Source organism: Sphingobacterium chuzhouense (genome assembly GCF_014692525.1).
Lineage (GTDB): Bacteria > Bacteroidota > Bacteroidia > Sphingobacteriales > Sphingobacteriaceae > Sphingobacterium > Sphingobacterium chuzhouense.
The window spans coordinates 57672-115342 of the sequence record NZ_JACNYL010000005.1; the positions used below are offsets into that span (position 1 = coordinate 57672).

Below are 57671 nucleotides of genomic sequence, written 5' to 3' on the forward strand. Positions count from 1 at the left end.
GATCCTTTGATTACAGGGATATCATCACCTGGGAATTCATAGAAAGATAATAGTTCACGAACTTCCATTTCAACAAGCTCCAACAACTCTTCGTCGTCAACCAAGTCAACTTTGTTCAAGAACACTACTAACGCAGGAACACCTACCTGGCGAGCTAACAAGATGTGCTCACGAGTTTGAGGCATAGGACCATCAGTCGCAGCAACTACGATGATAGCACCGTCCATCTGTGCAGCTCCAGTAACCATGTTTTTTACATAGTCAGCGTGACCTGGACAGTCAACGTGCGCATAGTGACGGTTCGCTGTTTGGTATTCTACGTGTGACGTGTTAATTGTGATACCACGCTCTTTTTCTTCAGGAGCTGAGTCAATTGAATCAAATGAACGAGCTTCTGAAAAACCTTTATCAGCTAATACTTTAGTGATAGCAGCTGTAGTAGTTGTTTTACCGTGGTCAACGTGACCGATTGTACCGATATTTAAGTGCGGTTTACTCCGGTCAAATTTCTCTTTTGCCATGTTTATGCGAATTAGTAATTATAAAATGTTTCTTAATTAAATCCTTTACAAAAGTAATAAACTTCCATATTTTTAGAGCCAAAGATGGGATTTGAACCCACGACCTCTTCCTTACCAAGGAAGTGCTCTACCCCTGAGCTACTTCGGCTTATCAAAAGCCTATCTACAGATGATAGCCTCTACCTATTTGGACAATTCATCAAAAAGACAGAGACTTTAAATCAAACTTTAAAAATGAGCGGAAGACGGGCCTCGAACCCGCAACCTATAGCTTGGAAGGCTATCGCTCTACCAATTGAGCTACTTCCGCTGATTGATTTTAGGATGCTAGATCTGATTAATTCAAATCAAGTGCTATACGCTAAAATCGGGTGGTGGAGGGAGAAGGATTCGAACCTTCGAAGCCGAAGCAACGGATTTACAGTCCGTCCCATTTGACCGCTCTGGAACCCCTCCAAACCTGCAAAATAAATTGCATTTAGAGCCTCTTATCGGGATCGAACCAATGACCTACTGATTACAAGTCAGTTGCTCTACCAGCTGAGCTAAAGAGGCAATATTTTAATTTTAAAAAACTCTCCAAAGAACATCTACCTTTCCAGATAGCGAGTGCAAAAATCCAACTTAATTTTGATATTTGCAAGTTTTTTAAAAACTTTTTTATCGTGTTAAAGAACGCTAACCATCAGCCTCAAATAACCTTTAATCATTTGATTTTGATGAGGCAAAGATAGCGACTCCATCCAAACTACAAAAATATTTTACAAAAAAAAACCACCGTTTACACCATATACTTGATACGCAAGGAAATAATTTACATCTTGCACCGCATTTTTCAAAAGAGTTACTTATGTTGATAAAACTAGAACGGCGTTTCGGAAATATTTTGCTATTGACTTTATTGTTAATGACATTAGTATTTTCGCCAACTTATGCACAAGAACAGACATTCATCAAAAGAACTATAAAAAAATTCGTTTCTTCTGAAAAAGACTCGACCCGAGGTGCCAGCTTCATCGTTTTGCCTGCTATAGGTTATGCGCAGGAATCTGGCGTAGAGTATGGTATAGCAAGTACGTACAATTTCTATCTGGACAAAGCCGATTTAAATAGCCGTACTTCTAACATCACGTTAATCGGTACGCTCACCACAAAAAAACAGAAGAATATCAAACTGTTGACCGATATATGGACACAAGACAATGCTTATCACATCCTGTCCGAATTACGCTATCGGGATTGGCCCTTTAACTTTTATGGTCTTGGTTCGGATACCTGGTTAGCCGACGAAGACTTTTTGGAACAGCAACTCGTACGGGCAAAAATAGATGTAGAGAAAAAAGTTGCTCCTAAATGGTATGCCGGCGTAAACGCCAATTTTGAATATTTCAAGTTTGAAGATCGTGAACCCGGAGGTGTTTTTGAACAACCCGACGTATTAGGGAAGACAGGTGGCCAGTACCTGGCTCTCGGTGTATCTTCTCTTTATGACACACGAAATAACACGACCTATACGACCCATGGTTTCTACTCTCGACTGAAATATGCTTACGCTCCTCGTTTCTGGGGCGGCGATAATTTCACAGGAAGCCAATTGGAAGCTGATGTCAGAGGGTTTCATGCGCTTTCGTCGCAGGTAACCCTTGCCGGACAGGTGCTTTATCGCAGTACATTTGGGGAAAATGTTCCGTTTTACACCTATCGTGATCTAGGAGGTGATATGACCATGCGCGGCTATTATCTGGGACGATATAAAGACAAAAATTACGCTACTGCACAATTTGAATTACGCTATCGGTTTATACCTCGTCTTGGTATTGTGGGATTTGGCGGTACGGGAAGCACATTCTCCCAACAACATAATTTACGCTTTGTACCCAGTTTCGGCGGCGGCATCCGCTATTTCTTCAGCTTAGAGCATAACAGTACCATCCGGTTTGATTATGCATTTGGCGAAAAGAGACCGGGCGAAAAGAGGCAGACAGGATTTTATTTGAGCATCAGCGAGGCTTTTTGATGCTCACTTCCAAAACGGATAGCGTAGCCGAAAATTTTCTTTCCGCTGCTCCTTACGGTACATTAAGATACCGAAATGGAATAGATTGATAGCTACCACAACATCCGTGCTTTGTACCAGTTGTCGCCATATACGTTTCGTTTTACGGGTCCGAAACGGTTCATGTATGATGATCATCTTTCCTTTACGCACAGCCTCTGTTATCTGATCAACAGCACTGCCCCTTAAATCTGCAAACAGTGCATCTCCGTGATCAGATTGCCCCAAATAGTCTAGTCTCTCTACATTCATATAGGTCAATATATCTAGAAGCAGGTTTCTATATTTGGGATTAAAACCTAATGGAACTGCCACCGCGTGTGGCCGTACACACGCAACATTATAAATAACCGCAGACGCCAATTCATACACAAAGGGAGAATGCGTACCGTGCCGGCTATTGGAGACAAAAAAATGCTGTATCAGATCCCAGTAGTAGCGCATGCTACAAAGGTAGTATTTAGCCTTAAGTTACAACACAAACTGCAACGAAAATGTACTCCCTTTTCCTTCTTCACTTTCCACGAAAAGATTTCCTTTGTGTAGCAGCATAATCTGCTTACTGAGGGTTAACCCTACTCCACTTCCCGATTTCTTGGTTGTGAAAAACGGTGTAAATATCTGCTCTTGGATATCGGGAGACATCCCTCTTCCGTTATCTTGGATTTTGATAACCACATAGCCGTCTCTTTTTAACCCTGCGATACTGATATAAGGTTCAACACAATCTTTAACCGCTTCCATTGCGTTGAGCAACAAATTAATCAAAGCCTGCTCTACTAAGTTAACGTCCGCGCGAAGAGCTAGGCGCGTATCTTTTAAAATAATATCCAAATCGATGTTTTTCTGCAGTAGCGTAGGCTCAAGCAACTGATAGATACTTTCGAAAAGTACTTTTAATTGTATATCTACAAAGTTAGGTTGGTCTACTTTATTAATCATCCGATAACTCTTGGCGAACTGCAAAAGCCCCTCACTACGTCGCTTTATCGTATAGATACCAAGCTTAAGGTCTTCTATATCTTCTTCACCATACCCGTGTTCTAAACGGGCGTGTAGTGTCTCTGCCAACGAACTGATCGGCGCAATTGAATTCATAATTTCATGTGTCAATACCCGTAGTAATTTATGCCATGCCCTGGTTTCCGTTTCGTCTATCGCTTCGCTTATATTTTGATAAACGACAATCCGAAAAGTTCCTTCTTGTGTTGAAAACGTGGAGCCATGCATAAGCAATTTAATTTTTCCCATCGCCAAGCTCACCGATTCTACCTGTTGCTTTCCAAGTTTCATGTGAATTGTTTTTTCATACAATTCGGGGTGACGTTTCATCAAGCCACGGATATTTCCAATATGCGGCGTTCGAAAGAGTTGTTTAAACGCATCATTAATCCACATCACCTTCCCGGTATCCTCTTGGTAAAAAATGATAGCGGAATCCAACATATTGAGTACCTTATTCAGGTATTGATGCTGGATTTCCTTATCCATACTGATCCGCTTATACACGTCGTTAATATCATTAAACGCCGCGAACAATTTCCCCTCGGTGGATTTCGGATGTCGGATGACAAACCGTCGGGTAAAATCCCGGTAACGGACTGCTTCAGAGAAATCCAGTACCTCGTCAACTAATCTCCGTTGCTTGCCCAACCATCGAAAAGCGAACACAAAAAGCACTATAAAGCTTATCGCAGCAGGCAAATACCATTTTTGAAAGAATAAATAGGCCACTCCCACCGCTATGAATAGCAAGAACAATACCTTCCAGAAGAAAAAATCCCTCGACCGCCCCATGCTATCAAATATTATATTTCTCCATACGTCTATACAAAGCTGCCCTTGTTAGCCCCAACTCGCGGGCCGCCTTACTGATATTGCCATTGTAACGTTCGATCGCCGATTGAATGGCATGACGTTCCATCTCCTCTAAACTTTGATTAGCATAAGTGGGTTCACTCAATTTACTACTCTCTTGGATCGCTTGTTCAATCGGAGAAAACAAAATGTCGTTATCCCGTATACTTTGTTGCTCCCCCATAATAACCGCACGCTCTATACTGTATTGAAGTTCACGGACATTACCCGGGAAATGATAGGTTCTTAACTTTTGAACCGCATCGCGCTCAAATCCTTCCATATTTTTATGATACTTCCGGCTGTAAAAGTCTAGAAAATAGTTTGCCAATAACACGATATCCTCTCCCCGCTCCCGTAACGGTGGCACCTGTATCTCAACCGTGTTAATGCGGTATATCAAATCCTTACGAAATCTGCTTTCGTCGGCCAAAGCTTTCAACGGCACATTGGTAGCACTCAACAATCGGATATCCACTGGAACAGGTTGGTAAGAACCCAACGGTACGACTTGTCGATTTTGTAACACACTCAATAACTTCGCCTGTTGTTGTAGGCTTATATTGCCGATCTCGTCTAAAAACAATGTACCTCTGTTTGCCGCCTCAAAACGTCCTTGTCTGTCTTCTCTCGCATCTGTGAAAGCACCTTTCTTGTAACCAAACAGCTCGCTCTCAAAAAGTGTCTCGGTCAATGCTCCTACGTCTACTTTAATATAGGCTTGCTTTGCTCGCAACGAACGTCGGTGCAAAGCCTGCGCAATCAAGTCTTTTCCCGTCCCGTTCTCCCCCAGTATCAAGATATTTGCTTCTGTAGGTGCTACCTTATCTATTTTATATTGTAGATCTTCCATAATCGCCGAACGGCCTATCAAATCATTGTCTTGACGATGTGCCGGTGAGATTATTTTATCTCGCCCTTTTGTTTGTTTTGTTTCCTCGAAAACAGTTTCCAATGTTTGCAGCAGATGTTCATTCTGCCATGGCTTTACAATAAAATCAGACGCTCCCTGTTTGAGTGAACGCACAGCGAGATCAACCGCACCGTACGCCGTGATCATGACCACTTTAATATGTGGATATTGGTTTTTAATCTTTCCCAGCCAAAATAACCCCTCATTACCGGTATTGATAACACTTTTAAAATTCATATCCAACAGCACGATATCAATAGCATTCCGTTCCAGTGTACGAAGGATATTTTCGGGATTGGGTTCAACGATGACTTGCTGTACTTTCGGTCTTAATAAAATACGGACGGCTGTTAGCAAATCTTGATCATCATCAACTACTAAAATAGAAGCTTTCTTCATTACAGAACTAAGGTAACTTTTTTTCGTATTACAAATCTAACGTTCCCGCGTAATAATCATTGATATATTTTTGCATTATCCACTCGTACTGTTTAATGACCAATGCATTTCTGGTATTGTCCAGTTTGTTTTTTGCGGTTAAAAATATCACAGAGTTACTATTTCCAGCATCGAAATGCACTTGCGCGATGCGGAAAGCTTCTTGATAGCTTTGTTCCTGTTCGCGCAGGTTATGGACGTTCTCCCGAAGCGTTTTCATGCTAAACACGGCTTTTGCGGTTTCTTCCCGCAACTGATTTTCTTGAATCTGCCGTTCCCATTTTACCTCGTCCAGATCTAGGTTTGCCAACTTCACCTGTGTCCTTACCTTCATTTTGCTAAAAATCGGAATACGTAGATTCAATGAAATACCTTTTGAGGGGTAGTTTCTAAACTGTTGCCAATAATTAAAACCGGAGTCATCGATGCTTGAAAAACGAGACTGTATGCCAGCAGACAATGATAGAGATGGATAATAATCTGATTTCATCACTTTTACTTGTTGTTGAGCTTCCTTGACACGCCAATCCAAAGCCTTGAATTGCGGTAAGACCCCCTTCGCTGTATGATATAGTTCAACACCGGAATAAGGCTTCTGATCAATAGAGAATGGTAACGGTTCAAGTTCGGGCAGTTCATCGATAGCTATATTCAATAGAGCCGCTAAACGTAACCGCCGATCGTACAATTGCTGTTTATTTGTTTCCAACAGATTTTGATCGGTACGTAATTGTCCCTTCAAATCGTAGAAATCTCCGGGATCCGCTGCTCCCTCCCGCTGCATAATCTCCATACGATCTACAGTTTCCTGCGTTACGGCCAATTGTCCCTCCGTTTGCTGCAACATATCCTGCGCCGTTAATACCAATACGTACGCCTCTATAACATCCAGCTTTAATTCATTCACAGCGCCTTCGAATTCGAATTTTCCGACCTCCCGCGCACTTGCCCTCCGCCGGATATCATGCAAAATTTGGAATCCGTTGAAAATCGGCGCACTAAGATAAAGCGATTGCCCCCCAGAAAAGTAGCTCGTATTCACAAATTGATTAGTTGTGGCATTAACACTGCGTCCTTCGTTGTAACCATGGTCTATATTTCCTTCCAAAGATGGTAATCGATTATAACGTGCTTGCTTATAATTTACCTCATTTCGATATAAATTTAATTCCGTTTGCTTCAATGTTGGATTATGCTCAACCGCCAATTGTACGCATTCGGTTAAGGACAAACTTGTATGCGTTTGTCCCACCACCGAAATAGCGCTACTATAACTAATTATAAACACAACAGTAACAATAAAAAGATTCTTCATGCACCATGTTTTTACTATCGTTTCCATAGCACGTGCCAAAAACATAAAACCTTATAATAGAATATAATAGAAAAGAGACAAGTAGCAACGTGTCCGCTATCGAACAGTTGTTGTACGGACATGGACAATGATGTCATTATTTTTATTTCCAATTTTTAACTAACAATTTCTTTTTACGTCATATTTTGTTTGGAATCTTTCTAAATAACCCTCACCTTTACATCAGTTTAAAATGATTCTAAATAAAGTCATAATAAAAATACACTTTTCTATTTCTCTCTCTATTTCTACTGGCTTCCCTGCTCTCCTCAATTAGCATGGGAGCCGTAGAAATTCTTTTTTGTTTTATTCTTTATATTCCTGTCCACCAGCGAACAGCACAGTGTCCGAATACGAACACCTTCGTTGAACCGCACAAGATAAACACCTACAAATAAGCAACTTAAGATATTGGCATAACATTGTATAGGCAAAAGTATACGAGCATAAATTTTTATTTTTTAATGGACAGACCGATACAGCAAAAGAAATGGAATAGCAAGCGGATTTTAACGCTCTCTGGTATTGTTGGGATCATCATTCTAATAGGTGCAAGCTACTATTATACAAGTGGAAACAGCCGTTTGAATGTGGATGCTGACCGCATCAGTATTGTCGAGGTTAAAGAAGGCACCTTTCAAGAATTTATTCCTATCAATGGCACGGTGCTTCCCATTAGCAGTATCTATCTAGATGCTTCTGTGGGTGGACGTGTAGAAGAAAAATATGTCGAAGATGGGGCGGTTTTAAAAAAAGGAGATGCCATCATGCGGCTAGCGAATACAGACCAGGAACTGAGCTTGGTACAGCAGGAAACGCAGGTCCTTAATTTGTTAACGCAGGCACAAATTGCCCGTACCAATGCGGAACAAATGTCCATTAATAACCGAAACCAGATGGCAGATGTGCAACAGGCATTTCGTGAGGCGGAACGTGTGTACAATTTAAATCAGAAATTATATAAGGAGAAAGCTATTGGTTCGCAGGAATTCGAAAAATCGGTCAACGAATACAATTATCAAAAGCAACGTGTGACGTTGACCAAGCAAATCCTTCGCCAAGACTCCATTTCCAATAACCAAAAAGCTCTTCAGGATCAAAAAACATACGAACGTACGCAAAGTGCTTTAGACCTGATGCGTAAGAAAGTAGACGATCTTATTGTGCGTGCCCCAGTAGATGGGCAGTTAACATCTTTTGACGCCGAAATCGGTCAAAATAAAAATGCTGGGGAGCGGCTTGGGCAGATTGATGTCTTGACGGGTTTTAAAGTACGTGCTGATATTGATGAACATTACATCAATCGTATCTTTACAGATCAGATCGGTGAATTTACTTTAAGTGGAAAAGTTTACAAACTGAAAATCAAAAAAGTGTACACGCAGGTAACTAATGGACGGTTTCAAGTCGATATGGAGTTTGACGGTGAGACGCCAGCCAGTGTACGTCGTGGGCAGACTTTACAAATTCGTTTAGCATTGAGTGATGAAACAAAAGCGTTGCTGCTCTCAAAAGGAGGTTTCTATCAACAGACCGGTGGAAATTGGATTTTCAAATTAGATAAAAACGGAAATACAGCCTATCGGGCAGATATACAGCTCGGGCGACAGAATCCGGAATATTATGAAGTAATCGGAGGTTTACAGCCTGGCGATAAAGTTATTGTGTCGAGCTATGAAACATACGATAAGATACAGGAATTGAATGTTAGATAGAACTAGTATTATAAATCATGATAAAAATAACAAACCTGCAGAAATATTACCGCACCGAAGAGGTAGAAACAGTTGCATTAAACAATGTCAATATTCATGTAAAAGAAGGTGAATTTGTAGCTGTCATGGGACCCTCTGGATGTGGCAAATCGACGTTATTGAATATCGTTGGATTATTAGACGATTTGGATGAAGGCAGCTATCTGTTCAACGGTACGGAAGTGGCAAAATTCAAGGAAAGCAATCGTTCTAATCTGCGTAAACATAATATTGGTTTTGTATTTCAGAGTTTCAATCTGATCGATGAACTGACTGTATTCGAAAATGTGGAACTTCCTTTGGTGTATACGAAGGTACCGGCTGCGGAACGCAAACGCCGTGTAGAAGAGGTTCTGGAAAAAGTACAGATTATGCATCGACGAAATCACTTTCCACAGCAGCTATCTGGAGGACAGCAGCAGCGTGTCGCCGTTGCCAGGGCGGTTGTCAACAACCCAAAGCTCATCTTAGCCGATGAACCGACCGGTAACCTTGATTCAAACAATGGGAACGAAGTCATGCAGCTATTGACGGAATTGAACGAGGCCGGCACCACCATCGTGATGGTAACCCATAGTGAGCACGATGCTAAATTCGCCGATCGTGTCATCCGCATGTTGGACGGGCAGGTCATTATGGAAACAGTAGACGCTTAAAGGGATATCAATTAAACGGTTAAACAGGTAAACAATCAATCGGTTAAACACATGTTAAGATACCTAAAAACAGCCTTGCGAGGTTTGAAGAAAAAGAAATTCTATACCGTTATCAATATACTGGGACTATCCATCAGTCTTACGGGGTCCATGTTGATCCTGATATGGGTACAAGACGAACGGAGTTTTGATAAATTCCACCCGGATTACGAACGCGTATATAAAGTCAATTCTCATTTAGACCCGGAACATAACGGCCCTATATGGGGAAGTTCTCCCGGTCCGATCGTAAATTATGCCTTAAATGCGCCTGAGGTGGAACGGGCGACGCGTGTTTCAGGAGATCAAAACGTGACTTTGGTCAACGATAAAGAAAAACGTCCTGTAACAGGTATAAATATTACTTATGCCGACAGCAATTTCTTTAGCATGTTTAATTTCCCATTGTTAGAAGGCTCACTCAGCGGTTTTCAGGCAAATTATACCCATGCGTTTATCACGGAGTCAACCGCGGAAAAACTATTCAGTACGCAACAGGTTATTGGTCAAACTTTCCGCTTTGATGATGATTTATTTTCCGTTGCCGGTATTTTAGCCGATGTGCCACAAAACTCTTCGCTGCAATTTGATATGGTGATTCCATTAGGATATCTTGCACAAATTTTCACTAACAACGGTGGTAATGGCAAGTGGAAGACTATCGATGAGGACTTAGGAAATTATAGCTTTGCGACCTACATCAAAGTGAAGCCTGATGCGGCTCTTGGCTCGATTAGCAAATTCATAACGGACTCCTTCACCAAAGCACGTGACGGCGATAATTCAACTGTATTTATATTAGATCCGTTAAAAAATATGCATTTAATTGCTCCTGACGGTAATAAATCCAGCCTTCGTATGGTGCAGATTTTCGGTGTCATCGCTATCTTGCTATTGGTTATCGGCGCGGTAAACTATGTCAATCTCAGCACAGCTAGGGCACTGGATCGGGCAAAAGAGGTCGGCATACGAAAAGTAATCGGCGCCAGTCGAACACGCTTATTCCTACAATTTGTCTTCGAAACAATCATAGTATTCTTTTTCGCTTTACTGATCGCGTTCTTCCTTATCTTTTTGCTACGATCGGGGTATAACCAAATCGCTCAAAAGTCCATGAGCTACTCCTTCCATAACGAGACGATATGGTTATACATTGGATTGGCGGTTTTCGGCACATTATGTCTATCCAGTATCTATCCCGCCGTACAGCTATCGGCTTTTAAACCTATCGAATCTTTAAAAGGGAAATCACTGAAACAGATTTCGTCGAATACCATGCGAAAAATATTGGTCGTTTTCCAATTCACTATATCCGTTACGCTTATAGTTTGCACATTGGTCATCAAAAACCAGCTGGCTTTTATCCGGCAGATCAATCTGGGGTATGATAAAGACCATGTATTGACCCTCAGTCTTCCCAATGACGCATATAAACATATCGATGCTATCCGCACCGAACTCAAAAACAACAATGCTATACAAGGTGTGTCGTTGTCCAGCCTTTACAACGTGACCAACTTCGGCAATGCCACCGGTGATATTGACTGGCCGGGTAAATCCAAAGACAATAAGCTAATCGTAGCACAGGCACGAATCGATGAAGATTTCATTCCGTTGATGGACATCCAACTCCTTGAAGGGACAAACTTCACGGGGCTGCCAGCGGATTCGTCGGGCTACATCATCAACGAAACATTGGCCAAACAAATGGGATTAACACCGCCTTATGTGGGTGCAAGTATGAGCTTCCATGATTTTCCAGGTCAGATTATCGGCGTGGTGAAAGATTTTCATTTTAAATCTGTTAAAGAGAAAATAGGTCCTATGGTATTCTGGACACGTTGGGGTGCAGGTACATTATACGTTAAAACAACCACCTCACAAGCACAACAAGCCATTAAAGCTTTGGAAACGATATACAATCGTTATCCTTCGGATTCGCCTTTTAGTTACACATTCGTTGATGAACAATTCGACAGCTTATATAAATCTGAACAGCGGACAGGTTTATTATTCAATATTTTTTCCGGTATTGCGATCTTCATATCGGCACTTGGTTTATTTGCCTTGGCAACCCATGAAGCACAAACACGCGTAAAGGAAATCGGCATTCGGAAAGTATTGGGCGCAAGTGTATTCGGCGTCGTTCGATTGCTGGGAAAAAACTTTGTCATGCTTGTCTGCATCGCTATCCTGATAGCCTGCCCTATTGCACTTTACCTAATGAACCAATGGCTTGGAAACTTCGCCTATAAAACGGATCTGAATGCCTGGACATTTGTGTTAAGTGGTGTATTAGCTATAATCATAGCCGTGATTACTATAAGTTATCAAGCGATACGTGCAGCCAGGGCCAACCCCGTGGATAGCTTAAGGGATGAGTAATTGAGCGTTAAAATATAAATCATGATAAAGAACCATTTCAAAATAGCTTGGAGAAACCTTTTGAAAAACAAAGGAAATTCCACTATCAATGTTCTCGGTTTAGCTTTGGGTATGAGCATATCGCTGATCATCGGGCTGTGGATAAACTCTGAAATACAATACGATCGCTTTTATCCCAAAACTGATCGCATATCTCAAGTATACACACTCGATACATTTGAAGGTAAATCCCATACATGGGGAGGTACGCCCGCCGTGTTAGGTCCAATACTAAAACAGGAGTATCCAGAGATAGAAGAAGTCGTTAGAACAACTACGGTCAATCATCTACTCCATGACGGCGAAAAACGTTTTAAAGCCTCCGGTATAGTCAGTGATTCTGGATTCTTCAAATTATTTGATTTTCCTTTTTTAGCAGGGGATCCAGAGACTTCACTCACAAAACCGAACGCTATTGTACTAACGGAATCTTTAGCGAAGAAGCTGTTTGGCAGCACGGATATTATAGGTAGGGCATTGAATATAGACACGTTGACCACCCTGAGTGTACAGGGTGTGGTTCGGGATATACCATTTAACTCCAAATTTCGGGGAACTGAGTTTTTTTGTTCATGGGCTTTTCTCGTAACGGCTGGTTGGACATTCAATGACTCTTGGACAAACTATAATCATCAGACCTATGCGTTATTGAAAGAGAGCGTCTCCTTATCCTCCGCTAATCAAAACATCACTAATTTAGTTAGGAATCACAGCAACAATGAAACAAAAGCTACCATATACCTCTATCCGGCAAGTCGTTGGCATCTATACGATAAATCCGAGAATGGAAAGATGGTAGCTGGCAACATTATTACGTTGCGGATGTTTGCGTTAATCGGGCTCTTCATTCTGCTTATTGCCTGCATCAATTTTATTAATCTTAGTACAGCCGGTGCTGAAAAGAGAGCAAAAGAGGTCGGTGTACGCAAGGTTGTAGGTGCCCCAAAGAGGACGCTTATCCAACAGTTCCTATTGGAATCGTTCATGATAACAGTCCTAGCAGGCATCATAGCGTTATTGATCACAAATATAGGGTTACCTTTCTTCAATAGCCTGATCAATGATGATATTAACATCGGCGACCAACCTCTTGTTTTTTGGAGCCTTTTCGTCGCCATCATAACGATCGCAACACTTGGTGCGGGTATATATCCCGCCTTTGTTCTGTCTGCTTTCGAACCAATCAGAACCCTAAAGGGGAATCTCGTATCTATAAAGGGGAATTTCAAGCCTCGAAAGGTATTGGTAACGTTACAGTTTACCATCTCCATCTGTTTAGGTATCTGTACAATCATCATCAGCCAACAGATACGTCATGCGCAGAACCGCGACAGTGGCTACAACCAAAACAATCTGGTTTACACCACTTTGGATGGCGATTTAAGAAAGAACTATGAAGTAGTGCGCCACGAACTCATGCAGCGGGGAATCGCCAGTAGTGTCACAAAATCGCTGGGGCGTATCACCCATTATGCAAGTAACAGCTGGGGATATTCCTGGCCCAACGGGCAACCAGAGGACTTCGATTTGGTATTCAATGTGATGAGTACCGATACAGATTTCACCAAAACGATGGGTATCAAACTTTTGGAGGGTCGGGATATCGACATCTATACACACCCTTCGGATTCCAATGCCGTGTTATTAAACGAAACCGCTGTAAAACGTATGCGACTGACGAACCCGGTCGGTATGCCTATCACAGCTTATAAGGGTACCGAATATGAAACAGTGTGGAATGTTGTCGGCGTCATTCAAGACTTTGTATGGCAATCGCCTTATCAAGATATTGAACCTATGTTAGTACAAGGTCCGGCAAGTTGGTTCAACTATATGCATATCCGGCTAAACACTTCCAATAGCCTACTATCTAATATGGAGCAAATACAAGCCATCTTAAAAAAATACAATCCGGATTATCCAGTAGACATCCGTTTTGCGGACGAAGCATATGCGTCAAAATTTGTCCAACAAAAGCGTACCGCAGCATTAACAGCTTTATTTTCCGGATTAGCTATTTTCATCGCTTGTTTGGGATTGTTCGGGTTGGTTTCCTTCGCGACTATACAACGGCAAAAAGAAATCGGTATTCGAAAAGTATTGGGTGCTTCGGTTACCACAATTGCCACGATGCTTTCGAAAGACTTTTTAAAATTAGTCGGTTTGGCCATTATCATTGCATCCCCTATTGCCTGGTGGGTTATGAATCGATGGTTGCAGGATTTTGTCTATCGGATAGACATACAATGGTGGACATTTTTCTTAGCCGGCATCCTAGCTATTCTAATTGCTTTGTTTACAGTCAGCACATTAGCCATTAAGGCAGCCCGGGCAAATCCGGTAGATAGTTTAAGGGATGAGTAAAAATTAATTCATACACAACGATGAAAACATTGTTTACGACAGCATTTAGACACATTACGAAGAACAAGTTAATCACAGCGATTAATGTCTTGAGCTTATCCATCGGTATCTGCGCCACCTTGGTCATTTTCCTTATGATTCGTTATGATTATAGCTTCGATAAGCATCTTCCACACGGCGACCGTGTGTATCGCATCGTTAGCAACGGAGATTTCAAAAATTCGGGTATATTGGTTCCATTGATTCGTACGATAGAAGAAGAAGTCACCGGACTGGAAACAGTCGTTCCTATTTTTGAAATTTATGATGCCAAAATAAAGATCGAAAAAGGTCAACAGGATGATGTTACCGTCTTCTCTAACGAAAAGGACTTTGTCTTCACCAACGAACATTATTTCACGATCTACCCACATCAATGGTTATCGGGCGACGTGCAAAACTTAGAACGGCCCAACCAAATCGTACTCAGTGAAGAATATTTTTACCGTTATTTCCCACAAACAGCTGTAACGGAAGCCGTCGGAAAGACGATCCTATATGCCGATAGCATACCCTTGCAAATCGCTGGTGTAGTTGCTGAAATGAAAGAAAACTCCGATTTTAAATTTAAAGGTTATCTATCAACAGCCACGATTCAAGCGAATGAAAACTTAAAAGAGTTCTATCATTGGGATGCCTGGAATGCCTATAACGACAGTCACCAATGTCTAGTCCTGTTAAATAACGGTACCTCGTCGTCTGTTGTAGAAAAAAACATAGCCGAACTTGTTGCTAAACACAAGAAAACCGATTCCGAACTAGGAGACGACAAATTCATGTTACAACCGTTGCGGGATGTACATTTTAATTCGGAATTTAACTGGAATGCGGTCAAGCCAGCGACCCTACGGAATCTTATATTATTAGCCATATTTCTACTAGCTTTAGGTACGATCAACTTCGTCAACCTCTCTACTGCACAATCTATTGAACGGGCCAAAGAAATCGGTATCCGAAAAACCCTTGGAAGCAACAAAAAAAGCTTAATTAAGCAGTTTTTAATGGAAACATGGATTGTCGCAGGTTTCGCCACATTGTTATCCATTTTACTGCTTCCCATGTGGGTCTATGCCTTTGATGGTTTTCTACCGCAAGGATTTACATTGGACAATATCCCTATTTTACATACGCTCGTTTTCCTGCTTACCCAACTATCACTGGTAACACTATTGGCAGGTTTTTATCCCGCTTGGGTCATGACGGGTTATGCGCCTGTATTGGCACTAAAAAACCAAGTATCCAAAAACTCCAATCTTTCCCGTAGTGCATCGGTGAGGAAAGCATTAACGGTAATCCAATTTGTATTAGCCCAGGTATTCCTGATAGCTGTCCTTTTCGTCAGCAAACAAATCCATTTCACCACCCAAATGGATATGGGCTTCCGTAAAGACGCGATCATCAATTTCTTTATTCCCAATTTTGATCGGGCTAACAAGGGCGAAATACTCAAGAATAAACTCATGGAAATTCCGGAAATCAAAGCCATAAGTTTGGGGAACCAATCGCCTGCATTCAACGGCTGGATGTCCACTTTTCTTCCTTATGATGCTTCGGCAAACGAGGAGCGCAAGCTGTCGTTCGATATGCGACACGGGGATGAAAACTACATACGCGTATACGACATCCCGCTAGTGGCCGGTAGGAATGTCCGCATGCTGGATTCGACGTATGAGGCGTTAATCAACGAGAAAATGTTGACATTGCTTGAAATCGATTCTCCTGAGGAAGCCATCGGCAAAACATTCAACAACGGAGAGTATACCATTGTGGGGGTGATGAAAGATTTTAATGTCGCTTCCGCACATTATGAGATACGTCCGACCATGTACTGGAGTAAAAAACACGGACACATCATCCATATAGCATTGGATAAGGAACATCCCACATCGTGGAAAACAGCCATTGCCAAAATTGAAAATGCATTTGTTGAAATCTATCCCGAAGATCCCTTCGAATACAAATTTCTAGATGAGACTATCAAAGGGTTTTATCAAACGGAACTTAAGCTTTCCAAATTGCTTGGATGGGCGGTAGGTCTATCGATAACCATTGCGTCATTGGGGTTATTTGGTTTAGCGATATTCACGGCAAATCAACGCACAAAGGAGATCGGCATCCGAAAGGTACTGGGTGCTTCGGTCACACAAATTATTGTTATGCTTTTAAAGAACATGGCATTCTTGGTATTGATAGCCTGTATGATTGCCATTCCGATTGCCTGGTATTTTATCAATAAATGGCTGGACGATTTTGTATACAAAACAACGTTAAGCTGGTGGGTCTTTGCGGTTGCGGCTTTAGGTCTGCTTGTTGTTGCTATTATAGTACTGTCCACCAAAACTTATTATGCCGCGAGGGCTAACCCAATAGATAGTTTGCGGGATGAATAACAACTAACATTATGATAAAGAACTATATAAAAACCGCTTGGCGTAGCCTTTTGAAAAATAAAGGCTTTTCTACCATCAATATCATCGGACTCGCTATTGGTATGACAGCCGTGCTGTTGATTGCCTTATGGGTACAGAACCAATTCTTGTATGACAATTTTTATAGTAACAAGGAGAATATTTATAAGCTTTGGAACCGTACAGATAAAGACAACGAGATACGTGTACACGACATTACCATGGGCGCCCCGGCAAAAGCACTCAAGGCAGGATATCCTGAAGTGGAACATGCTGCCCGTATGTATTGGTCCAGTGACGATCTATTCACTTACGGAAAACAGCGTATCAAATCGAAAGGTAATGAAGTAGATCCTGATTTCCTGAATATTTTCGATTTCCCGGTCGTGCAGGGCACGGCTGGGCGGATGCTGGACGAGCCAAATAATATTGTTCTCACGGAAAGCCTTGCAAAGAAACTATTCGGCAATGAAAATCCCATGGACAAAATTGTGATTATGGGCATAAATGAACCCTATAAGGTAAGCGGAGTCATTAAAGATTTGCCCAGCTACACCGATTTCGATTTCACGTATCTTATTCCATTTACAAGAGAAAAGCTGTATGGTAATGACTGGAATACGAACACTTACTACACTTTTGTCTCTTTACGACATGGCACTGATGTGACGGTTTTCAACAAAAAGATACAACCTTTATTGCAAGCAAATGCGCCAGAGAATAAATGGGCTTCTATATTTCTCTACCCCATATCAAAGATGCATTTGTATTCTCACTTTAAGAATGGTGTACCTGTAGGTGGAAAGATCGAACAAGTTCGTTTAGTCGGCGGCATTGGCTTGTTAATTCTACTGATTGCCTGTATCAACTTTATGAACCTCAGTACAGCACGGAGTCAAAAACGCAGCAAAGAAGTCGCTGTACGTAAGGTAGTCGGTGCACCAAAGAAAACTTTAGTCAGCCAATTCTTGTTTGAATCTATATTATTGGCTTTTCTTGCAGGCATAATTGCTATCGTTTTAACAATTTTCTTTTTACCTCTTTTTAACACCCTCTTGGATAAACCATTGGTAGTAGCGTGGACTAATCCGATGATCTGGGGAACGGGACTTGCTTTTATTCTTATCACGGGATTTCTTGCAGGCGTTTATCCTGCTTTTGTACTTTCTGCATTCCAACCCATAAAAACCTTAAAAGGAATTGTTCACAAATCACAACGTTTATTCAACCTTCGTGAGGGATTGGTGGTCGTACAATTCTCCATTGCTGTTTTCTTAATTGTGGCTACACTAGTTATCCAACTACAGGTCGATTTTGCGGGAGCACGAGAAACAGGCTACAATGTGTCGCAATTAATCGAGATACCGACAGAAGGTGAAATGGACAAAAATTATGAAGCTATCAAAGCGGAACTAATAAGTAACCAGCTGGCAAGCCATGTTACGCGTACAGGATGGACTATTACCGGAGACTATGCCTCTGACGCCGGACATTTTTCCTGGGAGGGAGCTACGCCGGAACAAGAGAGCAACAGCTCCTTTGCGCTCGCACGTGTAGAAAGTGATTTCGTAGAAACATTAAGGCTTACCCTACTTGAAGGACGTGATATCGATTACGCCCACCTGCCTGCCGACAGTATGTCTGTCCTGCTCAACCAAACGGCAATCAAGCGTATGGGACTTGAAAATCCAGTAGGTAAATATCTGAAATGGGGAGACGACACCTATACTATCGTAGGCGTAATAAAAGATCATATTATCGGCTCGCCTTATAAAGATATTAAACCCTTATTAGCCTACCCTTCGAAACACTACTTATTAAATATTGTCGTGCGCACCAATCCACAGCTCCCCATGGCACAAAATCTGCAGGGCATTGAAAAAATCATTAAGAAATTCAATCCAGCCTATCCATTTAGCTACAAATTTGTGGATGAGCAGTATGCCCAAAAATTCCATGAACAGGAACAAATGGGCACGTTAGCGTTTGTATTCTCCCTATTGGCAATTTTCATTTCCTGCCTAGGTCTCTTTGGTTTGGCCTCTTATATAACAGAAACACGTATCAAGGAAATCGGCATCCGCAAAGTGCTTGGAGCTTCCGTAACAGGCATCAGTACCATGCTGTCCAAGGATTTTATCAAATTAGTCCTCATTTCTTTGCTTCTCGCTTCTCCCATTTCGTGGTGGGCGATGAACAAATGGCTAGATGACTATACGTACCGCATTAATATGCAGTGGTGGATGTTGGCTCTTGCAGGGGGGACGGCCATTATCATAGCATTGCTCACGGTGAGCACACAAGCGATACGGGCCGCACGGACGAATCCGGTGAATAGTTTACGGGATGAATAACGTGATACACATTTAAGGTTAAAAAGATGATACGAAATTATATAAAAATCGCCTGGAGGAACATTCGAAAAAATCGAGGATTTTCGATTCTTAATATCATAGGTCTTTGCCTAGGAATAACCTGCTTCTTGTTATTGAGTGCGTATATCGTACATGAATGGACGTACGACCGATTTTATAAAAATATCGATCGCCTAGCTTATATTTCCTACGGATACAAATCACCAAATGAAAGCGAATACAAATACAGTAACTTAACGCCCACAGCTGTAGCGCCAACGCTAAAAGAAGAATTTCCGGACGTAGCATATGCCGTAAGATTATACGAATATGGGGGAGAGTCTATCGTGAAAACAGGCGAAAAGATCATATCCGAACAAAAATTATTGTACGCAGATGAAGATTTTTTTCACGTCCTACCCTATGAATGTCTAGAGGGAAGCTTAGATAAAGCGCTACATGCACCCTATGATATTGTATTGACGGCCACATTGGCAAAGAAGTATTTTCAGCACCAATCTGCGGTGGGTCAGACCCTCGAAATTGATGGACAACCATGGAGAGTGACTGCCGTAGTCGCTGATCCTCCAACCAACACGCGATATAACTTTCATGCCGTAATGTCAAATAAGACATTAGATCGATATCGAGAACCTGTTTGGCATTCCGCAAATGATATCACATTGGCACTTCTCAAAGATGAACAGAGATTTCAATCTGTTCAAGAAAAAATAAACCTATTGGTGAACACCATGTTTAAAGAATCTACATCATCGGATTTGCCACCTATAAGAATAAATATAGAAAAATTAGCAAATGTCCATTTGTATTCGGAAGGGGGACGAGGTAACATCACCTACATTTACATATTCGCTGTATTGGCAATTTCCATTGTTATTCTGGCCTGCGTCAATTTCGCCAATCTTATCCTCGCCCGTTCTGAAGAGAGAGCCAAAGAAATCGGTGTCAAAAAGTTTCTAGGCGTAGCACGTCGTTCTATTTTCATCCAATTTCTATGTGAAAGTTTGTTCATGGTTTCTATTGCAACGTTTATTGGGGTAATATTAGCCCGCGTTTTATTTCCGGCTTTCAGTCAATACATCGGTGTAGAAATGGAATTGAAAGTTTGGTCTAATCCGTTGTTTTACTTAGTGTTGCTTGTATTTGTACTTCTAATTTCACTGTTATCCGGTGGATGGCCGGCCTATGTCATTTCAGCGCTAAAGCCACTGATGACATTAAAAGGCAAGATTACCCTAACACGAAAACTGACCATAGGAAAAGCGCTCGTCATTTTACAGTTTTGTATTTCCATTTTCTTTGTTATATGCACCTTGGCGATAGTTAGGCAACTTCACTATCTTCAGACAAAAGATACCGGTCTTAGCCGATCCCAAATAATTGTTCTTGATGGAAGTGTATTAAAAGACGCTGAGCGAACGGCCCTAAAGAATAATTTAACACTATTTTCTTTCGTGGAAGGAGTGACTGCATCATATGATACGCCAGTCAATGTACAGGGAGGATATACTATCAATGCATTTGAAGGTAAAGGAAATGACTTTGGGATGAGTGTAAGCGCGATTCCAGTCGAAAAAGATTTTCTGGCCGTATTTGAAATCCCGATTGTTGCAGGCAGTAATCTTACGGATAATGATATTGCAAGGGCTCGCGATACCACAGAAGCAAGAGAATATAGCTTTATTATTAACAAGTTGACCGCTAAATCTTTAGGTTTACAACCTAGCGAAGCTATCGGGAAAACGATGGAACTCAATGGACGTGTGGGAAAGGTAAAAACAGTCGTAGATAACTTCAATTTTAAATCTTTAAAAGAAGAGGTAACGCCCATCGTTGTTTTTCCAGAATATGATTATTTTGGGAACATCTTTGTGAAGATTAACAAAGATGCTCATATCGTTTCAGCTATGACGGCCATCGAAGGCGTTTGGAAAAAAATCAAACCAACAGTGGCTTTTGAGTCTCATTTCCTGGATGACGATTATACATCCCTATACAAACATGAACAACAAACGGCGAGAATCATGGGATTATTCTCCATGATTACTATTGGAATTGCCTGTATGGGTTTATTTGCATTATCTGCTTATGCGGCACAACAGCGTATCAAAGAAATCGGTATACGTAAAGTATTGGGAGCTTCTGTCATCAAGATCGTCAATTTGCTGACGTTTGACTTCATTAAGTTGATATTAGTCGCATTGATTATCATTGTACCTATTGCCTGGTGGATTATGGATACCTGGCTGCAAGGTTTTGTATATCATATTGCTTTAGAATGGTGGGTGTTTGCCTTGGCGGGAATCATTACGACGACGACCGCATTTTTAACCGTTAGCTGGCAAGCGATACGGGCTGCAAGTGCCAATCCAGTTGATAGTTTACGTGATGAGTAAAAACTAAAATCATGATCAAGAACCATATAAAAATCGCCTGGCGAAATATCAGAAAAAGCAAAGTATTAAGTGGAATCCATATTTTTGGATTGTCCTTCGCCATCGCTACGGCTACGTTGCTCTATCTCACAGCCATGTTCGAACTGTCGTTTGATAATTTTCATGCGAACAAAGACCGTATCGGACTGCTCTATTTTAAAACACAGCCTGAAAGTGGTCTACGGTACAGTTCAACAGCATCTACCCCTTTCGCTCCAAGCTTGAAATCGGAGTTACCCGATATCGAACAGATTAGTCGGTATTACAATTCCGGTATTGTGCTGCGCCAAGGCGACAAGCTATTTGAAGCAGACAATAAATATGTCGACGCCGACTTTCTGTCTATCTTCAGTTTTCCGATGCAGCAAGGTGATGACCATGCGTTAGCAGGTTTGGACAATATTGTCCTTGATGAGATTATGGCAAATAACCTGTTCGGCCATACGGATGTAGTTGGTAAACAAATAGAGGCTTATCTCGACGGAGCATGGGAATCTAAAACAATTTCCGCCGTGATGGAGAAGCTTCCCTCCAACTCTAGTCTTACATTTAATACCTTGCTACGGTTTGAGCAAAAACCAAACTATACTGCACAGATTGACAATTGGGAACATGAAGACCATGCGGTATTCGTTAAGTTAGCTTCCCCCAAGATAGATAACGATGCTTTTACGAACACGGCTCGCGCTTTCATGCAGCTCTATTACAAGAATAGTAGCGATATGTTAAAGCGCGATGGAGCTGTAGCAGACAAAAATGGAGATTATATCTCCTTACATTTATTACCATTGGATAGCTATCATCTCAATGAATTGGGGTTAGGTAATGGTGGTTCACCATTGTTCCCATGGATACTACTTCTTATCGCCGGACTCATACTTTTTATCGCCTGTTCCAATTTTATCAACCTTTCTTTAGCCAATTCGCTCACGCGCAACAGAGAAATCGGTACCCGCAAAACATTAGGTGGCTCAACACGACAACTCGTGGGGCAGTTGTGGACGGAATCGTTGTTGCTATGTATCATAGCGTTGGTTATCGGTTTAGGTCTTACGTGGCTAGCATTAAACGAATACAATGCCCACATGAACTACAAACTGAATATGTTGCAATTGTTCTCTCCACGTAGTCTCTTCGTCTTTTTATTTGTATTCATCGTCATCACGCTGATTGCCGGTGGTTACCCTGCATGGCATATTGCCCGTATAAACATTATACAGACATTAAAAGGTACAGCTAATATAAGAAGCGGATTATTGCGTAATGGATTAACCATTTTACAGTTTTCTATTGCTATCGTTCTGATTGTGGCGACGATCGTAGTGAGTTCCCAACTGAATTTTCTAAACAACCGTCCGCTAGGTTTCAATAAATCGGAGGTTATCAGCATCCCTATCGGCAATGGCATCGACGCTGAACGCGCACTTTCACAGATGCGTATCGAATTGACAGCACAGCCCTGGGTAGGTGGCGTAAGTGCATCGGATGTTAACATAGGACGTGGACGTGATGGAAATATGACCACGAGCCGCTTCGGATTTGACTATGAAGGAAGACAAGTTTACACCAATTTTATGCGTGTCGACTACGACTATTTGAATACGTTAGATATCAAATTGGTAGCCGGGCGGGATTTCGACCGTGCCTTTTCAACAGACACAGCTGCGGTGCTCATCAATAAACAAATGGCTGAACAACTAGGCGGCGTGAATGATGTTATCGGAAAAAGCATCGAAATAGATGGCAACCCACGCGTGATAGGTGTCATTGATGATTTCAATTTTCAAGATTTACGGAATAGGGTTAACCCTTTAACATTGTCGGTGAACCCTAATATTTTTTCCATCGAATATATTTTTGTTCGGGTAAACACGGATAACCTGGCAGAAACCATTCAACAGGTCGAGCATATATGGAAAAAGGTAAATCCCAAGGCGAGTGTGTCTCCTTCATATCTGGATGAAAATACGCAAAACCTCTACCGAAACGAGCAACGCTTCTCCCGTATCGTTATCAGTGCGGCGCTCATTGCCATTGCTATATCTTGTCTCGGTCTTTTTGCATTGGCTTTGTTGACGATTAACAGGCGTGTAAAAGAAATCGGTATCCGAAAAGTATTAGGGTCTTCTATTGCGGGTATTGTGCTACTGCTTTCCAAAGACTTTGTGAAATTGGTGATACTGGCTTTCGCATTAGCTGCGCCGCTTTCTTGGTGGATGATGAAACAATGGCTACAGAATTTCGCGTATCACATCGATTTGCGGTGGTGGATGTTGGTATTGGCTGGCTTTGCGACTATTGTCACAGCACTGCTTACGGTAAGCTTCAAAGCTGTCCAGGCTGCCCGTGCCAATCCAGTGGATAGTTTGAGGGATGAATAGTCTTTTCATTCTGCTATAAAATATTAAAACTAAGGAAAATGATCAAGATATATATAAAAACAGCGCTCCGTCAAATCGCGAAATATCGATTTCATTCCATATTAAATATAGTGGGTCTAGGTCTGGCTATTGCCGCTTGTCTGTTTATTTATACTTTCAATACGTACCAACTGAGTTTTGACCGCTTTCATCCCGACGCGGAACGCACCTTTATCGTAGTGGAAGATTTGCACCTCGATCAAACAGAACATAGTAAGGGCGGTTCTTATGCGATGTATGACGCTATCCGGCAAGAATTACCCCAAGTAGAAAAAGCGGCACTATACATGGACAAGCAGGATTTTACATTAAAAATCGGCAAGAAACTTAGAAAAACGGAAGGAAAAGCTAGCTTGACTTCGTCCGATTATTTTGAAATCATGGATTTTCCGTGGTTAAGAGGAAGTCCGAAACAGTTGGACGAACCTGGAACGGTTGCTTTAACAAAGTCCATGGCAAAAAGCTTTTTCGGCGACCAGGAAGCTATCGGACAAACCATATGGGTAGAAAGCAAATTTCCTGTAACGGTTGTCGGTATTGTTGACGATAGCAGGAAAAACTCCGATTTTCGGTCGGAGATATATTTTTCGCTCGCCTCTGCGAGCGAGCTTCGACAAATCCCTAAAGATGACGGCTTCTTTAACAACTGGGGATCTATCAACTCCACCAATAATATGCTCCTGACCTTGCGCGATTCAGCGGACAAAGCAAGCGTAGAAGAGGGTATTCGACAACTGATAGCAAAGCACTGGCATAAGGATGTGCTGGAATATTATACCTATAAATTGCTTCCTTTAACAGCTTTTCATTTCGATATGGACTATGGAAAGGCTACGCAATTTTCCCTTTTAGGGATATTGACCGTTATCGCTATAGGCATCCTGTTTATGGCAGGCATCAACTATACGAATATGGTTTCCGCCCAGCAGCTCTATAGAAGTACAGAAATGGGAATACGGAAAGTGCTCGGAAGCTCCAAACGACAATTGTTCCTACAATTTCTCGTAGAATCGTTATTGATTTCCTTATTTGCTTTGTTGTTAGCGTGGCTATTTCTATGGATAGCCATTGACTGGAGCAACCGCTATCTGTTTGTTCACGAACCGTTACAGGTGTTGTCGATCCCCAACCTATTTTTTATTTCTTTGGCCATTTGGTTTTCCATTTGTTTAATAACAAGCTTATTTCCGGCATTTTTCTTCCATAAAACGAGTATCCAAACAGCATTAAAGAAACAAGTTACGGGCAGCTGGGGATTAGGACGGAAAGCATTGATTATATTCCAAAATGTGCTTGCCCTAGTATTAATCGCCACCACCATTGTTATCGTCAGCCAGGTTCATTACCTGAAAAATACCGATATGGGTTTCGATAGGGAAACAGTGCTTGTCTTTCCCTTAAACAACGAAATGCGGGACAATACCGAAAAGATAACTGCCTTTCTACAACACCGTAGTGATATCCTGACTTTCACATTTTGTGATAATCCGCCATCAAACGATAAAGTTTGGGGAGGGACTTTCAAATTTGATAACAGGGCAGAATGGGAGACGTGGGCGCCGCGTTATGCTATCGGAGATTCCGCCTACATCAATACATTTGGTATACAATTGTTAACGGGTCATAATTTCAAAGGCAATGAACAGCATCCGGAGTTTTTGATAAATGAAAAGATGGCTAGGAATTTAGGCTACCAAGATTATCACGAAATTATCGGAAAAGATCTGCTTGCAGGTGGATTAAATGATAAACACCAAGGAAAAATTGTTGGTGTAGTTCGCGATTTCAACACCAATTCTTTAAAAGAAGGTATATCGCCTACCATTATCGGTTATAATAAGATGCGCATTAAAAACCTGGCTATAAAATATCGGGGTGACCATCCGAATCAATTGCTTGAAGATTTGGAAAAAGAATGGAAACAGTGGTATCCAGACGAAATTTTTGACTATAAATTTTACGATGAACAAATTGGTAATCTATACCAAAAAGAAGCATTATTGGAAAAACTGATATGGATAGCGGCCTCTATTTCCGTCATCGTAAGTTCTTTAGGCTTTCTGGGGTTATTATCTATTATGGTTGTTAAACGCACTAAAGAAATCGGCATCCGGAAGGTATTAGGTGCTAGCATAGCAGGTATCACGCTTCTACTATCCAAAGATTTCGTCAGGTGGGTTTGCGTAGCTTTTCTTTTTGCCATTCCGATAGGTTGGTATATCATGAGTAGGTGGTTAGATTATTTCGTTTATCGAATAGAATTGGAATGGTGGATGTTTGTCCTTACAGGCTTTATAGGCTTATTGATTACATTGATAACCATCAGCATTCAAACTATCCGGGCGGCGAAAACTAATCCAGTGGATAGTTTAAGGGATGAATAATCTCTGTACAACAAAGAACTCATTTATCCGTTTTTTATTTGAAAAACCATCAAAGACGATGTGTATATACACCGACAATTCACTAATGATTCACTCATCCGTCGATAACAAGAGTAGGTAAATCCGACTTGAGTCCGTGTTGAGTCCGTGTTATATCCGAGTATTACATGGTAATGAGGCGGATAGATTTCTAGGACATCACCCACACATCTCCTATTATAATCGAAGCATGAGCGGAGTATTGGTAAAGCAATAGCTTAGCGTCATCGAATACGCTTGCTGACATACTTCAAAAGTGAGCTCTCTGCATCCCGCTTATTCTTTAGACTTGATTCGTATATTTTCATATCCATTGATGTTAGATTTGCTATTGAACTACAACAAATAATAACTAAATCCATTTACGCAAAAAAAATATAAAAAAACCACAATATCTATTTGCATAAAACAAAAATCGTTGTATATTTGACAATGAAACAAATGATTTTTAATATGAAAGACAAGTTTACTTATCGTAATATCATTAAATCTCCAGTTTAATACAACAACTGGCTTCAGCATTTTATCCTATATGCATGCAAAGCGCATAACAGCAAGTAAAAAACCAATTAGGACAGTATAGGATTCCATAAAACATGTATTTGATTCCATTGCCACTTGAGGGAGACTGGCTTTGGTTGTCTTTTAAGGCATCGGCTTGCCATGGGATCGCTTTGTTCTTTGACATATTGGTGTTTTTTTAATCGTACAGCATGTTATTAATCACGATTTGAAAGGTGTACACAGCTAGCACGATAAAAATAGCAATCATCTGCGGGTAGTATTAACCTATCGTAAAGGTATACACAACATCCGCTCGCCGTACGATCTAACAGACAACAACGGGAGGATGTCACTAACCGTAATTTGAAAGGTATACACAGCTAGCGATATAAGACTGTATTTTCTAAAAAAAACTAAAATAAACAGACAATTGGATATTATATTAAACAACAACGAGGCTCCTTGTGGTGCCGTAAGGTGAGGGTAACACGCCACTCACTAAATACCTTTTCTTTTGGTAATCATTTTCTAGTTTACGGTATACACAACTGGCCTATTATGTTGTCAGTGCGAGAAGGTGTACCAATCACATTTTGAAAGGTATACACAATCGGCGATGTAGAGCGTATTGTATTAATGGTGATCCATCCTATTTTGAAAGGTATACACCACTCGTAATCCCGTTTCTAATAGTCTTGGGATTTTTACAGACTATTCTTTGAAAGGTATACACAACCAAGTTGAAGATATGGGATTACATTTTTCGGTATTACAGACCACAATTTGAAAGGTATACACAACCGCAAAGGGGAGAGTTATGCCCCAACCCAGGTATTACAGACCACAATTTGAAAGGTATACACAACGGTGTGGCCTGCTGTAAATTCTATTGAACGCCAATCCCAAAACCTACATGAACTCTAAATACGTTGCCCAATACAAAAACAAGACTAGAATATATAATTAAACAACAACGAGGCTCCTTGTGGCGCCGTAAGGTGAGGGCAATCTGCCACTCACTAAATACTTTTTTACAATCATGTAATTTACAGTGAGTTTCCAATTAAATTGGTCAGTATTTTATTCGTAGCAAATGCCATCGTTCTCCACGACGGTTTCTTTAGACTTACTGTGATATTATTTTGAACGATATACACAACCATTCCTATTTCATCAATTTCACTAACGGATTGTCAATGACCACAGTTTGAAAGTATTAAAGATCACACTTTTAAAGGTATACACAACGGCGTGAGAAACCAAAACCAAAATGAATGGAGTATTACAGACCACAATTTAAAAGGTATACACAACCCAGAACTTAATTCGTGCAGAAATAAATATTTACGCTCACACTCGAAAAGGCATACACAACGACATAAGATAGTCTCGGATACAAAAAACACCAATACGCATCGACACATAAAAACAGCCTACACAGTCCCGACTGAAAACGACTAGCAAATGACCACCGGGACTGCGGAAAGCTGTTATACGATAGATTACTAATCAACAACATAACGATGCATAAACCAAACAAACTAAACAGTTCAGCTCGACATCTGGCCATGTTACAAAACGGTCAGGAGAAAGGTTTGGATTTCTTTTACAAAAAGTACTACGGCTATCTCGCTTTCCGCACAGAAAAAGCAACGCAAGATGAATGTGCAGCAGGGAGCATCGCGCAGGAAGCATTTCTCCGTCTATGGTTGTTTCGGGAAAACTTACAATCAGAGGAAGAACTCTTTCAGTTTCTCAAAACACAAGTCAAATCGGCCGTCTATGCCTTTTATAGTAAAACCAGAAATCGCTTTCACCGTAGCCTCCTACGGCTCGACGGTATAGAGGATTACCAAGAGTTCTTGTTAGGTTACGAACTGGAGGACGAGGAGGAAGAGGATATCGTTTATCTTGAGCAGCTGGAAGAAGAGAAAAAAGAGAAGCTACAAAAGCTTGAAAAGCTTCTCCCCCACCTGCGAAAAGAACAACAGCTCTTTCTGCAACTCTGTCTAAAATATAGCTTCAATTATGAACGAATCGCCTACTATCTTGGCGGCATCTCTGATTATGAAGTGAGCCTCCAGGTCGAAAAAACCATTGAAACGCTACGTCAAATTTTCCAAAGTGCGGAAAAAATGGAAAAGCTAAACAGCTCTTCCAGGTATGTTATCCAAGGGGAGATCAATGAACAGCAAGAAGAGATATTTCGCATGCGCTACGATTTACAATTTTCATTCGATCAAATTGCGGAAGCCTTAAATCTGAATTCCGCCGTTGTAAGAAAGCTTTTTATAGAAGCACATGCAAAAATAAAACAAGCTAAAAAGACGGCATAAAAAAAAACAAAAATATGGCTACAGATACCCACATCCTAACACGAAAAGTACAGGTCTTTGTTGATTGCGATGATAAAGAGAAACGCGCAGCATATTTTAAAATGCTTTTTACCTGGCAAGATCTTGTATACCGTGGATCCAACTTGGTACTCACCCACCAATACATCCAGGAAAACATGAAAGACCTCCTCTATCTAAAAGAAGATATCAAAGTTAAGCTCGCCGATAATGATAAAGACCCCGAGGGGATATTGAATACTTCCCGCATGAATACCACCTACAAGATACTGTCTAATTATTTTAAAGGCGAGATACCTTCCGATATCCTTTCCAACATCAATATGTCGCTCATTAAAACTTTCAACAGTGACCGCTCGGCTTACTGGAAAGGAGAAAAGTCGCTACGTAATTTTAAAAAAACGATGCCTATTCCTTTTTCCGGTAAACAGATTAAATTGCATAACGACGAAAAAGGAAAAGATTTTAAATTCTCCCTATTCAAAATTCCGTTTCGCACTTATCTCGGCAAAGACCGATCAGACAAACGCGTTCTTTTGCAACGCGCACTCGCCGGTCAGATAAAGATCTGTGCCAGTTCAATGCAAATTGTGAAAGGCAAATTATTCCTACTCCTTGCACTTGAACTTCCCAAGAAAATTCATGATCTTAAAGAACACGTTATCGCAGAAGCATCGCTTTCCGTAGAACATCCCATTACGGTTCAAATCAATAAACAGCAATTTCAAATCGGGAATAAAGAAGAATTTCTCTACCGGCGAATGGCTATCCAATCAGCACGCCACCGTATACAAAAGGCTGCGGCATTCAATAAAGGTGGAAAAGGGCGGAAGAAAAAACTAAAAAGCCTGGAACAATTCAATAAGAAAGAAATGAGCTATGTGGCTAGTCGCTTACACCTCTATAGCCGACGCTTAATCGACATCTGCGTGAAAGCGCAGGCCGGCACATTGCTCTTAGTAAACCAGAGCAACAAAGAAGAGGTTGCGAAGGAGGACGAGTTCTTACTCCGGAATTGGAGTTATTATGGTTTAGTCGAGAAAATCAGATATAAAGCCGAAATGGCCGGGATCAACCTTATTATAGAGTAATTCCTTAAGTTTGTATAACACGATAAGTAAAAAACAATATGGAATATAACTTTGACGAATTGATCGATCGGACAAATACAGGAAGTGTAAAATGGTCAAAACCCGATGTGCTCCCCATGTGGGTGGCAGATATGGATTTCAAGACTGTTCCCGAAGTGACACAAGCGTTGGTTAACCGTGCGTCGCATGGCGTATTTGGTTACAGCGAAACACCTATTTCCTTTTATGACGCGATTAGGAATTGGTGGAAAAAAAGACACACACTACAGGTAGAAAACGATTGGATCGTGGCGACACCGGGCGTCATGCCTGCACTCGCAGCAGCAGTAGAGGCGCTAACATCCGAAGGTGATAAAATTATTGTGCAACCTCCTGTGTACAACCATTTCTTTATTACCGTTAAACAAAGCCACTGTGAAATCGTGGAGAACAACCTTCTGTACGATAACGGAAATTATCAGATTGATTTTGAAGACTTAGAAACAAAAGCTGCCGATCCAGCTGTTAAACTCCTTTTATTTAGCAATCCACATAATCCTGCCGGTCGGGTATGGACTAAGGAGGAGCTACAGCGGCTTGGTGAGATATGTATCCGCCATAACGTTATTGTATTATCGGACGAAATCCATTCGGATTTGGTATATGATGATTTTAAACATGTCCCTTTTGCGTCCTTAGGAGAGATTTATGCACAAAATTCTCTTACGTTCTCCTCCCCTTCTAAAACATTTAATTTAGCGGGTTTACAAGTCGCTTATTTCTTTACTGAAAACGAATCTTTCCGCGGGATGGTAAAGGAAATATTAACAAAATGGGAAATGACGATGTTAAATATATTTGCCATCGATAGCCTTATCGTAGCTTATGAAAAAGGAGAACAGTGGCTAGAAAGTTTAAAAAAATACTTATATGAAAATTATCAATATCTAAGGGACTTCTGTCAAGCGAAGCTTCCCCAACTTAGCGTCATCCCACTACAATCTACCTATCTGGTTTGGCTTGACTGTACGTCCTTAGGTATGCCTTCCTCTACCATTACGGATAGATTATTGGAACATGAACAATTGTGGTTAAATCCAGGTATCAAATTCGGTCAGGCCGGAGATCAATTTCTCCGTATCAATATTGCTTGTCCCAGGGCACTATTGGAAGAAGGCTTGAAACGTTTGGAGAAAGAATACAAAAGGATATTGCGCGGTTAATACGTAATGCTAACAATCTCCCCACTTGTTCGGCATCGAACAACAACTGTTCGATATCGGACAACCAAATTCCTTAAAAACAACATAAAAACCTAAAAACAAATAACTTATATTTATGGCTTATCAATTGTTCTGGTAAAAAACAGGAATGAAAGATACAAGATGATCAAAAATTATTTTAAAATTGCCTTACGTAATCTGCTAAAAAGCCGGATGTTCTCGTTACTCAATATTATTGGGCTTTCGTTCGGACTCGCTGGATTTATGTTTATTGCCACCTATGTATTTGATGAACTTAGTTATGATCGTTTCCATACCCAAGCGGATCGCATTGTCCGCCTGAATGCCCATATACATATGGGCGAAAGCAAGTTGGACATGGCCCGAACAAGTGACATGATGGGACCGATACTTCGCGACGAATATACCGAAGTGGAAGACTTCACCCGGTTATACGTGTCGAGTGGCGCAAAGTTGATAAAAAATGGCGATCGTTGGATTAAAGAAGCTCACTTAGCACATGCCGACTCTTCTTTTTTTCGTCTGTTTTCTTATCAGACACTTCATGGCAATCTGCACCACGCATTGACAGAACCGAACACCGTTGTACTAACCCGCTCGGCTGCCGAACGTTACTTCAATTCGACAGATATAGTCGGCAGAACACTGGAAACCAACGATGCCGAGAACACAGTATATAAAATTACGGCAGTCATTGAAGATATGCCGGGAAACAGCCATTTCAACTATGATTTCCTATTTGCTATGGATAATGCATCTTATGAAAATTGGGGTGCGCTGCTTTCCCATAACTTCACCACCTACATATTGCTGAAGAATGCAACAGACCAATCACTGTTGGAAACCCATCTAGAAGAGTATGTGCATAAACATTGCCTTCCAGCAGCCAAACAGTTTATGGATGTTGCTAGTATGGAGGAATTTAGAACACAGGGAAATTTATTCTATTACGATATTACACCGATTAAGGATATCCATCTACGTTCCAATTTAATGGGTGAACTTCAACCTAACGGCAGCTTACAATATGTTTATATTTTCAGTGCCATTTCGTTGTTTATATTACTTATCGCGTGTGTCAACTTCGTAAACCTATCGACCGCAAGATCGGCGAGCCGAGCAAAAGACGTAGGCGTACATAAGCTATTAGGTTCATCGAGAAGTGGCGTAGCCGGTCAATTTCTGACAGAATCCTTTCTGCTTTCTTTCGGGGGGATTATCCTAGCGATTGTGATTGTTGTATTGACATTACCGCTGTTTAACGAACTATCGGGGAAAGCCTTCGAGATAAATGATTTAATAAATGTTAGGTCACTTCCATTGATTGGCCTTCTAACGCTCTTCGTCGGATTGGTAGCTGGCTATTATCCAGCCGCTTTCTTGTCTGCATTTAATCCGCTACAGGTTATAAAATCACGTTCCGTCGTTACTTCGGGCAAAAGTTTCTTTCGAAGCAGTTTGGTGGTTTTTCAATTTGCCATATCCATCACATTGATTGTTGGTACGTTCATTATAACAACCCAATTGCAGTACATTCAACATAAAAAAATCGGTTATGAACGTGAGAATATTCTCCTCGTAAGTGATTATCATGTCCTAGGAAATCAAACGAAGGCATTTCGTGACGATATTTTGAATCTACCCGGCGTCAAGATAGGTACCGTCAGTGGTTATCTTCCTGTCTCTAGTTCAAGTAGAAACGACAATCCCTATTCGAAAGAAACCGTTATGTCGGCACACAATTCGGTATCGATGCAGACCTGGTATGTCGATGAACAATATCTACCAACATTTGATTTAGAATTAACAGTTGGTCGTAACTTTTCTGCCGCCCGTCTGGCAGATTCGACCTCCGTCATTTTGAACGAAACTGCCGTAAAACATTTTGATTTTGGTTCAGAAAAGGATGCCATTGGCAAGAAAATACATTTTCAATTAGGTGACAACATGAAATCGTATGAGGTTATCGGTGTGGTCAAGGATTTTAATTTTGAGTCGCTTCGCGATCCTGTTACTCCGCTGGGCTTTTTTTTGGGTAATCATCCTGTCGAAGCAGCATTTAAGATAGAAACAGCTGACCTTCCGGCATTACTTGCCCATATTGAGAATTCTTGGAATAAGTTCGCTCCGGCATACGCTTTTTCCTACCGATTTATGGATGAAGCATTTGATAGCATGTATAGGGCGGAACGCCGCATGAGTAGGTTAAGCTTAACTTTCGCAGCTTTAGCAACTGGTATTGCCTGTCTGGGATTATTCGGACTTGCCGCGTTTATGGCAGAACAACGTCGCAAGGAAATCGGCGTACGGAAAGTATTGGGCTCGTCCGTTGTAGGGATAGTCATTATGCTTTGTAGAGATTTTGTGAAATTGGTTCTTATTGCCCTTTTGATTGCGGTTCCTATCGCTTGGTGGGGCATGAGCGAGTGGCTAGAGGATTTCACCTACCGAATAGAGATATCTTGGTGGATATTTGCATTAACTGGCATAATTTCCATCGTTATCGCATTACTTACTGTAAGCACCCAAGCAGTACGTGCCGCCCGTGCCAATCCGATAGATAGTTTAAGGAATGAATAGTATGTCCGAATTGATTCGTATAACGGGACGATTTTTTTATAAAAAAAGATAAAAACAAGATAAAAAAAATGATAAAACTAGAACATATTTTTAAGTGGTATAATATAGGTGGGACGCGCTCATTTGTACTAAAGGATATCAATTTGGAAATCGAACAGGGCGATTTTATTTCCATTATGGGACCATCGGGCTCGGGAAAGTCTACGCTTCTGAATGTTATCGGTTTACTCGATGAGCCGAACGAGGGGCATTATTATTTTATGGGCGAGGATGTATTGGCTCTAAAATCCAAGAAGCGAACAGCACTATTCCAATCGCACATGGGTTATGTTTTCCAGTCTTATCATCTGATAGACGAACTAACGGTATATGAAAATATTGAAACACCATTAATTTATAAAAATCTATCCGGTAAGGAAAGAAAGGCTATTGTAGGCGATATGCTGGATCGTTTCGGCATTGTAGGAAAGAAAGATTTATTTCCGGCGCAATTATCCGGCGGACAGCAGCAGATCGTGGGTATCGCCCGGGCATTGGCTGCTTCACCTAAATTATTGCTAGCAGACGAACCAACAGGCAACCTCAATTCCAAACAGGGCGAGGAAATTATGGCTCTTTTCAAGCAACTCAATGAAGAGGGCATGACCATCATACAGGTCACTCATTCGGAAAAAAATGCAGAATATGGTAAACGGATTATCAATTTGCTTGATGGGCAAGTGAAGTGACGAGGTTTTGGTTCTTTTTTGAGGGAAAAAAGAACACAAAAATTCCGTATATTCGTATGGATGAACGAGCAGGAGTTAAAGGCACTGATTTCTCTCTTGGATGATCCAGATGCGGAAATCTATAAGGCTTTGGAAGATAAGCTGATTACGTGTGGCCCAGAGGTGATACCGTTATTGGAGGAGTCTTGGGAACAGTCTTTTGATTTGCTCTTACAGGAGCGTGTGGAACAGATTGTCCACAAAATACAGTTCAACCAGGTTAAGAATGACCTTCAATTGTGGAAACTAAGTAATGAAGAAGATTTGCTTGAAGGACTGCTTATCATAAACCGTTATCAATATCCGAATTTGGGCGAGGAAGAAGTATATGGGAAACTTGCAGAACTCCGTCGCAATGCTTGGTATCATTTGATGTATGATATGAGCCCGATCGAAAAGGTGAAGCTATTGAACAATATCCTCTTCCGTGAATTTGGCTTATCCGGTAACACGTCTGACTTTCATGCTCCTCAAAACTCTTTTATCAATAAGGTACTGGAATCTAAAAAAGGTAACCCTATTTCGCTTGCCTGTATTTATAGCATCATTGCCCAGCGATTGGACATTCCGATTTATGGTGTTAATTTACCGAAACACTTCGTGCTGGCCTATATGAATGAAGAAAAACCTGATGAGGTTCTCTTTTACATTAATGTGTTCAACCGCGGGCAAATTATGAGGGAAGTGGACATTATTGCCTTTCTCCAACAACTAAACCTGCCACCAACGGATGATTACATCAAACCATGCAATAATTTGGAGATAATTAAGCGTATTTTGCGCAATCTCATTGCTGCTTACGAATATGTAGACAATCTCGAAAAACGAGAAGAGGTTCAGTTATTACTGAATCTTATTGAACCTGCGGCCGGTTAGAATCATCACGGGCATCCAATGTTAGTCCCACAGGCGTCACGCCAAATCGCAATCCGGAAGTTTCAATTACTTTGTCCGGCTCCACATTGCCATCGTCTGTATACCTAAACCGCGATACTTTTTTTGCCGCTCGATCCGCTACATATAAATACACACCACTTTCCCGCGTATCAATCACTACATCAACAGGTGAGATTAACCCCGTATTAGAACCCGTAATCACACGTGATGGCCGGATGACATCCGAGTTGCTGTTTACCGAATTGGAAAAGTTATCAAAAATGAGAATTCGTCCGCTTCCTACTGTTGTTTCATCGCCCATTTCGGCGATAGCCATTACATTTTTCACCGTATCATAGAACATCCCACGCAAATCAGTCGTCGCGCCTTCAATTTGTAATATACGCTCGGGATTAAGCGTAGCGACGGAATCGCTCGCTCTTACAGACCTCGTTGTCAAGTTCTGGAACATGTATATACCTGCCGGCGCACTTATTTTGGAAGTAAAAAGCCTATCACTTTGATAAGTGGCTCCCCACATATCTAAATCTGGATTCATTAATTTTTTATAGGGTTGCTTTTGAATTCCGGCGCTTCCGGGGTTGTCTACCACATATATCCCGGCCTGTGGTCCAGCACCGTTGACGACCAGAAGAGATCGCGTAGCAGCATGGTATACAAAACCTTTTACCTTATTGTAGTATCTACTTCTAAGTCCATTTCCGGAATTATTCAGTATTCCCGTCTGTGTCACCTGAACCGTAGAAATGACGGTATCAACCCCATCACCCTCCTGACTATTGTTTACACTTGCCTGAAAAATAGTTTTTATGTATGGATTGAAATAAATGGGACCTCCGCCTTCTACCTGTGATACGTGACTTTCACTAAAGGCAAAAACCGAAGAGTCAGCAGGATAAACAACACGGATCGTTGTGTCCGCTCGTTCGTCTGTTGTACCGTATTCTTCAAAAGAGACGTAAAGACGTGAAATTTGCGTAATTTCAAACTCCGGTCTTGCGTTATCGTCTTCACAGGCATAGAACCCGAGGACAAGTGCCAACATGGCGAACATATAATATATAATTGGGGTTTTAGACATAACAAGTATATAGCGTACAACAATATAAATATCTACAAATCATTATAGTTCACCTTCCCGAGTATCCAATGTAAGACTAACCGGTGTTCTACCATCTTTCAAATTGGATGTATCAATTACTTTATCGGGTTCCACATCGCCATCATCGGTATATCGGAAGCGCGATATTTTTCTCGCTGCGCGGTCGGCAACGTATAAATAGACACCCGTTTCCCGTGTATCAATAACTACATCGACAGGCGATATTAGGCCTGTATTAGCACCTGTAATCACACGTGTCGGTGTGATGGTCTTTTCATCTACCATACTGGAAAAGTTCTCAAAAACAAGAATGCGGCCACTTCCTCCCGTCCCATCTCCTATCTGCGCGACAGCCATAACATTTTTAACCGTATCGTAAAACAATCCGCGCAGATTGGTAACATCTTCAATCTCCAGTATACGAGTCGGTTCCAGTCTAGCTATCGAATCGTTCTCCCGTACCGTTATATTGGCAATACCTTCAAAAACATAGATACCCGCCGGCGACCCCTCTGTTGCAGTTGTCTTAATCGTAAAAAGCTTTTCATTTTGATAGGCCGCCCCCCACATCGATAAACTGTTATTCCTTAATTTCTTAACAGGTTGCTTTTCGCGGGTCGCGTAACGCGGCCCTTCCATCATATACACACCTGCGTCTGGCCCACCGCCATTCACAATAAAAAGGGAATTTGTCCGCGAATGATAGGCCATGCCACGTACATTGTTGTAATATCGACTTTTGGGCCATCCAGCGTTGGTTAATGAGCCTGATGAGCCCATACTAAGCACAGCAATGGACGTATCGTTGGTGCCGGCACGGTTAACACTAGCTTGAAATATTGTATTCAGCTGCGACTCATAATAGATTGGTCCCCCTCCCCACACCTGCGAAACGTGCCGACCATTGAAAGCAAAAACAGAGGAATCAGCAGGATAAATGATTCTGATGTTGGTATCCGGCGGGTTTTTACCGGGTGTATACTCTTCAAAGGAAACATATAAGCGGGTAAACTTCCTCATCTCTAAATTCGGCTCAGCATCGTTCCGTTCACAGGCATAAAATCCAAGGATAACCGCCAGCGAGGCGAACACATAATATATGGGTAAGATTTTAAACATAGAGATTATCGTATCATATGTTACAAAAGTAAAAAATAAACGTGTATATCGGTAAACCTGCGACAACCGTTAGCCAACTTTTGTAAAATCTAGCAGTTTTCCGTAAAATTGCATCATATTTTTAAAACGTGGTGGTATCATGGACAACAAGGAATTTAAACGAGAGAAGCTAAATCTGCCGAATGACGGCAAGAAATTACTATTGCACTCGTGCTGCGCCCCCTGTTCAGGCGAGGTTATGGAAGCATTGATTGCTTCAGATATTGACTTCACGATTTATTTTTATAATCCCAATATCCATCCACGCAACGAATATGATTTACGGAAGGAAGAAAACATCCGTTTTGCAGAAAAGCACGGTATTCCTTTTGTCGATGCCGACTATGATGTAGACCATTGGTTTGAGCTGGCGAAAGGCATGGAAAATGAACCTGAACGTGGTATCCGCTGTACGATGTGCTTCGATATGCGATTTGAAAAAACGGCCGAATATGCAGCAGAACATGGATTTGACGTTATATCAAGTTCATTAGGCATTTCCCGTTGGAAAAACATGGAGCAAATCAATGACTGCGGTCTACGGGCGGCTTCCCGTCACCCCGACATGGAGTATTGGACACTCAATTGGCGGAAGAAAGGTGGCTCGGCGCGCATGCTCGAAATCAGCAAACGCGAAAAATTCTATATGCAGGAATACTGCGGTTGTGCCTACTCTCTGCGCGATACCAATCGTTGGCGAATGGCTAACGGTCGGGAGAAAATAGAACTAGGCAAATATTACTATGGAGACGATGAGCAATAATTTTGCAAAAAGTTTCCTTTTTACTGAAATAATAATTAATTTTGCACGCTCGAATGCAGATTGTGAAACATCTAAAATATTACAGGATTCCGTTTTCAGGATTAACTACTGGAAAGCACAATTTCGAGTTTGAAGTCGATGATAAGTTCTTTGATTGTTATGAACACTCGCTTGTAAAGAAAGGGCAGCTCAAAGCTGATGTGGAGCTACAGAAACAGGAAAACATGTTGATTGTTAATTTCCATGTGTATGGCACCATCCGATTAACATGTGATGTATGTTTAGCTGAGTTTGACGCGCCGCAAGACTTCCATGAAAGAGTACTTGTCAAGTTTACGGATGACGACTGGAATCAAGAAACAGAGGAAGTAATGGTGCTGTCCAAAACAGATTACGAATTGGATATTGCTGGGTTGCTTTACGAATACATCAACGTTCGCGTTCCTTATTACAGTAAATGTTCGGAACAAGGCAATAATACCAACTGCGATCCAGAAATGCTGGCAAAACTGAGTGATTCACCGGACTTAGACACCGACACGGAGACAGAAGAAAAAACAGACCCACGTTGGGATATATTAAAGAAAATTAAAAATAACTAAAACAAAGATACGAGATGGCACATCCAAAACGTAAGACTTCTAAATCAAGAAGGGACAAAAGAAGAACACATTATAAGGCTGAAAGACCTACGTTAACTGTATGTAAAGAAACAGGTGCAGTACATACACCTCACCGTGCATACACAGTAGATGGTAATCTATATTACAACGGAAAATTGATTATTGAAAACACCGCTGCTGTCTAACGACGTCATTCAACGAAATGAAACATCCCAAAATAGGTGTAAAATTTAATTTTTATACTTTAATTTGGGATGTTTTTGCGTATTATTGATGATAAAATAATAACGAATGAAGATTGGTTTAGACGTTTTAGGCGGGGATTATGCCCCCGACTCCACAATAAATGGGGCTATTGAAGCCCAAAAAGTACTACAGGAGGGACAACGTCTTGTCCTTATCGGCAATCAGCCCGACACCATCGAACGATTAAAGCAAGCTGGAGCGGATCCGGAGAAATTTGATTACATACATGCACCCGAAAACATAAGCATGCATGAACACCCTACCAAGGCTATTACCCAAAAGCCTAATTCCAGCATTGCTAAAGGATTTGAATTGTTAAAAAACGGCGAACTCGACTCTTTTGCGTCCGCTGGTAATACCGGAGCTATGTTGGTAGGAGCAGTATTTAGTGTAAAAGCAATTCCCGGAGTTCTTCGTCCAGCAATCGCAACGAATGTTCCCAAAATTAAAAGCGGCTATGGTATTTTGTTGGATGTAGGTGCGAACGCAGACTGTAAGCCTGAGATGCTATCGCAATTTGCAACGCTGGGAAGCTTATACATGGAATATATTTATGGCTTAGAAAATCCAAAAGTCGGCTTGCTAAATATCGGCGAAGAAGAAGAAAAAGGAAATAACTTAACAATATCAACCTATCCCCTACTCAAAGAAAACAAAAAGATAAATTTTATTGGTAATACCGAAGGTCGAGATCTTTTCACGGACGCTGCTGACGTGTATGTGTGTGACGGGTTTACGGGTAATGTGGTCTTGAAACTTGCCGAATCTTTTTATGTCGTCACGTTAAAAAAGGGGCTTAAGGATGAATTTTTTGATAGATTCAATTACGAGCGTTATGGTGGCAGTCCTATTTTGGGTGTAAATGCACCGGTTATCATAGGGCATGGCATCTCGACTCCAGAAGCTATCAAAAACATGGTTTTACTATCAAAAGACATGATCGAATCACAAATCATCGATAAAATCAGGTCTGCTTTCAATTAATAATATATGTCAAAAATACATGCTGCAATTACTGCTGTAAACGGGTATGTTCCTGACCATGTCTTAACGAACCAAGAGTTGGAAACAATGGTTGACACCAACGATGAGTGGATTGTGACACGAACAGGAATCAAAGAGAGGAGAATCCTTAAAGGAGAAGGTAAGGCCACATCGGACTTAGCTGTTCCCGCAGTTAAAGGGTTATTGGAAAAACGGGGCATTTCTGCCGATGAAATTGAATTGATTATCTTTTGTACCAGTACACCGGACATGCTGTTTCCTGCAACGGCAAATATTTTGGCGGATAAAATTGGTGCTAAGAAAGCTTGGGGATACGACCTCCAAGCAGCTTGTTCCGGTTTTTTATTTGGTTTAACGACAGCAGCGCAATTTATAGAATCGGGCAAACATAAAAAAGTTCTCGTTGTTGGCGCTGATAAGATGTCGTCGGTAGTTAATTACGAAGACCGCAATACCTGCATCTTATTCGGTGACGGCTGCGGATGTGTACTATTAGAACCGAATGAAGAGGGTAATGGAATTATTGATGCCGTCTTGAAAACAGACGGTTCAGGAGGCCCATATTTGAACATAAAAGGTGGGGGGTCGTTAAATCCGGCAACCCATCAAACTGTAGAAGCTGGTCTTCATTATGCCTATCAAGAGGGACGTACGGTATTTAAATTTGCCGTTACCAACATGGCCGAAGTAGCTGTCGAGGTGATGGAAAGAAATAACCTAACATCAGAAGACGTGGATTGGCTTGTGCCGCATCAAGCGAATAAACGGATAATCGATGCTACTGCGGAACGTGCAGGTCTTTCCGATGACAAGGTGATGGTCAATATCCATAAATACGGAAATACGACCAGCGGTACCATTCCACTTTGTTTATGGGAATGGGAGAACCAGTTAAAAAAAGGAGACAACTTAATATTAGCAGCTTTTGGTGGCGGTTTCACTTGGGGAGCCGTTTATCTCAAATGGGCTTATACGAAAGCATAAAATATTATTTAACTTTATCCCCGTTATGCGTTAGCCTTAAATCTGGGGTTAAAATTTATCGTAAAAAAATTATTATACACGAAACCTACTAGAAATATGAGTATGGATATTAAACAGATTCAAGACCTGATTAAATTTGTTGCTAAATCAGGTGTGAACGAAGTCGCTATCGAAGAAAAAGACTTTAAAATCACTATAAAAACGAATCAGGAGCCTACCTATGTTACGGCAACTGTTCCGAGCCCAGTAGCACTACCTCCGCAACATGTTGCACCAGTAGCGCCAGTAGCTGCTCCTGCCAACACGACACCGGCAGCACCAGCGCCAAGTACGCCGGCAGCTGAGTCGTCAAACCTCATAACCATTAAATCACCCATGATCGGAACCTTTTATCGCGCCGCTGGCCCGGATAAGCCATTATTTGTGAATGTAGGTGATGAAATCGCTCCCGGTAAAGTGCTGTGTATTGTAGAAGCTATGAAGCTTTTCAACGAAATTGAGTCGGAAGTATCAGGCAAGGTTGTGAAAATCTTGGTAAATGATGCAGAGCCTGTAGAATTTGATCAACCTCTATTCTTAGTTGATCCGTCGTAATTTAGATATGAGATAGGGATGTGAGATATGGGATATTATTTCATTATCTGATCTCCAAATTATAGAAGATGTTCAAAAAAATATTAATAGCAAATAGAGGGGAGATCGCACTTCGTATCATCCGTACCTGTCGTGAAATGGGGATTAAAAGTGTCGCCGTCTATTCTACGGCAGATCGCGATAGCTTACACGTACGTTTCGCTGACGAGGCTGTTTGTATCGGCCCTCCTGCAAGTAAAGATTCTTATTTAAGCATTCCTAATATCATTTCGGCAGCCGAATTGACGAATGCGGACGCCATTCACCCAGGATACGGTTTTTTATCGGAAAACGCTAAATTCTCCGCCATTTGTGCCGAATATGGTATCAAATTCATTGGTGCTACTGCTGAGCAGATAGAGAAAATGGGCGACAAAGCGTCGGCAAAAGAAACCATGAAACAGGCGGGTGTACCGACTGTACCGGGTTCTGATGGTTTGGTTCCCGACGTAAAAACAGGTATTAAACTTGCCAACGAAATCGGTTACCCGGTTATCTTGAAAGCTACCGCTGGTGGTGGTGGACGTGGGATGCGTATTGTGTGGAAAGACGAAGAGTTTGAGCCCGCATGGGATTCAGCCCGTCAGGAAGCTGGAGCAGCATTTGGCAACAATGGTATCTATCTGGAAAAATTTGTAGAAGATCCCCGCCATATCGAAATACAGGTTATCGGAGACCAATATGGAAAAGTATGTCACTTATCGGAACGTGACTGTTCTATACAGCGACGTCACCAAAAGTTAGTTGAGGAAGCACCTTCCCCGTTTATCACACCGGAACTTCGCGAAAAAATGGGGGAAGCTGCGATCAAAGGTGCTCAAGCCGTAAATTATGAAGGTGCAGGTACGATCGAGTTTTTGGTCGATAAACACCGTAATTTCTATTTTATGGAAATGAACACGCGTATCCAGGTCGAGCATCCGGTTACAGAAGAGGTTATCAATTTCGATCTTATCAAAGAACAAATTAAGGTAGCCGCGGGCATTCCGATTTCCGGGAAAAGCTATGAGCCGACCATGCATGCCATTGAATGCCGTATTAACGCAGAAGATCCATTCAATAACTTCCGTCCATCGCCTGGTAGAATCACGAATTTCCATTCGCCGGGTGGTCATGGTGTTCGAGTAGATACACATGTATATGCGGGATATACGATCCCTCCGAATTACGATTCTATGATCGCAAAATTAATTTGTGTCGCACAAACACGTGAAGAAGCGATCAATACAATGGAAAGAGCACTGAGCGAGTTTGTGATAGAGGGCGTAAAAACAACCATTCCCCTACACATACGTTTAATGCGTGATCCAAACTTTAGAGCAGGTAATTTTACAACGAAATTCATGGAAACATTCGACCTTACGGAATATCCAGACGAAGAGGTTGAATAAAATTTCCTTTACATACGTTTAAAATACCATTCTTCTAAATAAGAATGGTATTTTTGTTTTGTTTCAGAAACAACATTTAGAATGTCAAAATCAAAAGAGTTAATCAACGCTATAAAACAGAAAGGAAAGAATCTTGAAGGAGAAATGTCGTTCTTTGAGCATTTGGAAGTGCTTAGATGGCATATTATTCGTTCCGTTATCGCCATTGCCGTATTTGCTATTCTTTCATTCACATTTTACGACTTCGTCTTCAACAAGATTATTATGGGGCCGAAAAGCCTCGACTTTTGGACGTATCGAATGATGTGCAAAGTGGGCGATTTGCTCAGTTTGGATGGATTTTGTGTAGAACGCATCCCCTTTAATATCATTAACACTGAAATGGCGGGGCAATTTATGCTTCAGATCAATTCTTGTTTATTGATGGCAGTCGCATTGGGTTTCCCTTATTTACTATTCGAAATCTGGCTTTTTATAAAACCAGCACTAACAGACGTAGAAAAGAGTTCTGCACGTGGATTCGTTTTTTATGCCACCGTGCTATTCGTTATTGGCGCGTTATTTGGCTATTATATTGTCGTTCCGCTCTCCGTGAATTTCTTGACCAACGTGTCTTTAAGCGCAGAAATCACCAACCAAATTACGATTGATTCTTACTTATCGCTAATTGCCACGTTAACTCTAGGTTGTGGTGTAATTTTCCTTTTACCGATCGTCATTTTTGTATTATCTAGACTGGGTTTAATGACGCCTGCTTTTATGCGGGCGAGCAGGAGATACGCTATTGTCATTATCTTGATCATCGCCGCCATTATCACGCCGACGGCCGATGTAATCACTTTACTGACAGTCAGCGCTCCTATGTTTATACTCTACGAGTTGAGCATCATGGTTTCTGCCAATGTACATAAGAGAAAACTAGAAAAAGAGAAAGAATTTTATAATCAAAAATAAAACAACGATCATGTCAAAAAAAATTGCAATAGGAAGTGACCACGCTGGGTTTGAATATAAAACTGCTGTACTGGCGTTTCTCAAAGATGAGGGTTACACCGTAGAAGATTTTGGTCCTGCGACTGCGGATTCTGTAGATTATCCAGATTTTGCACACCCGGTAGCTACTAGTATCGAAAACGGACAAAACGAATTGGGCATATTAATCTGTGGCAGTGCCAATGGTGTAGCTATCACAGCCAATAAACATCAAGGTGTTCGGGCGGCCATCGCTTGGCAAAACGAAATATCAGCTTTGGCGAGGCAACACAATGATGCGAATATCGTATGTGTCCCTGCTCGCTTTGTTGACCTCGAGTTGGCAAAAAAAATTGTTAAAACATTCCTGACCACTGATTTCGAAGGAGGCAGACACGGTACGCGTGTAAATAAGATTGCGTGTACATAATTGATATAAAATACGAATCACGAGCCCCGAAGGGCTCATCTTTAGAAAATCGAGCTTTGCGAGCTCAACGAAGTTAACCGAGCTTGCGAGCTCATCGAAGATAATCATGAGATGACTATGATGAAGAATTGGATTATTGCACTTTTACTTGTTCCTACGTTCCACAGTTGCGTGATCGCACAACATCAAGATCCGGCACAGCTGAAATATGCGGATCTCATGACGGAGGAAACCGCAAAGAAGCATTTAACGCTACTAGCATCGCCAGAATTTGAGGGACGAGGCACAGGTCAAAAAGGTGGTGAAAAAACAGCACATTATCTAGCAGAGCAATTTAAATCTTACGGTTTGAAAGCACCAGTAAATGGCGATTATTTTCAACCGGTAAACCTTGTAAAGGTTTCTTATCAAGTGCAACGTTTTGTTGTGAACGGAACCGCTTATGAAAATGATACGGATTTCTTCATACAAGGCGATAATAAACAAGCTACTTACGAAGCCGATGACATCGTGTTTGTTGGATATGGCATCCAAGACAAAAAACATAATGACTTAGCCGGTGTCGATATCCGAGACAAAGTAGTTTTAGTCATCAACGAAGGAGAACCAAAAGATGCGAACGGCAATTCTATTGTTACAGGTAGCAAGAAAATGTCTGAATGGGCCAGTAGCCGGTTTAAACGCGTGCAGGAGCTTCTTAAAAGAAATCCAAAAACGATTTTGGCAACAGGCGATTATGTTGACCAGAATATGGCTCGATTCGGGAAACGTTTAGTTGGTGGTCGATTCTCTTTGGATGACGGAAATAATGCTGTATCGGGCACTACCCAAGCGCCGGTGGTCAATATTTCCTCAAGGTTGGCAAATGAGCTGTTGGCAAAACGTCAGACTAGTCTTGAACAACAAAAAAATACCCCCTCTACTTTCACCATTCCTACAAAAGTTGATGCCGAAATGGGAATCACGAAAGAGAAATTCGCAGATCCTAACGTACTTGGTTTGTTAGAAGGTTCAGATCTAAAAGATGAGATTGTTGTCGTTGTAGGGCACTATGACCATGATGGTATATTACCTGACGGTACATTTTTCCCCGGAGCGGATGACAATGGTTCGGGTACAGTAGGCGTTATGGAACTTGCCCGTGTCTTTGCTAAAGCAAAAGAAGATGGCCAAGGTCCTCGCAGAAGTTTGTTATTTATTGGTCTCGCTGCCGAAGAAAAAGGACTGTTGGGATCAAAGTTTTATGTCGAAAACCCCATCTTTCCAATTGAAAATACAGTAGCCTGTATCAACATGGACATGATTGGGCGTATAGACGACAAGCATTTGAACGGGAACCACAACTATATTCATGCCATTGGACTAGATAAATTGAGCTCTGAATTAAAACAAATTACAGAAACTGCAAACCATACATATACCCAGATGGAATTGGATTATATGTATGACGATCCTAAAGACCCAATGCGTTTATATTATCGTTCAGATCATTACAATTTTGCTGAAAAAGGTATCCCGTCAGCATTCTTTTTCTCGGGTTTACACCCACACTATCATACACCGGAAGACACGGTTGACAAAATCGACTTCCCGATGATGGTAAAACGGGAGAAATTGGTCTTCCATGTTGCATGGGAAATTGCCAATCGTGACAAACGGTTGCCGGTTGATTCAAATAAGGAGTAAAGGGGGAAAAACAAACAGACATGGAATATAGAAAATTAGGTAATAGTGAATTGGAAGTATCCGCCATTACCTTCGGTGCATGGGCCGCCGGAGGATGGATGTGGGGCTCAACTGATCGCAAAGAGGCTATTGAGGCTATTCAGGCTTCCTATGATGTCGGCGTAACTTCTATTGACACGGCTCCGATATATGGCCAGGGGACGAGTGAGGAAATCGTCGGTGAAGCCATACGGGGTATTTCGCGGGATAAGGTACAACTCTTGACCAAATTTGGTATGCGTTGGGATTTAGATTCCGCAAAAGGTGATTTCGCCATGCATACAAAAGACAATAACGGAAAAGCATTGGACGTTTATCGATATGCTGGAAAAGAGAGTGTTATATACGAATGTGAGCAAAGCTTGAAACGTTTGGGAACGGACTACATCGACCTGTATCAAATCCACTGGCCGGATTCGACTACCCCTATTTCAGAAACTTTCGAAGCGGTCTCTCGGTTAATTGAGCAGGGAAAGGTTCGTTATGCTGGTGTATGCAATTATTCCAGTACACAAATGGCAGAAGCACAGCAAATAGTAGATCTCGTTTCCAATCAAGTTCCTTTTAGTATGGTTAACCTCGGTATTGAAGTGGAAACAGTCCCGTACTGTATAGAAAACAACAAATCTATCTTAGCATATAGCCCGCTTCAACGCGGACTATTGACAGGTAAAATCCATCCGGGTTATTCCTTTCAGGAAGGCGATCACCGCGCTTCTTTACCATATTTCCAACCTGATTTTATAGAGAAAACAAATGTGCTTTTAGATAAAATAAAACCCATCGCCGACAGCAAAAATGCCTCTTTAGGTCAGTTGGTATTGCGTTGGACGATTGAACGGACTGGTATCACCATAGCGTTAGCAGGTGCTCGGAATGCGCAACAAGCAATTCAAAATGCTAAGAGTATAGACATTCAGTTGACAGCAGAAGAAATCGAAACGATAAATCGATTGGTAGACAGTTTTTAAATAGTCTATACATTTAAAGAAACGTCTCATGGATTAACTATGAGACGTTTTTTATTTAATATTTCTTGCAAGTTCAATTTCTATTCTTACATTTGTAGTGTATTAATATACTAATACACTAAACTTTTTATTATGATAGTAATTAAGAATCTCTCTTTCCATTACAAAAAAGATATGACCATATTGGATAATATCCATGCCTCGCTTCTGCCGGGACATATATACGGCTTATTGGGCTTGAATGGTGTCGGTAAAACCACCTTTCTCAAACTAATCTGCGGATTGCTGTTTCCACGTTCGGGGAATGTCGATATATCTGGATTTACTCCTGAGGATAGGCAAATCGGGTTTCTGCAAGACATTTATTTTGTCACCGATGAGGTGGATCTTCCCTATTGGAACATTGTTGACTATCTGGAGATTTATAGTCCGTTATATCCGAAATTCGACAAAGCTTATTTTGATGAGATCCTGATATCCTTGCAAGTAGATCCAAGGGAGAACATCAAAGCACTATCTTATGGGCAGCGAAAGAAAGTGAATATCGCTTTCGCGCTCGCCACCAATACCAAGCTCTTGCTGATGGACGAACCAACAAATGGATTAGACATTCCGGCCAAAACACAATTCCGTAAAGCCTTAGCGAAACACGTTTCGGAAGATACCACCGTCATCATTTCAACGCATCAGATCCGGGATATCCATCAGTTGATCGATCACTTATTGGTGTTGCAAAACCGCAACCTGACACTAAATGAATCGATCGATGATTTAAGCCGCAAGATAAAATTTAAGCAGGGAGATTATCCCGAAACCTTGTATGTAGAGAGCAGTCTCAACGGCAACAGCAATATCCTACTGAATACGGACGGCGAAGAAACACCTTTTGATATCGAACTGTTTTTTAACGCGTTAATCAACGAACCGCAATTTTTAAAAAAATTGTCCCTCACTAATCTCCAAGCTCATGAATAGACAATTGAATATCCAACGCTTATATATTGCGCTGAAAGAAATCTATTTTCCGAACAGATTGCTCATCGCCATATTTCCATTGATTATGCTCCTTGCCTTTGGTTTATATTACTACTGGCCGGGCGACATCTTTTATCAAAAATTTTTCACTCCTGAATTGTATCCGAAAAATGACGACTGGATAAGAGCAGTATATATGGAACAAACAGGTAGTAAATTACTACTGATGTGGCTCGCGCCGATATACTTAGCCATCATGACATGGGGGTATTTCGACGCATTGAACAAATCCGAACGTGTCAACCTGCTCCCTCTATCGAATCTGGAACGTACCTTAGCCATCATCATTTTCCTTTTGGGCGGATTGATAACAGGCACCTTCATTTTTGGCCTATATGATCATCTTACGGTGTGGTTATTTAAAAACATGTACTACGAGCAAGTATTGCAATATTTGGAAAAACAGGGGGATCTATACCCCAAAATTTCCGGAAACAGTATCTTCAAAGCTTTACCAATTAATAAATTGACGTTATTGTCCATTGGCTTCTTCGTAATCTGCGTACCGTTATACATTCTTGCAAAAGTCTTTTTCAAACGATACAGCATAATTTTGTTTTCCGCACTTTTAGTGCTCATTGTTCTTGTCGTTAGCTACTTCATTCGTGAATTTTTCATGTATGAGCAGGCAGCTATTTCTATAGGTCTCAAAGGTTTTATTCCTTCTACGATACAGCTTCTTATAACAATGGTCTATTGTTTTCTGACCATCGTTGCTTTTTATTACAAACGCAAAGAAAGGGAGATTTGATCATGCAGTTTAAAAATGAAAAAGCAATATATCTGCAAATCACCGATTTTGTGATGGAGAAAATCTTGAGAAGCGAATGGTTGGCTGATCAGAAAATCCCCTCTGTACGGGATTTTGGCGGTGAGTTGGAAGTCAACCCCAATACGGTGATGCGGGCATATGACATCTTGCAACAGCAGGATATCCTCTACAATAAGCGCGGACTGGGATTTTTTGTTTCTCCGGAAGCAAAATCATCCATTATGCACATCCGAAAAAAGCAATTTATCAACATAGAATTGCCAAAGTTTTTCGATACCATAACTTTATTAGGCATCAGCATGGACGATATTAACAGATTGTATCAACAAAAACAGCATTAATGAAAACTTCACATATTCTATTCGCCATCGCCTTATTTATGGGGATTTTTGCGACTTTCTACATTGAGCTTATCGGCAGTATCAAAATGACCACAGAAAACAAGCCGATCGACAGGATATCGGCCTTTTGGTTGAAATTCTACGATATAAAAGTCACACAAAAATTCTCTAATCCGATCAGACATATCAAAGTAACCGGCGGAAAAGACAAAGATCTGTATCTGAATATACAGAAAGCCCCCGCAGATAAAAATAGCTTGTATAGTATTAATCCGCAGAATTTCAGTTATAAGATTGTAAACGACAGCTTACTTATCCATATCGAAAGCAGATTTGCCGACATCACTTTACAGCAAAATGTACCGCTAGCATCCATAGAAGCGCGGCAAGTTTCCGTTTGTTTGAACAATATCATCCAGGATCAACTCCACATTGCGGCAATAGATAATGCCCGTTTCTCTGTGTCAAAACCGTTTCAGCGAAGCGATCAGCGAGATAGTATAGGAGAGCTGACCATTCAGGCAGCGAATGCTTCCAATGTATATCTAGACAATCTAATCGTCAACACCAGCAACGCGGTCATGCACGACGCGGTATTGAACTATACCTCCTCTACACAAATGGATTCGCTTGCAGTCCACCTCCATGGACGGAGCACAGTGATAAGCAATTTCAAGGAAAGCCGGATCGCTAGCATCCGTATTTTGGGCAATAAAGAATATTTTAAAAAGGAATTTTTGGGTAATGGTGCGAAATCCATAGAAATGCGTCCTTGAATTAGGAAAGCAAAAAACAAAAGATTATTTTTAACGTTATTGAGGATAGCAACAAATCAAATATGGCTTTTGTAGATTATTATAAAGTATTGGGGATAGAGAAAAATGTCTCCCAAGATGATATTAAGAAAGCGTATAGAAAGCTCGCCCGAAAATACCATCCCGATCTGAACCCTAATGATGAGGATGCAAAAAAGAGATTTCAGGAAATCAACGAGGCAAATGAGGTATTAACTGATCCGGAAAAGCGAAAAAAATATGATCAATATGGTGAGCACTGGAAGCACGGGGAAGCGTATGAACAAGCACAGCAACAACAGCGTAGCCGCGGTGCTAGTGGGGGAACTGCAGGGAATCCGTTTGAAGGTTTTGATTTTGATTATTCGGGAAATTATGATACGGGTGAGTTTTCGGATTTCTTCGAGCAAATGTTTGGGAGCCGACGCGGCGGCGGCAGACAAACCAAGTTTAGGGGAAATGATTATCATTCCGTGCTGGAACTGACCTTACAGCAGGCCTACACGACGCATCAACAAACGTTTACCGTAAACGGCCGGAATATTCGAATCACGATTCCTGCAGGTGTAGAAAACGGACAAAAAATCAAACTCAGCGGACAAGGTGGCGCAGGGGTTAACGGTGGACCGAACGGCGACCTTTATATTGAATTTAATATCTTACCTGACCCTCATTTTCAACGTAAAGGAAATGATCTTTATATGGTACAGGATATCGATCTGTATACCGCGCTCTTAGGTGGAGAGACCGTCGTTGATACATTCGCAGGAAAAATCAAAGTGAAGATTAAACCGGAAACGCAAAATGAAACTAAAATTCGACTAAAAGAAAAAGGTTTTCCTGTATACAAGAAAGATGGACAGTTTGGGGATTTGTATGTAACGTTACATGTGAAACTCCCTACGAACCTTAGCGATAGAGAAAAAGAACTGTTTCAACAATTGGCCAATCTAAAGAAATAAGCTATGGAAAGGACTTTAATAAGGGTAATGGACGTCTGCCAGTCCCACAAAATGGAGCTACAATTTATTCGAAATCTTTCTCAAAATGGTTTGATTGAAGTGGTGGTGCAAGACGAGGAGGAGTTCGTTAAAGAAGAAGAATTGAAAGCCTTGGAACAATTTGCTACTTGGCATTATGAACTGGAAATCAACCTACAGGGTATCGAGGTTGCACAAAATCTTTTACATAAAATAGAACAACTGCAAGAAGAAATTAGATTGTTACGCATTGAAATACGACCATAGCAATTGATGGATTTTTTGTATTTTGCGCATCATAAAATCAACACCATGCAACTTATATATCAAGGTAAAACAAAAGATGTCTACCAACTGGACAACAATCGTATTCTACTAAAATTTAAAGATGATGTCACGGGTGAAAACGGCGTTTTCGATCCAGGAGCCAATACCGTAGGATTAACTATCGACGGTGCGGGGAAATCGGGCTTGAAAATGACAAAATATTTCTTTGAACTGTTGAACAGCCTACAAATTCCGACACATTACGTTTCTGCTGATATAGATGACGTATCTATGGTGGTAAAAAATGCGCAGGTGTTAGGTAAAGGGCTTGAAGTAATTTGCCGTTATAAAGCAGTCGGAAGTTTCTATCGGCGCTATGCCGCATATTGCCAAGAAGGACAAGATCTCGATCGATTTGTAGAAGTAACGATTAAAGATGATGAGCGGGGCGATCCGGTTATTTCGCAAGATGCTTTAGCTATGTTAGGAATACTTAGTAAAGAGCAATATCATGAACTTGCCGACCTAACTAGAAAGATCTGCGATATCGTGAAAGCGGAACTTGCAAAAAAAGGATTGGAATTGTATGATATCAAATTAGAATTTGGTTACGATGTCTCCAATAACCAGCTCATTTTGATTGATGAAATTTCTGGAGGTAATATGCGTGTTTATAAAAATGGCACCTATATCGCTCCGTTAGATCTAGAAAAAGTATTCTTAAGTTAATAATCAAGATGGGTGTCCCATCTTGATTATTATTACTGAACCTTGATTTTCTCGCTCCATATCTCCTGATGTTTTAGGTCGGAATACACCACTCGATATTTACCTGGACAGAGCTTAAATACGACTTGAGGATCGGCATCTTTTTTATTTAAGGTATAAACAGCTAAGGATTCCCCATAATCTTCTTTTTTCAAAACTTTGATCAAGGTGTATATATCTCGATTTACATAGTTTTGTGGAATCTTAATATCTACGTTTTTCTGCACATCAATCCCACATTCTACCGCTGTCCTGCTTGCCAGAAAATTATGCGGACGATTGGGCTTTCTTACATTTTGTTCTAACAGATATTCAAAGTCTGCAGTAGATTCTCCTTTCGGAACATAGTAAATCAAGGCATAATTCGTCTTTCCGGATGGAATGATTGCTTCCAGTACCGTATTTTTACCGACATCCATTTTCCGGTAATGATACTTCCCCATTGGGGTATACTGCAAGATGGAAGCTGCCGTATCCAATAAACTATCTTTAGCTCCAATCCCGATCAGGTGATAATAAGGTGGTTGATTCGGTATGCCACTAAATAGAACCTCTATATCTCCTTTATTATATCCTAATGATTTCAATACCTTTTTATCTCCTGGATACAATTTATCAAACCTCGTCCCGTGCTGTTCACGCGCATTATAATTCACAAAATCTCCGAACAGTCCTATCCCTCCATATTTTTCGGGATTGTGATAAACTCCGTCACCATCGACGATAAATCCGCTTTCCCGAAATTGATAGGATTTGCAAGCGCACAATAGAAATACAATTCCGCAAAAGTAAATCCATCCTTTTCTATATATATTACTATTATTTACCACAAGTTTCAACTATTTTTCTAGATTTATGGTTATCGGTAATGTGTAAGCAACACGAACTTTTCTACCATTCTGAATTCCTGGTCTCCAAGGTTTTGCCTTTTTTAAGGTTTCTATTGCTGCCTCTCCTGTGCCGTGCCCTAAGTCTTTTATTATTTTGAAATCTCCCAAGGTGCCGTCTTTCTCAATGATGAAACTGACAACGACCTGCCCCTTTACTCCTGCATCAATAGCCTCTTGTGGGAATTGATAATTTTCTCCTATCCAAACACGAAACTCGTGTAAACCTCCTTCTGGCTCTGGATTGATTTCCACTGCAGTGAATACTTTATCATCAGTATTCCCCTGTTCCTGGGGAGCTACTATAACTTCCGTAACTGTCGTTCCATTTTCTCCCTTACGTGATTTTCCTTGGTGTGTTATTTTCCATTTGAGTTTTCCTTCTCTCTCTGCCTTACTTTTAGTTGTATCCTGCTGTATAATGTTTTCTAGATCTTCCGCCCCGATAGGCACTATATTTTTTATTGAGGTATTAAAAGCCAACGCGACTCCAGACACCATTAATACAGTTGGCAAAATTAATAGATATTTTGCCCGATTTATTTTCTTCGATTTATTTTTGAATAACATCATAATGCGTTGTTTTAAAAATGATTGATTGGAAAACTCATGTGTCAATACACTATGGGAAACACCCATGGCATTTAAGACCAACAACTCTGCATATTGCACCTTATCTTCTGAGCATGCCTTATCCGCAATACATTCGTGCTGAAACTTAAGTTCTTTCAAGTAGAAATAAAAAATCGGGTTAAACCAATTGAATACGCGCACAATCTCTACAAATAGGATATCATAGCTATGGCCTTGCTTCATATGAATTTGCTCATGCGAAGCAATCACATCGCGATGTTGCGTTTCCTCGGCAATGAACACCCGGTTGAAAAAAGAAAAGCTCCGTTGCTCGATACTATTATCTCCAAAGGTTTTAAACACGCGATACAGCCGGATACCTAACCAAAAGAACATCAGTCCTGTACCAGCGATATAAAGAAATCGAGCCCAATCCATAGTTGACCACGAATGGTTATGTTCCAAGGTATCTGTCACCCCCACAGTTTCCATTTCTGGAAAATCAATTATTGCCAATGGTCGATATACTTCCCTATGATTGCTCAAGTCTACAAATTGTAACAGCGGTATCACGAATGAAACAGCTATTGCACTCAGTAAATAGATCCTGTTCCACTGAAAAAACGTGAGGCGTTTTAACACCAGTATGTATATTACAAAGAACAGTATCAACGATAAGTTTGCTAAAATCAGATAAGTCATAGCTTTTTATTTTTTATTCCGTTGGATGATTTGCATAATCTCATCCAATTCCTTTATATCCACTTTCTTCTCTTCCAAGAAAAAAGATAGCATACTCGTTGTGGAATTATCAAAATAATTCTGCAAGAGTCTTCCGGTAATTAACTTCTTATATTCTTCTTTGCTAATCTTAGGCAAGTAGCGGTGGCTTTTGCCAAAAGACTCATGTTCTACGAAACCCTTGGTTTCCAGAATACGAATAATAGTAGATACTGTATTATAAGCCGGCTTCGGATCTGGCAATCGGGCTATGATTTCTTTCACGAATCCTCCTCCCATGTTCCATAGTTCCTGCATGATCTGTTCCTCCGCCTTTGTAAGTTCTTTTATTTCGTCCATAACTCTATTTATTAAAAAGACAATATTGCCTGCAATCGATTGTAAGAACAAATGTAAAACTAATTTTTTAGTTATACAACTAAAAAATTAGTTTTCATCTTATTTTCTCTTCCTCTTCATAAAAATATTCGGTTATCTTTGTAAAAAGATATTATAAATGGGATTTATACGCAATCAACATCGCTACCCGCTAAAATATTGGATTAAACGTAGTGCTGCATTTTCGCTATGTATCGTTTCGATTTCGATTATTAACGCGATATACACTGACCAAGCTAACTTTTGGCTAAATACCTGTGTGGGGTTCGTTGGTTTCTTCAGTATCATTATCTGTAACCTTATCTTGCATATTCATTTCGATGTAAAAGACCCCATTAAGTCTCCTATAAAAGTGAAGATATTTGGTTTTTTGGTGACCTTTACCATATGTCTGAGCATGTTAGCTTTGTTATATTGTTTAGGGACACTGAGCCCGGAAGAGGAGAAAATCATCGCAGGCTCTCTCTTTAATTTTATTTTTCTCTCTGCCTTTAGAGCGGCTGTTATAGATTTTATCGTTTTGCTGTGGTTGTATTTTTTGATGACGGATTACTTTAAAAATCAACTGGAACTAGAAAGGTCAAAATTAGACAAACTAAAAGAACGTGCTGTTAACCAAATGTTGCGCCAACAAGTTCAGCCTCATTTCCTATTCAACGCCCTTTCTAGTTTGAAATCGCTTATTAAAAAGGATAGCGCCAAGGCTGAATCTTATTTATTACAACTCTCTGATTATTTACGTGGAAGCTTTATGACCTCAGAGGATGGTTTAGCAACTGTCCAGCAAGAACTCAAACTTTGTGAAGATTATCTTTCCATGCAGAAGCTTCGATTTAATGAAGCAATACAGTTTGATATCCAAGTGTCAGAAAATGTCCAGCAAGATTTATTACCCATTTTCTCTTTGCAACCGTTGGTTGATAACGCACTGAAACATAACTTTTATACAATTGATCATCCATTATTTATTACTATCCGTGAACAAGGAGGGTGGATAGTTGTGAGCAACAATGTATGTTTACGCAAACCCTCTATGGGAGACAATAATAATTATGGACTGAATAACCTCAAAGAACGGTTCAGTTATTACCTTCAAGACAGTGTAATTATTAATGAAAATGGGACTACTTTTGAGGTACGGCTTAAACTTATTCAACATGAGAACCATCATCATTGAAGACGAAGACTTGACAGCTGAAGATTTGTGTTTGACGCTAAAACGTTTAGAACCGAATATGCAACTCTGCGCCCGTTTGACAAGTGTGCGGGAGGCAATAACCTATTTTAAAAACGATCAGCCGGTTGATCTCATTTTCAGTGATATTCAGCTTGGAGATGGCGAGTCTTTCGATATTTTCAAGACAATCCCACCGAAGGCTCCTATCGTATTTTGTACAGCTTATAACCAGTATATGATGGAGGCTTTCCAACATTTCGGGTTAGATTACATTTTAAAGCCGTTTTCTGATGAAAGCATTCATAAAACTTTAGAAAAATACCGTCTTTTACGGCAAGCATTTAATAAAACTACACTCGACATGGTTCATTCGGTAAACGAAGGCAAAATAGCCGATAGGACAAAAAAGTCCTTGGTTGTTATACATGGCGATAAAATCATTCCCGTTCAGATAACCGATATTGCCCTTTGTTATATTGAGTTCGACAATGTTTTCGTCAAAACACACGGTGGCAAGGAGTACCTGATCAATAAATCTTTAGAAGAAATGGAGCATTTACTGGGCGACGGTTTTTTCCGGGTAAACCGCCAGCATATCTTAAATCGCGATGCAATTGCTTTCGCAAATCTAGGTCTGTCACGTAAACTAGCTATCAATTTACATGTAGACCATCCTATCAAGATTTCGGTCAGTAAAGAAAAATATCATACTTTTATACAATGGTTGGAGGGATAATTTGAGATTTGAACTATAAAAAAGAGATGTTTCACCGAAAAGATTGACGGTTCAACCGATATTTTGTCCGCTTCGACCGATTTTTTATAAAAGTCTCGTTACATTTCATGCATATTTGTTTTGGTTATTGGTTAGGTTAATTCTTTAGTATTAATATTCAAAACAAATAGTCGATTGATGAACAAGTATGTATTGATTTTCAAAACCTCTATTCAAACAATTTTAGAGCGTTCCCACCTCATTGCGAAACTTTATCAGGTATCAAAGGACATCAAATTTGCGACAGTTGATCTGGACGATGAGGATTTTATATTACGCATTGAATCT

The 57671-nt window shown here is 40.8% G+C and carries 47 protein-coding genes and 4 tRNA genes (2 of these 51 cut by a window edge); 37 read left to right on the plus strand and 14 right to left on the minus strand.

The window, feature by feature from the left end; genetic code table 11:
- The 5 genes from tuf to H8B21_RS18005 form a co-directional block, all read right to left on the minus strand.
- Positions 1-521: the start of an elongation factor Tu gene (tuf, locus tag H8B21_RS17985; protein WP_190315244.1), read on the minus strand. It extends 667 nt beyond the left edge of the window; the window shows 521 of its 1188 coding nt (coding positions 1-521); it begins with the start codon at positions 519-521; its stop codon lies off the left edge, out of view.
- A 76-nt stretch (positions 522-597) separates the two neighbouring features.
- A tRNA-Thr gene (locus tag H8B21_RS17990) sits at positions 598-669 on the minus strand.
- An 89-nt stretch (positions 670-758) separates the two neighbouring features.
- Positions 759-831 (minus strand) — tRNA-Gly (locus H8B21_RS17995).
- A 62-nt stretch (positions 832-893) separates the two neighbouring features.
- A tRNA-Tyr gene (locus H8B21_RS18000) sits at positions 894-977 on the minus strand.
- Between the two features lie 26 nt (positions 978-1003).
- Positions 1004-1076, minus strand: a tRNA-Thr gene (locus H8B21_RS18005).
- A gap of 295 nt (positions 1077-1371) precedes the next feature.
- Here H8B21_RS18005 and H8B21_RS18010 point away from each other — a divergent pair.
- A complete protein-coding gene (locus H8B21_RS18010; protein ID WP_190315245.1) occupies positions 1372-2538 on the plus strand; it encodes a BamA/TamA family outer membrane protein in 1167 nt (388 codons plus the stop codon).
- Positions 2539-2541: 3 nt separating this feature from the next.
- Here H8B21_RS18010 and H8B21_RS18015 read toward each other — a convergent pair whose 3' ends face one another.
- From H8B21_RS18015 to H8B21_RS18030, 4 genes are read right to left on the minus strand one after another with little or no spacing between them, the layout of a single operon-like run.
- A complete protein-coding gene (locus H8B21_RS18015; protein WP_190315246.1) occupies positions 2542-3021 on the minus strand; it encodes a hypothetical protein in 480 nt (159 codons plus the stop codon).
- 27 nt (positions 3022-3048) lie between these two features.
- Positions 3049-4374, minus strand: coding sequence for a sensor histidine kinase (locus H8B21_RS18020; RefSeq protein ID WP_190315247.1), 1326 nt, complete (start codon positions 4372-4374; stop codon positions 3049-3051).
- Positions 4375-4378: 4 nt separating this feature from the next.
- Positions 4379-5746 carry a sigma-54-dependent transcriptional regulator gene (locus H8B21_RS18025; protein ID WP_190315248.1) on the minus strand — a complete coding sequence of 456 codons (1368 nt, stop codon included), beginning with the start codon at positions 5744-5746 and terminating at the stop codon, positions 4379-4381.
- A gap of 28 nt (positions 5747-5774) precedes the next feature.
- Complete coding sequence (locus tag H8B21_RS18030; protein WP_190315249.1) at positions 5775-7100, minus strand: TolC family protein; 1326 nt, start codon at positions 7098-7100, stop codon at positions 5775-5777.
- Between the two features lie 503 nt (positions 7101-7603).
- Here H8B21_RS18030 and H8B21_RS18035 point away from each other — a divergent pair.
- The 15 genes from H8B21_RS18035 to H8B21_RS18105 all read left to right on the plus strand — a co-directional run bounded on the left by H8B21_RS18035 (position 7604) and on the right by H8B21_RS18105 (position 35871).
- Complete coding sequence (locus tag H8B21_RS18035; RefSeq protein ID WP_190315250.1) at positions 7604-8854, plus strand: efflux RND transporter periplasmic adaptor subunit; 1251 nt, start codon at positions 7604-7606, stop codon at positions 8852-8854.
- A 17-nt stretch (positions 8855-8871) separates the two neighbouring features.
- A complete protein-coding gene (locus tag H8B21_RS18040; RefSeq protein ID WP_190315251.1) occupies positions 8872-9549 on the plus strand; it encodes an ABC transporter ATP-binding protein in 678 nt (225 codons plus the stop codon).
- A 51-nt stretch (positions 9550-9600) separates the two neighbouring features.
- A complete protein-coding gene (locus tag H8B21_RS18045; protein WP_190315252.1) occupies positions 9601-11973 on the plus strand; it encodes an ABC transporter permease in 2373 nt (790 codons plus the stop codon).
- Positions 11974-11994: 21 nt separating this feature from the next.
- Entirely contained in the window at positions 11995-14376 is a 2382-nt protein-coding gene (locus H8B21_RS18050; RefSeq protein ID WP_190315253.1) for an FtsX-like permease family protein, read from the plus strand.
- 20 nt (positions 14377-14396) lie between these two features.
- Positions 14397-16805, plus strand: coding sequence for an ABC transporter permease (locus H8B21_RS18055; protein WP_190315254.1), 2409 nt, complete (start codon positions 14397-14399; stop codon positions 16803-16805).
- A gap of 11 nt (positions 16806-16816) precedes the next feature.
- A complete protein-coding gene (locus H8B21_RS18060) occupies positions 16817-19177 on the plus strand; it encodes an ABC transporter permease (RefSeq protein ID WP_190315255.1) in 2361 nt (786 codons plus the stop codon).
- A 26-nt stretch (positions 19178-19203) separates the two neighbouring features.
- On the plus strand, positions 19204-21594 hold the full coding sequence (locus H8B21_RS18065; protein WP_190315256.1) for an ABC transporter permease: 2391 nt from the start codon (positions 19204-19206) through the stop codon (positions 21592-21594).
- A gap of 11 nt (positions 21595-21605) precedes the next feature.
- Positions 21606-24014: an ABC transporter permease gene (locus tag H8B21_RS18070; RefSeq protein ID WP_190315257.1), complete on the plus strand. Its 2409-nt coding sequence runs from the start codon at positions 21606-21608 to the stop codon at positions 24012-24014.
- Positions 24015-24052: 38 nt separating this feature from the next.
- A complete protein-coding gene (locus H8B21_RS18075) occupies positions 24053-26437 on the plus strand; it encodes an ABC transporter permease (RefSeq protein WP_190315258.1) in 2385 nt (794 codons plus the stop codon).
- 2066 nt (positions 26438-28503) lie between these two features.
- Entirely contained in the window at positions 28504-29316 is an 813-nt protein-coding gene (locus H8B21_RS18080; protein WP_190315259.1) for an RNA polymerase sigma factor, read from the plus strand.
- 14 nt (positions 29317-29330) lie between these two features.
- The gene (locus H8B21_RS18085; RefSeq protein WP_190315260.1) at positions 29331-30425 is read left to right on the plus strand and encodes a hypothetical protein; all 1095 of its coding nucleotides are present in this window, start codon (positions 29331-29333) and stop codon (positions 30423-30425) included.
- Between the two features lie 38 nt (positions 30426-30463).
- On the plus strand, positions 30464-31627 hold the full coding sequence (locus tag H8B21_RS18090; protein ID WP_190315261.1) for a MalY/PatB family protein: 1164 nt from the start codon (positions 30464-30466) through the stop codon (positions 31625-31627).
- Positions 31628-31789: 162 nt separating this feature from the next.
- Entirely contained in the window at positions 31790-34228 is a 2439-nt protein-coding gene (locus tag H8B21_RS18095; protein WP_190315262.1) for an ABC transporter permease, read from the plus strand.
- 68 nt (positions 34229-34296) lie between these two features.
- Positions 34297-34956, plus strand: coding sequence for an ABC transporter ATP-binding protein (locus tag H8B21_RS18100; RefSeq protein WP_190315263.1), 660 nt, complete (start codon positions 34297-34299; stop codon positions 34954-34956).
- Positions 34957-35016: 60 nt separating this feature from the next.
- Positions 35017-35871: a transglutaminase-like domain-containing protein gene (locus tag H8B21_RS18105; RefSeq protein WP_190315264.1), complete on the plus strand. Its 855-nt coding sequence runs from the start codon at positions 35017-35019 to the stop codon at positions 35869-35871.
- Here the strand turns inward: H8B21_RS18105 and H8B21_RS18110 are convergent.
- A complete protein-coding gene (locus tag H8B21_RS18110) occupies positions 35849-36973 on the minus strand; it encodes a hypothetical protein (protein ID WP_190315265.1) in 1125 nt (374 codons plus the stop codon). The two genes, H8B21_RS18105 and H8B21_RS18110, sit on opposite strands and share 23 nt — an antisense overlap.
- Before the next feature lie 42 nt (positions 36974-37015).
- On the minus strand, positions 37016-38113 hold the full coding sequence (locus H8B21_RS18115; protein WP_190315266.1) for a hypothetical protein: 1098 nt from the start codon (positions 38111-38113) through the stop codon (positions 37016-37018).
- 139 nt (positions 38114-38252) lie between these two features.
- On the opposite strand from H8B21_RS18115, the gene H8B21_RS18120 reads away from it, so the two are divergent.
- The 18 genes from H8B21_RS18120 (at position 38253) to H8B21_RS18205 (ending at position 52813) form a co-directional block, all read left to right on the plus strand.
- Complete coding sequence (locus H8B21_RS18120) at positions 38253-38915, plus strand: epoxyqueuosine reductase QueH (protein ID WP_190315267.1); 663 nt, start codon at positions 38253-38255, stop codon at positions 38913-38915.
- A 53-nt stretch (positions 38916-38968) separates the two neighbouring features.
- Positions 38969-39517, plus strand: a complete 549-nt coding sequence (locus H8B21_RS18125) for a YceD family protein (RefSeq protein WP_223815127.1) — start codon at positions 38969-38971, stop codon at positions 39515-39517.
- Positions 39518-39531: 14 nt separating this feature from the next.
- Positions 39532-39723 carry a 50S ribosomal protein L32 gene (gene rpmF, locus H8B21_RS18130; protein WP_071790457.1) on the plus strand — a complete coding sequence of 64 codons (192 nt, stop codon included), beginning with the start codon at positions 39532-39534 and terminating at the stop codon, positions 39721-39723.
- A gap of 106 nt (positions 39724-39829) precedes the next feature.
- Positions 39830-40768, plus strand: coding sequence for a phosphate acyltransferase PlsX (plsX, locus tag H8B21_RS18135; RefSeq protein ID WP_190315268.1), 939 nt, complete (start codon positions 39830-39832; stop codon positions 40766-40768).
- A gap of 6 nt (positions 40769-40774) precedes the next feature.
- Entirely contained in the window at positions 40775-41773 is a 999-nt protein-coding gene (locus H8B21_RS18140; protein ID WP_190315269.1) for a beta-ketoacyl-ACP synthase III, read from the plus strand.
- A 96-nt stretch (positions 41774-41869) separates the two neighbouring features.
- Complete coding sequence (gene accB, locus H8B21_RS18145) at positions 41870-42367, plus strand: acetyl-CoA carboxylase biotin carboxyl carrier protein (RefSeq protein ID WP_190315270.1); 498 nt, start codon at positions 41870-41872, stop codon at positions 42365-42367.
- Between the two features lie 68 nt (positions 42368-42435).
- Positions 42436-43797, plus strand: coding sequence for an acetyl-CoA carboxylase biotin carboxylase subunit (accC, locus tag H8B21_RS18150; protein ID WP_190315271.1), 1362 nt, complete (start codon positions 42436-42438; stop codon positions 43795-43797).
- An 81-nt stretch (positions 43798-43878) separates the two neighbouring features.
- On the plus strand, positions 43879-44751 hold the full coding sequence (tatC, locus tag H8B21_RS18155; RefSeq protein WP_190315272.1) for a twin-arginine translocase subunit TatC: 873 nt from the start codon (positions 43879-43881) through the stop codon (positions 44749-44751).
- A 10-nt stretch (positions 44752-44761) separates the two neighbouring features.
- Positions 44762-45199, plus strand: coding sequence for a ribose 5-phosphate isomerase B (rpiB, locus tag H8B21_RS18160; RefSeq protein WP_190315273.1), 438 nt, complete (start codon positions 44762-44764; stop codon positions 45197-45199).
- 117 nt (positions 45200-45316) lie between these two features.
- Entirely contained in the window at positions 45317-46885 is a 1569-nt protein-coding gene (locus H8B21_RS18165) for a M28 family peptidase (RefSeq protein ID WP_223815128.1), read from the plus strand.
- Between the two features lie 20 nt (positions 46886-46905).
- Positions 46906-47895 (plus strand): aldo/keto reductase, encoded by a 990-nt coding sequence (locus H8B21_RS18170; protein ID WP_190315274.1) that lies wholly within the window; start codon positions 46906-46908, stop codon positions 47893-47895.
- 132 nt (positions 47896-48027) lie between these two features.
- Complete coding sequence (locus H8B21_RS18175) at positions 48028-48870, plus strand: ABC transporter ATP-binding protein (protein WP_190315275.1); 843 nt, start codon at positions 48028-48030, stop codon at positions 48868-48870.
- Positions 48863-49681 (plus strand): hypothetical protein, encoded by an 819-nt coding sequence (locus tag H8B21_RS18180; protein WP_190315276.1) that lies wholly within the window; start codon positions 48863-48865, stop codon positions 49679-49681. The genes H8B21_RS18175 and H8B21_RS18180 overlap by 8 nt, the downstream gene beginning before the upstream one ends.
- A 2-nt stretch (positions 49682-49683) precedes the next feature.
- A complete protein-coding gene (locus tag H8B21_RS18185; protein WP_190315277.1) occupies positions 49684-50043 on the plus strand; it encodes a GntR family transcriptional regulator in 360 nt (119 codons plus the stop codon).
- Positions 50043-50819 carry a hypothetical protein gene (locus H8B21_RS18190; protein ID WP_190315278.1) on the plus strand — a complete coding sequence of 259 codons (777 nt, stop codon included), beginning with the start codon at positions 50043-50045 and terminating at the stop codon, positions 50817-50819. The genes H8B21_RS18185 and H8B21_RS18190 overlap by 1 nt, the downstream gene beginning before the upstream one ends.
- A gap of 62 nt (positions 50820-50881) precedes the next feature.
- Complete coding sequence (locus tag H8B21_RS18195) at positions 50882-51799, plus strand: DnaJ C-terminal domain-containing protein (RefSeq protein ID WP_190315279.1); 918 nt, start codon at positions 50882-50884, stop codon at positions 51797-51799.
- Positions 51800-51802: 3 nt separating this feature from the next.
- Positions 51803-52084, plus strand: coding sequence for a chaperone modulator CbpM (locus H8B21_RS18200; protein WP_190315280.1), 282 nt, complete (start codon positions 51803-51805; stop codon positions 52082-52084).
- 45 nt (positions 52085-52129) lie between these two features.
- A complete protein-coding gene (locus H8B21_RS18205; RefSeq protein ID WP_190315281.1) occupies positions 52130-52813 on the plus strand; it encodes a phosphoribosylaminoimidazolesuccinocarboxamide synthase in 684 nt (227 codons plus the stop codon).
- A 32-nt stretch (positions 52814-52845) separates the two neighbouring features.
- On the opposite strand, the gene H8B21_RS18210 is transcribed toward H8B21_RS18205, so the two are convergent.
- Genes H8B21_RS18210 through H8B21_RS18220 form a run of 3 tightly spaced genes read right to left on the minus strand, consistent with a single transcriptional unit; the run spans position 52846 to position 55392 of the window.
- A complete protein-coding gene (locus tag H8B21_RS18210; protein ID WP_190315282.1) occupies positions 52846-53691 on the minus strand; it encodes a hypothetical protein in 846 nt (281 codons plus the stop codon).
- Positions 53692-55014 (minus strand): M56 family metallopeptidase, encoded by a 1323-nt coding sequence (locus tag H8B21_RS18215; protein ID WP_190315283.1) that lies wholly within the window; start codon positions 55012-55014, stop codon positions 53692-53694.
- Between the two features lie 6 nt (positions 55015-55020).
- Positions 55021-55392, minus strand: coding sequence for a BlaI/MecI/CopY family transcriptional regulator (locus H8B21_RS18220; protein ID WP_190315284.1), 372 nt, complete (start codon positions 55390-55392; stop codon positions 55021-55023).
- 157 nt (positions 55393-55549) lie between these two features.
- Here H8B21_RS18220 and H8B21_RS18225 point away from each other — a divergent pair, with 157 nt between their 5' ends.
- From H8B21_RS18225 to H8B21_RS18235, 3 genes are all read left to right on the plus strand, one after another.
- Positions 55550-56608, plus strand: coding sequence for a sensor histidine kinase (locus H8B21_RS18225; protein WP_190315285.1), 1059 nt, complete (start codon positions 55550-55552; stop codon positions 56606-56608).
- Positions 56589-57344: a LytR/AlgR family response regulator transcription factor gene (locus H8B21_RS18230; protein ID WP_190315286.1), complete on the plus strand. Its 756-nt coding sequence runs from the start codon at positions 56589-56591 to the stop codon at positions 57342-57344. Before H8B21_RS18225 ends, H8B21_RS18230 begins: the two co-directional genes overlap by 20 nt.
- Before the next feature lie 177 nt (positions 57345-57521).
- A protein-coding gene (locus tag H8B21_RS18235) for a hypothetical protein (RefSeq protein ID WP_165295434.1) crosses the window boundary here: on the plus strand, positions 57522-57671 show its 5' portion. The gene runs 126 nt beyond the window's last position; the window shows 150 of its 276 coding nt (coding positions 1-150); it begins with the start codon at positions 57522-57524; the stop codon falls past the right edge of the window.

Coding starts and splice junctions, on each gene's coding strand:
- H8B21_RS18195 (WP_190315279.1), top strand. CDS start 50,882: ATGGCTTTTGTAGATTATTATAAAGTATTGGGGATAGAGAAAAATGTC.
- H8B21_RS18205 (WP_190315281.1), top strand. CDS start 52,130: ATGCAACTTATATATCAAGGTAAAACAAAAGATGTCTACCAACTGGAC.
- H8B21_RS18200 (WP_190315280.1), top strand. CDS start 51,803: ATGGAAAGGACTTTAATAAGGGTAATGGACGTCTGCCAGTCCCACAAA.
- H8B21_RS18185 (WP_190315277.1), top strand. CDS start 49,684: ATGCAGTTTAAAAATGAAAAAGCAATATATCTGCAAATCACCGATTTT.
- H8B21_RS18055 (WP_190315254.1), top strand. CDS start 14,397: ATGAAAACATTGTTTACGACAGCATTTAGACACATTACGAAGAACAAG.
- H8B21_RS18035 (WP_190315250.1), top strand. CDS start 7,604: ATGGACAGACCGATACAGCAAAAGAAATGGAATAGCAAGCGGATTTTA.
- tatC (WP_190315272.1), top strand. CDS start 43,879: ATGTCAAAATCAAAAGAGTTAATCAACGCTATAAAACAGAAAGGAAAG.
- accB (WP_190315270.1), top strand. CDS start 41,870: ATGAGTATGGATATTAAACAGATTCAAGACCTGATTAAATTTGTTGCT.
- H8B21_RS18065 (WP_190315256.1), top strand. CDS start 19,204: ATGATACGAAATTATATAAAAATCGCCTGGAGGAACATTCGAAAAAAT.
- H8B21_RS18170 (WP_190315274.1), top strand. CDS start 46,906: ATGGAATATAGAAAATTAGGTAATAGTGAATTGGAAGTATCCGCCATT.
- H8B21_RS18050 (WP_190315253.1), top strand. CDS start 11,995: ATGATAAAGAACCATTTCAAAATAGCTTGGAGAAACCTTTTGAAAAAC.
- plsX (WP_190315268.1), top strand. CDS start 39,830: ATGAAGATTGGTTTAGACGTTTTAGGCGGGGATTATGCCCCCGACTCC.
- H8B21_RS18120 (WP_190315267.1), top strand. CDS start 38,253: ATGGACAACAAGGAATTTAAACGAGAGAAGCTAAATCTGCCGAATGAC.
- H8B21_RS18020 (WP_190315247.1), bottom strand. CDS start 4,374: ATGGGGCGGTCGAGGGATTTTTTCTTCTGGAAGGTATTGTTCTTGCTA.
- H8B21_RS18070 (WP_190315257.1), top strand. CDS start 21,606: ATGATCAAGAACCATATAAAAATCGCCTGGCGAAATATCAGAAAAAGC.
- H8B21_RS18100 (WP_190315263.1), top strand. CDS start 34,297: ATGATAAAACTAGAACATATTTTTAAGTGGTATAATATAGGTGGGACG.
- H8B21_RS18190 (WP_190315278.1), top strand. CDS start 50,043: ATGAAAACTTCACATATTCTATTCGCCATCGCCTTATTTATGGGGATT.
- H8B21_RS18175 (WP_190315275.1), top strand. CDS start 48,028: ATGATAGTAATTAAGAATCTCTCTTTCCATTACAAAAAAGATATGACC.
- H8B21_RS18220 (WP_190315284.1), bottom strand. CDS start 55,392: ATGGACGAAATAAAAGAACTTACAAAGGCGGAGGAACAGATCATGCAG.
- H8B21_RS18045 (WP_190315252.1), top strand. CDS start 9,601: ATGTTAAGATACCTAAAAACAGCCTTGCGAGGTTTGAAGAAAAAGAAA.
- H8B21_RS18040 (WP_190315251.1), top strand. CDS start 8,872: ATGATAAAAATAACAAACCTGCAGAAATATTACCGCACCGAAGAGGTA.
- accC (WP_190315271.1), top strand. CDS start 42,436: ATGTTCAAAAAAATATTAATAGCAAATAGAGGGGAGATCGCACTTCGT.
- H8B21_RS18080 (WP_190315259.1), top strand. CDS start 28,504: ATGCATAAACCAAACAAACTAAACAGTTCAGCTCGACATCTGGCCATG.
- H8B21_RS18230 (WP_190315286.1), top strand. CDS start 56,589: ATGAGAACCATCATCATTGAAGACGAAGACTTGACAGCTGAAGATTTG.
- H8B21_RS18060 (WP_190315255.1), top strand. CDS start 16,817: ATGATAAAGAACTATATAAAAACCGCTTGGCGTAGCCTTTTGAAAAAT.
- H8B21_RS18010 (WP_190315245.1), top strand. CDS start 1,372: ATGTTGATAAAACTAGAACGGCGTTTCGGAAATATTTTGCTATTGACT.
- H8B21_RS18075 (WP_190315258.1), top strand. CDS start 24,053: ATGATCAAGATATATATAAAAACAGCGCTCCGTCAAATCGCGAAATAT.
- H8B21_RS18165 (WP_223815128.1), top strand. CDS start 45,317: ATGATGAAGAATTGGATTATTGCACTTTTACTTGTTCCTACGTTCCAC.
- H8B21_RS18225 (WP_190315285.1), top strand. CDS start 55,550: ATGGGATTTATACGCAATCAACATCGCTACCCGCTAAAATATTGGATT.
- H8B21_RS18090 (WP_190315261.1), top strand. CDS start 30,464: ATGGAATATAACTTTGACGAATTGATCGATCGGACAAATACAGGAAGT.
- H8B21_RS18140 (WP_190315269.1), top strand. CDS start 40,775: ATGTCAAAAATACATGCTGCAATTACTGCTGTAAACGGGTATGTTCCT.
- H8B21_RS18125 (WP_223815127.1), top strand. CDS start 38,969: ATGCAGATTGTGAAACATCTAAAATATTACAGGATTCCGTTTTCAGGA.
- H8B21_RS18085 (WP_190315260.1), top strand. CDS start 29,331: ATGGCTACAGATACCCACATCCTAACACGAAAAGTACAGGTCTTTGTT.
- H8B21_RS18215 (WP_190315283.1), bottom strand. CDS start 55,014: ATGACTTATCTGATTTTAGCAAACTTATCGTTGATACTGTTCTTTGTA.
- H8B21_RS18110 (WP_190315265.1), bottom strand. CDS start 36,973: ATGTCTAAAACCCCAATTATATATTATATGTTCGCCATGTTGGCACTT.
- H8B21_RS18180 (WP_190315276.1), top strand. CDS start 48,863: ATGAATAGACAATTGAATATCCAACGCTTATATATTGCGCTGAAAGAA.
- rpiB (WP_190315273.1), top strand. CDS start 44,762: ATGTCAAAAAAAATTGCAATAGGAAGTGACCACGCTGGGTTTGAATAT.
- H8B21_RS18105 (WP_190315264.1), top strand. CDS start 35,017: ATGAACGAGCAGGAGTTAAAGGCACTGATTTCTCTCTTGGATGATCCA.
- H8B21_RS18015 (WP_190315246.1), bottom strand. CDS start 3,021: ATGCGCTACTACTGGGATCTGATACAGCATTTTTTTGTCTCCAATAGC.
- rpmF (WP_071790457.1), top strand. CDS start 39,532: ATGGCACATCCAAAACGTAAGACTTCTAAATCAAGAAGGGACAAAAGA.
- H8B21_RS18025 (WP_190315248.1), bottom strand. CDS start 5,746: ATGAAGAAAGCTTCTATTTTAGTAGTTGATGATGATCAAGATTTGCTA.
- H8B21_RS18095 (WP_190315262.1), top strand. CDS start 31,790: ATGATCAAAAATTATTTTAAAATTGCCTTACGTAATCTGCTAAAAAGC.
- H8B21_RS18030 (WP_190315249.1), bottom strand. CDS start 7,100: ATGAAGAATCTTTTTATTGTTACTGTTGTGTTTATAATTAGTTATAGT.
- H8B21_RS18115 (WP_190315266.1), bottom strand. CDS start 38,113: ATGTTTAAAATCTTACCCATATATTATGTGTTCGCCTCGCTGGCGGTT.